This window comes from Rhodococcus sp. SORGH_AS_0301, from assembly GCF_030818285.1.
Taxonomy (GTDB): domain Bacteria; phylum Actinomycetota; class Actinomycetes; order Mycobacteriales; family Mycobacteriaceae; genus Rhodococcoides.
In genome coordinates this window covers 224,691-281,342 of record NZ_JAUTAC010000002.1, presented here as the reverse complement: position 1 = coordinate 281,342, position 56,652 = coordinate 224,691, and the positions used below count along the sequence as shown (strand labels likewise).

General features: G+C 69.1%; 55 protein-coding genes (1 of these 55 cut by a window edge). 19 read left to right on the top strand and 36 right to left on the bottom strand.

All coding sequences use genetic code 11. The features are described 5' to 3' along the window. Positions 1–1,060, bottom strand: partial view of an ethanolamine permease gene (gene eat / locus QE397_RS02125; RefSeq protein ID WP_307091368.1) — the 5' portion only. The gene continues 371 nt to the left of window position 1, outside the view; 1,060 of the gene's 1,431 nt are visible here — the first part of the coding sequence; its start codon is at positions 1,058–1,060; the stop codon falls past the left edge of the window. A 174-nt stretch (positions 1,061–1,234) separates the two neighbouring features. Here eat and QE397_RS02120 point away from each other — a divergent pair, with 174 nt between their 5' ends. Next, a complete protein-coding gene (locus QE397_RS02120) occupies positions 1,235–2,089 on the top strand; it encodes a type IV toxin-antitoxin system AbiEi family antitoxin domain-containing protein (RefSeq protein WP_307091366.1) in 855 nt (284 codons plus the stop codon). A 26-nt stretch (positions 2,090–2,115) separates the two neighbouring features. Here the strand turns inward: QE397_RS02120 and QE397_RS02115 are convergent, their stop codons facing one another. The 4 genes from QE397_RS02115 to mftF form a co-directional block, all read right to left on the bottom strand. Beyond that, the gene (locus QE397_RS02115) at positions 2,116–2,610 is read right to left on the bottom strand and encodes a DUF779 domain-containing protein (protein ID WP_037184728.1); all 495 of its coding nucleotides are present in this window, start codon (positions 2,608–2,610) and stop codon (positions 2,116–2,118) included. Positions 2,611–2,666: 56 nt separating this feature from the next. Further along, positions 2,667–4,190, bottom strand: a complete 1,524-nt coding sequence (gene adh / locus QE397_RS02110) for an aldehyde dehydrogenase (RefSeq protein WP_027504630.1) — start codon at positions 4,188–4,190, stop codon at positions 2,667–2,669. 104 nt (positions 4,191–4,294) lie between these two features. Continuing rightward, a complete protein-coding gene (locus QE397_RS02105; RefSeq protein WP_307097317.1) occupies positions 4,295–5,557 on the bottom strand; it encodes a transcriptional regulator in 1,263 nt (420 codons plus the stop codon). A gap of 117 nt (positions 5,558–5,674) precedes the next feature. After that, positions 5,675–7,081, bottom strand: a complete 1,407-nt coding sequence (mftF, locus tag QE397_RS02100; RefSeq protein ID WP_027504628.1) for a mycofactocin biosynthesis glycosyltransferase MftF — start codon at positions 7,079–7,081, stop codon at positions 5,675–5,677. A gap of 437 nt (positions 7,082–7,518) precedes the next feature. Here mftF and QE397_RS02095 point away from each other — a divergent pair, with 437 nt between their 5' ends. Further along, positions 7,519–8,220, top strand: coding sequence for a GntR family transcriptional regulator (locus QE397_RS02095; protein WP_307091362.1), 702 nt, complete (start codon positions 7,519–7,521; stop codon positions 8,218–8,220). 133 nt (positions 8,221–8,353) lie between these two features. Next, complete coding sequence (locus tag QE397_RS02090; protein ID WP_056441786.1) at positions 8,354–9,940, top strand: NCS1 family nucleobase:cation symporter-1; 1,587 nt, start codon at positions 8,354–8,356, stop codon at positions 9,938–9,940. Here QE397_RS02090 and QE397_RS02085 read toward each other — a convergent pair. Both QE397_RS02085 and QE397_RS02080 read right to left on the bottom strand, forming a co-directional pair. Further along, on the bottom strand, positions 9,914–10,660 hold the full coding sequence (locus QE397_RS02085; protein ID WP_081821128.1) for a GTP pyrophosphokinase family protein: 747 nt from the start codon (positions 10,658–10,660) through the stop codon (positions 9,914–9,916). The genes QE397_RS02090 and QE397_RS02085 overlap by 27 nt on opposite strands. Beyond that, a complete protein-coding gene (locus QE397_RS02080; RefSeq protein WP_222639331.1) occupies positions 10,657–11,166 on the bottom strand; it encodes a GNAT family N-acetyltransferase in 510 nt (169 codons plus the stop codon). Before QE397_RS02080 ends, QE397_RS02085 begins: the two co-directional genes overlap by 4 nt. Positions 11,167–11,231: 65 nt before the next feature. On the opposite strand from QE397_RS02080, the gene QE397_RS02075 reads away from it, so the two are divergent. Continuing rightward, positions 11,232–12,734 (top strand): UDP-N-acetylmuramoyl-L-alanyl-D-glutamate--2,6-diaminopimelate ligase, encoded by a 1,503-nt coding sequence (locus QE397_RS02075; RefSeq protein ID WP_307091359.1) that lies wholly within the window; start codon positions 11,232–11,234, stop codon positions 12,732–12,734. Between the two features lie 10 nt (positions 12,735–12,744). Here the strand turns inward: QE397_RS02075 and QE397_RS02070 are convergent, their stop codons facing one another. From QE397_RS02070 to QE397_RS02060, 3 genes are read right to left on the bottom strand one after another with little or no spacing between them, the layout of a single operon-like run. After that, on the bottom strand, positions 12,745–13,845 hold the full coding sequence (locus tag QE397_RS02070; protein WP_222649742.1) for a HoxN/HupN/NixA family nickel/cobalt transporter: 1,101 nt from the start codon (positions 13,843–13,845) through the stop codon (positions 12,745–12,747). 44 nt (positions 13,846–13,889) lie between these two features. Beyond that, positions 13,890–15,107: an MFS transporter gene (locus QE397_RS02065; protein WP_307091356.1), complete on the bottom strand. Its 1,218-nt coding sequence runs from the start codon at positions 15,105–15,107 to the stop codon at positions 13,890–13,892. A 51-nt stretch (positions 15,108–15,158) separates the two neighbouring features. Beyond that, positions 15,159–15,923 carry a glutamate racemase gene (locus QE397_RS02060; protein ID WP_307091354.1) on the bottom strand — a complete coding sequence of 255 codons (765 nt, stop codon included), beginning with the start codon at positions 15,921–15,923 and terminating at the stop codon, positions 15,159–15,161. Between the two features lie 112 nt (positions 15,924–16,035). On the opposite strand from QE397_RS02060, the gene QE397_RS02055 reads away from it, so the two are divergent. Next, a complete protein-coding gene (locus QE397_RS02055; protein ID WP_027504619.1) occupies positions 16,036–16,320 on the top strand; it encodes a hypothetical protein in 285 nt (94 codons plus the stop codon). A gap of 100 nt (positions 16,321–16,420) precedes the next feature. Continuing rightward, positions 16,421–17,086, top strand: coding sequence for a hypothetical protein (locus QE397_RS02050; RefSeq protein WP_027504618.1), 666 nt, complete (start codon positions 16,421–16,423; stop codon positions 17,084–17,086). 61 nt (positions 17,087–17,147) lie between these two features. On the opposite strand, the gene tuf is transcribed toward QE397_RS02050, so the two are convergent. The 14 genes from tuf to QE397_RS01980 form a co-directional block, all read right to left on the bottom strand. Then, the gene (gene tuf / locus QE397_RS02045) at positions 17,148–18,338 is read right to left on the bottom strand and encodes an elongation factor Tu (protein WP_027504617.1); all 1,191 of its coding nucleotides are present in this window, start codon (positions 18,336–18,338) and stop codon (positions 17,148–17,150) included. A gap of 98 nt (positions 18,339–18,436) precedes the next feature. Beyond that, the gene (gene fusA, locus QE397_RS02040; protein ID WP_307091351.1) at positions 18,437–20,539 is read right to left on the bottom strand and encodes an elongation factor G; all 2,103 of its coding nucleotides are present in this window, start codon (positions 20,537–20,539) and stop codon (positions 18,437–18,439) included. A 90-nt stretch (positions 20,540–20,629) separates the two neighbouring features. Further along, positions 20,630–21,100: a 30S ribosomal protein S7 gene (gene rpsG / locus QE397_RS02035; protein ID WP_027504615.1), complete on the bottom strand. Its 471-nt coding sequence runs from the start codon at positions 21,098–21,100 to the stop codon at positions 20,630–20,632. Between the two features lies 1 nt (position 21,101). Beyond that, a complete protein-coding gene (gene rpsL, locus QE397_RS02030) occupies positions 21,102–21,476 on the bottom strand; it encodes a 30S ribosomal protein S12 (protein WP_027504614.1) in 375 nt (124 codons plus the stop codon). Between the two features lie 291 nt (positions 21,477–21,767). Beyond that, entirely contained in the window at positions 21,768–22,289 is a 522-nt protein-coding gene (locus tag QE397_RS02025) for a DUF3558 domain-containing protein (protein WP_307091348.1), read from the bottom strand. After that, on the bottom strand, positions 22,286–22,819 hold the full coding sequence (locus tag QE397_RS02020) for a DUF3558 domain-containing protein (protein ID WP_307091346.1): 534 nt from the start codon (positions 22,817–22,819) through the stop codon (positions 22,286–22,288). Before QE397_RS02020 ends, QE397_RS02025 begins: the two co-directional genes overlap by 4 nt. Positions 22,820–22,884: 65 nt before the next feature. Beyond that, positions 22,885–23,556: a TetR/AcrR family transcriptional regulator gene (locus tag QE397_RS02015; RefSeq protein ID WP_222649745.1), complete on the bottom strand. Its 672-nt coding sequence runs from the start codon at positions 23,554–23,556 to the stop codon at positions 22,885–22,887. A gap of 5 nt (positions 23,557–23,561) precedes the next feature. After that, entirely contained in the window at positions 23,562–24,410 is an 849-nt protein-coding gene (locus QE397_RS02010) for an enoyl-CoA hydratase family protein (RefSeq protein WP_222645505.1), read from the bottom strand. Then, entirely contained in the window at positions 24,410–25,570 is a 1,161-nt protein-coding gene (locus QE397_RS02005; RefSeq protein ID WP_027504609.1) for an acyl-CoA dehydrogenase family protein, read from the bottom strand. Before QE397_RS02005 ends, QE397_RS02010 begins: the two co-directional genes overlap by 1 nt. Beyond that, positions 25,567–27,537, bottom strand: coding sequence for a biotin carboxylase N-terminal domain-containing protein (locus tag QE397_RS02000; RefSeq protein ID WP_307091341.1), 1,971 nt, complete (start codon positions 27,535–27,537; stop codon positions 25,567–25,569). The genes QE397_RS02005 and QE397_RS02000 overlap by 4 nt, the downstream gene beginning before the upstream one ends. A 5-nt stretch (positions 27,538–27,542) precedes the next feature. Beyond that, positions 27,543–29,141, bottom strand: a complete 1,599-nt coding sequence (locus QE397_RS01995; RefSeq protein WP_307091339.1) for an acyl-CoA carboxylase subunit beta — start codon at positions 29,139–29,141, stop codon at positions 27,543–27,545. Continuing rightward, positions 29,138–30,286 carry an acyl-CoA dehydrogenase family protein gene (locus tag QE397_RS01990; protein WP_027504606.1) on the bottom strand — a complete coding sequence of 383 codons (1,149 nt, stop codon included), beginning with the start codon at positions 30,284–30,286 and terminating at the stop codon, positions 29,138–29,140. Before QE397_RS01990 ends, QE397_RS01995 begins: the two co-directional genes overlap by 4 nt. Further along, complete coding sequence (locus QE397_RS01985; protein WP_307097315.1) at positions 30,283–31,986, bottom strand: acyclic terpene utilization AtuA family protein; 1,704 nt, start codon at positions 31,984–31,986, stop codon at positions 30,283–30,285. The genes QE397_RS01990 and QE397_RS01985 overlap by 4 nt, the downstream gene beginning before the upstream one ends. Before the next feature lie 5 nt (positions 31,987–31,991). Next, positions 31,992–32,804, bottom strand: coding sequence for a TIGR03084 family metal-binding protein (locus QE397_RS01980; RefSeq protein ID WP_307091336.1), 813 nt, complete (start codon positions 32,802–32,804; stop codon positions 31,992–31,994). A 245-nt stretch (positions 32,805–33,049) separates the two neighbouring features. Between QE397_RS01980 and QE397_RS01975 the strand changes: the two genes are divergently transcribed. Continuing rightward, positions 33,050–33,790, top strand: a complete 741-nt coding sequence (locus tag QE397_RS01975) for a giguanylate cyclase (protein WP_307091334.1) — start codon at positions 33,050–33,052, stop codon at positions 33,788–33,790. Positions 33,791–33,881: 91 nt separating this feature from the next. Here the strand turns inward: QE397_RS01975 and QE397_RS01970 are convergent, their stop codons facing one another. From QE397_RS01970 to QE397_RS01955, 4 genes are all read right to left on the bottom strand, one after another. Beyond that, complete coding sequence (locus QE397_RS01970; protein WP_307091333.1) at positions 33,882–34,877, bottom strand: aldo/keto reductase; 996 nt, start codon at positions 34,875–34,877, stop codon at positions 33,882–33,884. Positions 34,878–34,885: 8 nt separating this feature from the next. Then, positions 34,886–35,269, bottom strand: coding sequence for a MerR family transcriptional regulator (locus QE397_RS01965; protein ID WP_037184717.1), 384 nt, complete (start codon positions 35,267–35,269; stop codon positions 34,886–34,888). 16 nt (positions 35,270–35,285) lie between these two features. Continuing rightward, positions 35,286–36,245: a lysophospholipid acyltransferase family protein gene (locus QE397_RS01960; RefSeq protein WP_285184375.1), complete on the bottom strand. Its 960-nt coding sequence runs from the start codon at positions 36,243–36,245 to the stop codon at positions 35,286–35,288. 111 nt (positions 36,246–36,356) lie between these two features. Beyond that, positions 36,357–37,385 (bottom strand): LacI family DNA-binding transcriptional regulator, encoded by a 1,029-nt coding sequence (locus tag QE397_RS01955; protein ID WP_261781494.1) that lies wholly within the window; start codon positions 37,383–37,385, stop codon positions 36,357–36,359. Between the two features lie 49 nt (positions 37,386–37,434). Here QE397_RS01955 and QE397_RS01950 point away from each other — a divergent pair, with 49 nt between their 5' ends. Continuing rightward, positions 37,435–38,652, top strand: coding sequence for an MFS transporter (locus QE397_RS01950; protein WP_307091330.1), 1,218 nt, complete (start codon positions 37,435–37,437; stop codon positions 38,650–38,652). Here the strand turns inward: QE397_RS01950 and QE397_RS01945 are convergent. Further along, the gene (locus tag QE397_RS01945) at positions 38,600–39,892 is read right to left on the bottom strand and encodes a nitrate/nitrite transporter (protein ID WP_307091328.1); all 1,293 of its coding nucleotides are present in this window, start codon (positions 39,890–39,892) and stop codon (positions 38,600–38,602) included. The two genes, QE397_RS01950 and QE397_RS01945, sit on opposite strands and share 53 nt — an antisense overlap. Positions 39,893–39,924: 32 nt before the next feature. Here QE397_RS01945 and aroQ point away from each other — a divergent pair, with 32 nt between their 5' ends. Both aroQ and QE397_RS01935 read left to right on the top strand, forming a co-directional pair. Then, positions 39,925–40,419 (top strand): type II 3-dehydroquinate dehydratase, encoded by a 495-nt coding sequence (gene aroQ / locus QE397_RS01940; protein ID WP_285184371.1) that lies wholly within the window; start codon positions 39,925–39,927, stop codon positions 40,417–40,419. A gap of 14 nt (positions 40,420–40,433) precedes the next feature. Continuing rightward, complete coding sequence (locus QE397_RS01935; protein ID WP_373425203.1) at positions 40,434–41,258, top strand: acyl-[acyl-carrier-protein] thioesterase; 825 nt, start codon at positions 40,434–40,436, stop codon at positions 41,256–41,258. 122 nt (positions 41,259–41,380) lie between these two features. Here the strand turns inward: QE397_RS01935 and QE397_RS01930 are convergent, their stop codons facing one another. Beyond that, a complete protein-coding gene (locus QE397_RS01930) occupies positions 41,381–41,899 on the bottom strand; it encodes a PadR family transcriptional regulator (RefSeq protein WP_027504595.1) in 519 nt (172 codons plus the stop codon). A 130-nt stretch (positions 41,900–42,029) separates the two neighbouring features. Here QE397_RS01930 and QE397_RS01925 point away from each other — a divergent pair, with 130 nt between their 5' ends. Further along, positions 42,030–42,458 (top strand): DUF1707 domain-containing protein, encoded by a 429-nt coding sequence (locus QE397_RS01925; protein WP_307091324.1) that lies wholly within the window; start codon positions 42,030–42,032, stop codon positions 42,456–42,458. On the opposite strand, the gene QE397_RS01920 is transcribed toward QE397_RS01925, so the two are convergent. Then, positions 42,400–43,743 carry a cytochrome P450 gene (locus tag QE397_RS01920; RefSeq protein ID WP_307091321.1) on the bottom strand — a complete coding sequence of 448 codons (1,344 nt, stop codon included), beginning with the start codon at positions 43,741–43,743 and terminating at the stop codon, positions 42,400–42,402. The genes QE397_RS01925 and QE397_RS01920 overlap by 59 nt on opposite strands. A gap of 89 nt (positions 43,744–43,832) precedes the next feature. Between QE397_RS01920 and QE397_RS01915 the strand changes: the two genes are divergently transcribed. Then, positions 43,833–44,462 (top strand): TetR/AcrR family transcriptional regulator, encoded by a 630-nt coding sequence (locus tag QE397_RS01915; protein ID WP_204868985.1) that lies wholly within the window; start codon positions 43,833–43,835, stop codon positions 44,460–44,462. 1 nt (position 44,463) lies between these two features. Here QE397_RS01915 and QE397_RS01910 read toward each other — a convergent pair whose 3' ends face one another. The 4 genes from QE397_RS01910 to QE397_RS01895 are packed head-to-tail and all read right to left on the bottom strand — an operon-like array spanning position 44,464 to position 48,971. Further along, a complete protein-coding gene (locus QE397_RS01910) occupies positions 44,464–45,654 on the bottom strand; it encodes an NAD(P)/FAD-dependent oxidoreductase (protein ID WP_307091317.1) in 1,191 nt (396 codons plus the stop codon). 40 nt (positions 45,655–45,694) lie between these two features. Further along, on the bottom strand, positions 45,695–47,026 hold the full coding sequence (locus tag QE397_RS01905; RefSeq protein ID WP_307091315.1) for a glycosyltransferase family 2 protein: 1,332 nt from the start codon (positions 47,024–47,026) through the stop codon (positions 45,695–45,697). After that, a complete protein-coding gene (locus QE397_RS01900) occupies positions 47,023–48,021 on the bottom strand; it encodes a glycosyltransferase (protein WP_285184368.1) in 999 nt (332 codons plus the stop codon). The genes QE397_RS01905 and QE397_RS01900 overlap by 4 nt, the downstream gene beginning before the upstream one ends. Then, a complete protein-coding gene (locus tag QE397_RS01895; RefSeq protein WP_307091313.1) occupies positions 48,018–48,971 on the bottom strand; it encodes a WcbI family polysaccharide biosynthesis putative acetyltransferase in 954 nt (317 codons plus the stop codon). Before QE397_RS01895 ends, QE397_RS01900 begins: the two co-directional genes overlap by 4 nt. Before the next feature lie 194 nt (positions 48,972–49,165). Between QE397_RS01895 and QE397_RS01890 the strand changes: the two genes are divergently transcribed. The 5 genes from QE397_RS01890 to QE397_RS01870 are packed head-to-tail and all read left to right on the top strand — an operon-like array spanning position 49,166 to position 53,705. Next, positions 49,166–50,251: a hypothetical protein gene (locus tag QE397_RS01890; RefSeq protein WP_307091311.1), complete on the top strand. Its 1,086-nt coding sequence runs from the start codon at positions 49,166–49,168 to the stop codon at positions 50,249–50,251. Beyond that, positions 50,248–51,381, top strand: a complete 1,134-nt coding sequence (locus QE397_RS01885; protein ID WP_307091309.1) for a glycosyltransferase — start codon at positions 50,248–50,250, stop codon at positions 51,379–51,381. The genes QE397_RS01890 and QE397_RS01885 overlap by 4 nt, the downstream gene beginning before the upstream one ends. Continuing rightward, complete coding sequence (locus QE397_RS01880; protein WP_307091307.1) at positions 51,378–52,370, top strand: glycosyltransferase; 993 nt, start codon at positions 51,378–51,380, stop codon at positions 52,368–52,370. Before QE397_RS01885 ends, QE397_RS01880 begins: the two co-directional genes overlap by 4 nt. Positions 52,371–52,400: 30 nt before the next feature. Then, complete coding sequence (locus tag QE397_RS01875) at positions 52,401–53,198, top strand: glycosyltransferase family 2 protein (protein ID WP_307091305.1); 798 nt, start codon at positions 52,401–52,403, stop codon at positions 53,196–53,198. A gap of 9 nt (positions 53,199–53,207) precedes the next feature. Then, complete coding sequence (locus QE397_RS01870; RefSeq protein WP_027504585.1) at positions 53,208–53,705, top strand: histidine phosphatase family protein; 498 nt, start codon at positions 53,208–53,210, stop codon at positions 53,703–53,705. Here the strand turns inward: QE397_RS01870 and QE397_RS01865 are convergent. Next, positions 53,684–54,577 (bottom strand): SDR family oxidoreductase, encoded by an 894-nt coding sequence (locus tag QE397_RS01865; RefSeq protein WP_307091302.1) that lies wholly within the window; start codon positions 54,575–54,577, stop codon positions 53,684–53,686. The two genes, QE397_RS01870 and QE397_RS01865, sit on opposite strands and share 22 nt — an antisense overlap. 153 nt (positions 54,578–54,730) lie before the next feature. Here QE397_RS01865 and QE397_RS01860 point away from each other — a divergent pair, with 153 nt between their 5' ends. Then, entirely contained in the window at positions 54,731–55,114 is a 384-nt protein-coding gene (locus tag QE397_RS01860; protein WP_307091300.1) for a VOC family protein, read from the top strand. Between the two features lie 182 nt (positions 55,115–55,296). Further along, positions 55,297–56,646 (top strand): MFS transporter, encoded by a 1,350-nt coding sequence (locus tag QE397_RS01855; protein WP_307091298.1) that lies wholly within the window; start codon positions 55,297–55,299, stop codon positions 56,644–56,646. Positions 56,647–56,652: the final 6 nt, after the last annotated feature.

The following is a 56,652-nucleotide window of genomic DNA, read 5'->3' as shown; positions in this document are numbered from 1 at the left end:
GCACGATCAGTGCCAGCGTCGGCGCCTTGCGGCTGTTGACGACGGACATCGACTTCGGCAGGTAGCCGGCGCGGCTCAGCGCGAACAGCTGCCGGGAGTAGGCGTACATGATGGAGAAGAAGCTGGCGATCAGACCGGCGAGGCCGATGTAGTTGACCACCGTCGCGGCGCCGCTGTCTCCCAGCGCCTCCACCAACGGGTTGCCCGACGCCTGCATCGCGTCGGCTCCGCCGGCGCCCGTCACGAGGATCAGCATGGCGGCGGCGGTCACCAGCAGCACCGCCATGGCGGCGATGATGCCGCGTGGCACGTTGCGCGCCGGATCCTTCGCTTCCTCGGCCGCGAGCGGCACGCCCTCGATCGCGAGGAAGAACCAGATCGCGAACGGCACCGCGGCCCAGATCCCCAGGTACCCCATCGGCAGGAAACTCGAGGCGCCCGCGGCATCCGTCGGGGCGATGTCGGTCAGGTTGGAGGCGTCGAACTGGAAGACCGCGGCGACCGCGAAGATCACGAGGCCGACGAGGGCGATGCCGGTGATGACGAACATGACCTTCAGCGCTTCACCCACACCGGCGAGGTGCACGCCGATGAAGATGGCGTAGACGGCGAGGTACACCCACCACCCGTCGGTGATCCCGAACAGGCCGAGCGACTCGACGTAGGCGCCGATGAAGGTCGCGATGGCCGCGGGGGCGATGGCATACTCGATGAGAATGGCTGTGCCGGTGGCGAATCCGCCCCACGGTCCGAGCGCGCGCCGGGCGAACGTGTACCCGCCGCCCGCTGCCGGGAGCGCAGACGACATCTCCGCCATGCCCAGCACCATCGCCAGGTACATGCCGGCGATCAGGATGCCCGCGATCAGCAGACCACCGAACCCACCCTGCTCGAGCCCGAAGTTCCACCCCGAATAGTCACCCGAGATGACGTAGCTGACGCCCAACCCTGCCAGCAGCACCCACCCCGCGCTACCGGTCTTGAGCGTGCGCTTGGCCAGGTAGTCGGACGATTCTGCCTGAGAATCGGACGCTACGGGGCGCGGTTCCTTCACGGCCATGGGTGAGCCTCTTTCGGAGTGTGGGCGGGTGGTGAGGTGAGGCTAGGACTGCCGTGTTGCGGGGACGTTGCTGCTGTTTTGCCGATCCGGTGCAGAAATGCTCGGTGAGCGACGATTTCCGCACCGGATTCCGTCGAACGGGAACCTCGCGGAGCGAAGAACCGTCCATCTCGCATGCTGAACGAGGTGATCGGAAGCCAGGACGGGGTGATCACGGGAGCGCAAGCCCTCGCGTGCGGTCTGTCGCGTCAGAGCATCGACCGCCGTGTTCGAGGCGGCGTGTGGCTGCGGGTGGCGCCCAACGTGTACTTCGTGAACGACCGCGAGTTCACCGACCGGGCACGTATCCGCAGTGCGGTGTGGGGCTCGGGCGCAGGTGCCACCGCGTCCGGTATGACTGCTGCGTTCTGGCTCGACCTCGTCACCACACCACCCCGCATCGTCGACGTCACCACCCCTCGCCGGGGGCGAAGCCACGCTTTGAGCGGTACCCGGGTACGGCGTCGCGACCTCACCTACTCGGACGTCGTCGTGCGCAGAGGCGTTCGAGTCACGGCTCTGGCACTGACCGTTCTCGAGGCATCCGTCGACCCGACTGGAGGCATCGCCGTGATGGACCGGGCACTCGGCAGACACACGACCGTGTCGGCTCTGCGCGCCGCACACTCTCGCAACGCCGGCCGCCGTGGAGCCGCCGCAGCCGAACGAATGCTGCGCGCCGCCGAGGGTGGTGCGCGGTCGGAGGCCGAGCGGTTGTTCATCAGGTTGTTGCGCGCCGCCGGTATCACCGGCTGGATCGCGAACTACCGCTTCGGCGCGTACGTCATCGACTTCGCCTTCCCGGCAGTAGGGCTGGCGATCGAGATCGACGGATGGGCGTTCCATTCGGATGTGACCGCCTTCCGACGCGACCGGCGCCGTCAGAACGACCTGAGCCGGGACTGGACCGTGCTTCGCTACACGTGGGCGGACCTCGTCGAGCGTCCCGCGGCGGTGCTGGAGGAGGTCCGGTGCAGAATCCCTCGCTGAGCGAAGAATTCTGCACCGGATTCACGTCAACCCTGTATCGCCATCCCTGGCACCGGACAGGCGTCGACGGCCTCGGCGACCACGATCGACTCGGTGGGGACGGGCGGGCGAGCGCCCTCCTCCCACTGCGCGCCGGTGATGGGGTCCTGCGACTCGAGTTCCGCGTTCTCCTCGGGGGTGTAGGCCCGGCCACGACTGAGGAACCGCAGCCCCTCCGGCGTCTCGAGGGAGAAGCCGCTGCCCCGGCCCGGCACCACGTCGAGCACCATCTGGGTGTGCTTCCACGCCTGGAACTGCGACCCCGAGATCCACACCGGAACGGCGTCGCCGTCGCTCGGCAGGTCGTCCGCGACGGTGCCGACCTCCGCGCGCAGGTCGAGGAGGCCGAGCAGAACGTCGCGGTCCCCGACGATGAATTCGCCTGCGGGGTAACACATCGGCGACGACCCGTCGCAGCATCCGCCGCTCTGATGCATCATCAGCGCGCCGTGGAGCCCGCCGAGGCGACGGAGAAGCTCCATCGCCCCGGCGGTTGCTTTGAGCCTCGGAGGCGGTGCCGACCCGTGGTTCGGCTGCATCAGAAGAAGCCCTGAGCCTTCGGGGCGTAGCTCACCAGCAGGTTCTTGGTCTGCTGGTAGTGGTCGAGCATCATCTTGTGGTTCTCGCGGCCGATTCCCGACTGCTTGTAGCCACCGAAGGCCGCGTGGGCCGGGTACTGGTGGTACGTGTTGGTCCACACACGACCGGCCTGGATGTCGCGGCCGGCGCGGTAGGCGACGCCGCCGTCACGCGACCAGACACCGGCGCCGAGGCCGTAGAGCGTGTCGTTGGCGATCTCGATGGCGTTGGCGTAGTCGGTGAACGACGTGACCGAGACGACGGGTCCGAAGATCTCCTCCTGGAAGATGCGCATGTTGTTCTTACCGGTGAAGATGGTGGGCTGCACGTAGTAGCCGCCGTTGAGGTCGCCGCCGAGCTGCGCGCGCTCGCCGCCGGTGACGATCTTGGCGCCCTCGCCCTTGCCGATCTCGATGTAGGACAGGATCTTCTCGAGCTGGTCATTCGAGGCCTGGGCGCCGATCATCGTCTCGGTGTCCAGCGGATCACCCTGGCGGACGGCCTTGGTGCGGATCGCGGCGAGTGCGAGGAAGTCGTCGTAGATGTCCTGCTGGATCAGCGAACGCGACGGGCAGGTGCAGACCTCGCCCTGGTTGAGGGCGAACATCGTGAAGCCCTCGAGGGCCTTGTCCTGGTAGTCGTCGTTCTGCGACAGCACGTCGGAGAAGAAGATGTTGGGGCTCTTGCCGCCGAGCTCGAGCGTCACCGGGATGAGGTTCTGCGAGGCGTACTGCATGATCAGGCGCCCGGTCGTGGTCTCACCGGTGAAGGCGATCTTCTTGATGCGCGGGCTCGACGCGAGGGGCTTGCCTGCCTCGGTGCCGAAGCCGTTGACGATGTTGAGCACGCCCGGAGGCAGCAGGTCACCGATGACGCTGATCAGGTACATGATCGACGCGGGTGTCTGCTCGGCCGGCTTGAGGACGACGGCGTTGCCGGCGGCGAGTGCGGGGGCGAGCTTCCACACGGCCATCAGGATCGGGAAGTTCCACGGGATGATCTGGCCGACGACGCCGAGCGGCTCGTGGAAGTGGTACGCGACGGTGTCACTGTCGATCTCGGACAGCGAACCCTCCTGCGCACGAATGCATCCGGCGAAGTAGCGGAAGTGATCGATCGCGAGCGGGATGTCGGCGTTGAGCGTCTCGCGGATCGGCTTGCCGTTGTCCCACGACTCGGCGAGCGCGATGGAGTCGAGGTTCTCGGCGATGCGGTCGGCGATCTTGTTCAGAATGACGGCGCGCTCGGCGGGTGAGGTCTTGCCCCACGCCGGCGCGGCCTTGTGTGCGGCGTCCAGAGCGAGGTCGATGTCCTCGGCGGTGGAGCGCGCGATCTCGCAGAAGTTCTGTCCCGTGACGGGCGTCGGGTTCTCGAAGTACTGACCCTTGACCGGAGCCACCCACTCGTTGCCGATCCAGTTGTCGTAGCGGGCCTCGAAAGACATGGCGGCGTCGGGCGTACCCGGGCGAGCGAAGACAGTCATCGAACATGCTCCTTCATCGGTGATCCACCCCCACGGTCATCGGGGGCTGTGATGCAGGACACTAGAACGACGACGGTTGCATGACCGTTGCAGAGCCGACTCGGTCAGCCCAGCAGGGCGAGGCGAGCCTGGACCTGCCCGTACAGCGCCGAGGACGGGCTGAGCGTGGCGAGGTAGGCCGACCACGCGGCGGCGTCCTCGCGGCCGTGCACCGACGCCGTCCACCGCGCCAGCAGCACCGGGTCACCGGACCGCAGCAGCGCCGCGTGGACGCGCACTCGCAACTCCTCGCGGATCTCCGCGATACCCGGGGCGTACGACGACGGGAGCACCACGCCGGAGTAGAGCCGCAGCGCCGCGTCGATGTCCCCGCGGTCGAGAGCCGCCCGCACGTCCTCGACGTCCGACGACAGTTCCGCCACCAGTCGATAGGGCCGCGAGGCCACACCGTCGGCCCCGAAAACCTTGCGCAGGCGAGACATCTCGGCTCGGACGGTGACCGAGTCCAGCTCGTTCTCGTCGAGCAGCACGGCGAGATGGTCGGAGCTCAGCCCCTCGGGATGCGCCCGCAACAGCAGCAGCATCTCGGCGTGCCGTCCGGACAGGGCGACGCGTTCACCGCCGCGGACCAACGACGGGCGCCCGGCTCCGAGTACCTCCAGCCGGACTCCGGTGTCGAGATCGGGACGCGGGGACTCGAGCAGATGCAATCGCAGTTCGGACTCGGCCGCCGCCACCGTCGCGCGGACCAACGAGAGCACCTCGGGAACCGCGACGCGCGGACCGCCCGTGATGTCGATGGCCCCCAGGATGCGGCCGGTGACGGGGTGGTGGACGGGGGCTGCACTGCAACTCCACTCGTGCACGGGCCGCGAGAAGTGCTCGGCCGCGAAGATCTGCACGCAGTGATCGATGGCCAACGCGGTGCCGGGGGCGTTGGTGCCCATCCGCCCCTCGCTCCAGTCAGCGCCCTCGGTGAAGTTCATGGCGTTCGCGCGATCCTTCGCCGCGGTGTCGCCCTCGACCCACAGCAGCCGGCCCGACGCGTCGGTGATGGCCACGAGAAGACCGGTGTCGGCGGCGTCCTCGACGAGGAGTTTGCGCACCACGGGTCGGATGACGGACATCGGGTGATCGGCGCGGTACTGCGCGAGCGTGACGTCGTCGAGGAGATCGTCCGCACCACGATCGGGGTCGACGCCCATGTCGCGGCTACGCAGCCAGGAGTCGAGAACGACGGACCGCACGGGCGACTGGGGGTCGACGGGACGGGCGAGTCCCACGGTCGACAGGCCCGGCCCGACGAAGGTCTCGTGAGCGCGGGAGACGGAGCGCGCGAGCGTGGCGGCGTCGTCCCCGGGCCTCATCGCGACCCACGGATTGACCGTCACCACAGACCCCGCTTCCGTCAACAGCTCGCCCGGCAGATCGGCACACTCGACCGGCCTCCACTGTAACCCAGCTCACAGAGCGGGTGGTGGGGACTACTGGTTGCCGAGACGCGGCACCAGAGCACGGGGGTCGCGGTGCGACACGGCGCCCACCCAGAGCCCGGTGCCGTAGGCGACGTCGTCGATGCGCTTGTACGCCGCGTAGCGCACCGGACCGAGGCCGCCCGGCTCCCGGTGCTCGACCCAGTCCCGCACACCCTCCGCCACCGCGATGGCCAGCGCCAGACGTCGGATGCGCCGGGAGAACAGCACGGCCACCAGCGTGACCGGCCAGTAGTGCCGCACCGCCGCGGAGGCCAACTGCCAAGCGCCCCCGACGGTTCCGCGTGCCGCGAACACAGCGGCGAGGCGGGTGGGGTGATCCAGATCGACGAACAGGCGCCGTAGGCGGACCACCGTGGTGATCAGCGTGACCAGCGCACCGACCATGCCCGCACGCGTCCCCGAGGCGGCCAGCAGCAGTGCGAGCAGGGTCGACCGCGCCATGGCCACGGGCGGCACCTTCCCGTGGTGGCGGGAAGCCAGCTCGGTGGCACCGGTACCGTAGAACAGCTTGCGGCCGAACCACTTTCGCAGCGTGACGCGGTGATCGTGGGCGACGCGGGCCACCGGCTCGTACCGCAGGCGCCATCCCGCGTCCTGCAGTCGCCAGCACAGATCGACGTCCTCGGCCACATGCATCGCCTCGTCGAAGCCTCCGCAGTCGAGCACGGCCCGTCGCCGGGCGACGACCGCCGCACTGGGGACGTACGACACCGGGCCACCCGCGAACACCGGGGCCTCCCGGCGACCGAGATCGAGGGAGGACCGTGCGCGCTCGTAGCGGGCGAGCGCACTACCCTCCGGCTCGAGCGCCACGATGCGCGGAGCGACCAGCCCCACGGAGGGGTCGGAGAAATGACTGAGGACGACTTCGAGCCAGCCCTTGCGCGGCACCACGTCGGAGTCGAGGAACGCGACGAAGTCGGTCGTGGCCGCGGCGAGGCCGGCGTTGCGCGCCGCGGACGGTCCCCTCGGGGCGTCGTGCCGCACCACCGCGACCGAGGCACACAGTTCGTCCACGGCGATCTCGGCGTGCCGGACGGGAACGCGGGACCCGTCGTCCACGACGATCACGCGGAGTCCACGCAGCGCGCGCATCAGCCGCAGCAGTCCCTCGTGGTTGTCGCGGACCGGGATCACGACCGTCACGTCCGCGGCGGACGGAGTGCTCATCGGCCGGGGGTTCGCGACACCGGAGTCGAGCAGTCGACGCGCCACCGTGGCGGAGTCGGGATCGGACACCCGCAGGAATCCGTCGCCGATCATCGCGGCCGCGGCGGGTGCCAGCATCACCATCCTGGTGGGCGATCCGCCGAGGAGAACTCGACCGTTCGAGAGAGTCCGCACTCGAGGATCGATACGCACTCCGAATCCATCGGGAAGACGACCGTCGCGCATCGGGTCATCGTAAGGGCCTTTCTCGGTATTTGTCATAAGTCGGGCAGGATCGGCCCGAACACCCGCCGACGCTGGAATCGCGCTGTGGTCCGTTCGAGGGACACCCGCCCCGCGCGCACCGTGCATCGGCGCTGCTCGGCGCGCCGTGGCCCCGACCGGTCGGCGTGCCTGGTCTCGACTGTCAAGCGAGACTTGAGGTTCGCTCGGATCGAGCGGCCGCCGACCGGATCGTCCACGGCAGATCGACGTGCACCGGGGAGCCCGCGCCGCGAGCTCGGGCAGGCGAGCCGACTGCCCGGCAGCGGATCGATCGACCGGCGTCCGCCGACGTGAACGTTCACCATCTCTCGTCGCACCGATGCGGCGACACGCGAGCGTCCGACGACTCCCCCGGTTAGAGTCGCCATGTCCCGTCCCGGTTCGCAGAAGGGGTCACGATGCCGCCGCGTCGCCGCTCGGCCCTGCTCGCGAAACTGTCCCGCGACGTCGCGGGTGGTTCACAGGAGGAGATCCTCACCGAACTCCGCCGGGTCATCCTGTCGGGTGACGCCCCGCCGGGAACGCCCATTCCCCTGGGCGACGTCGCCGACGTGTTCGGAGTCAGCCGCATCCCGGTGCGCGAATCGCTGAAGACCCTCATCGGCGAGAATCTGGTGTCGCATCGACCCAACCTCGGATACACGGTCGCGCAGTTGACGTCTCAGGAACTGCGCGAGATGTACATCGTTCGGGAGGTGCTCGAGAACGCCGCCCTCGCGGTGGCGGCCGAGGCCGCCACCGACGGGGAACGGCGTCGTGCCGAACAGATCGAGCGAGACCTCCGATCCTCGATCGCGGACGACGATCCCCAGCGCTACCACCGGTTGAGCCGCGAGTTCCACATCGCCCTCACCGCGCCGTCCCGGATGTACCGCCTGCTCCACATGCTCGACGTCGCGTGGAACGTCACGGAGCCGGTCCAACCGATGGTGCACGTGAAGGGTGCGGACCGCGCGGCGTTGAACGACGATCACAGCGTCATGGTCCGCGCGTTCGTCGACCGCGACTCGGCGGCACTCCTGGCGGCGGCAGGGCACCACAACGAGCGGCTGAACGACGTCATCGCGACGCTTCCGGCGGGTTCCGGCCTGCTCTCCTGAGCCGGAACCGGACAGACCGGACCCGGAAACCTGCCGGTAAAGAGATATATCGGTTTCGTCACGACACGGAAATACAACGGGCTCAGACTTCTCCGCAGCACCGACCACGGTCCGCACCAGCGACGGAGACACGATGACCGACACCATTCCGCACACCGGCCCGTTCGACCCGCCTCCCGGGTCCCGCTCCGGTGTGAACGATCTGATCGAGGCACACGGGTACGCCGGAGGCGGGTCGACAGCAGAGGGACATCCGGTGGGGGGTGGAGTGATCAAGGAGGGGTACGACCCGAGGCTCACCAACGAGGACCTCGCCCCGCTGCGGAAGCAGACCTGGTCGTCCTACAACATCTTCGCGTTCTGGATGTCCGACGTGCACTCCGTGGGCGGATACGTCACCGCGGGCAGCCTTTTCGCGCTGGGACTGGCCAGTTGGCAGGTGCTCGTCTGTCTCCTCGTCGGCATCTCGATCGTCTACGTCTTCTGCAACCTGGTGGCCAAGCCCAGTCAGGTCGCAGGTGTCCCGTACCCGGTGATCTGTCGATCGGTCTTCGGCGTCCTCGGGGCCAACGTTCCCGCCATCATCCGAGGACTGATCGCGGTGGCGTGGTACGGGATCCAGACCTTCCTGGCCTCCGCCGCGCTCGACATCGTGTTGATCAAGCTGTTCCCGGCGCTCGGTCCGTGGGCGGACCGAGATCTCCACGGCTTCGCGGGACTGTCCACTCTGGGGTGGGGCAGCTTCATGCTCCTGTGGGTCCTGCAGGCGGCGGTCTTCTGGCGCGGCATGGAGTCCATCCGCAAGTTCATCGACTTCTGCGGCCCGGCCGTCTACGTCGTCATGTTCCTGTTGTGCGGCTACCTGATTCACGAAGCCGGCTGGAGCGCCATCGACCTGAACCTCGGCGACGTCACCTACACGGGGTTCGCCGCGGTGCCCGTCATGCTCGGCGCGATCGCGCTCGTCGTCTCCTACTTCTCGGGTCCGATGCTCAACTTCGGCGACTTCTCGCGCTACGGAAAGAGCTACGCCGCCGTGAAGCGCGGCAACTTCCTGGGCCTGCCCGTCAACTTCCTGCTCTTCTCGATCCTCGTCGTCGTCACCGCGTCCCTCACCGTTCCCGTCTTCGGCGAGCTCATCACCGACCCCGTCACGACGGTGGCGCGCATCGACAGCACCTTCGCGATCGTGTTGGGCGCGTTGACCTTCACGATCGCCACGATCGGTATCAACATCGTCGCGAACTTCATCTCGCCGGCCTTCGACTTCTCCAACGTCAGCCCGCAGAAGATCAGCTGGCGCGCCGGCGGCATGATCGCCGCCGTCGGCTCCGTGCTCATCACGCCGTGGAACCTCTACAACAATCCCGACGTCATCCACTACACGCTCGAGACCCTGGGAGCGTTCATCGGACCGCTGTTCGGCATCCTCATCGCGGACTACTACCTCATCCGCAAGCAGAAGGTCATCGTCGACGACCTGTTCACCATGGACGAGAGCGGCACGTACCACTACGCCAAGGGCTACAACCCGGCCGCGCTGATCGCCACCGCCGTCGGTGCCGTCTTCGCGATGTTCCCCGTGCTCACGGGCGGCACCCTCACCGGAATGCACACCGCGGCGCAGTACAGCTGGTTCATCGGCTGCGGCATCGGCTTCGCCCTCTACTGGGTGCTGGCCACGAAGACCTCGCTACGGGTGCGGAACGTCCCCGCCTGACCGCGGATCCGGCGCCAGTCCCGGCATGAGCGAGCGCAGGAACAGCTCCTCGTAGTCGGGGCCGGCGTCGGTGCGGGCGTCGCCGAGACGGACCACCTCGGCGTGCAGTCGCTCCATCGTGATGTCGAGCGTGCCCGCGGCCATCGCCGCCTCGCGCAACTCGTCCCGCAGGCGTTGCGGCACCTCACCGTCGTACTTGTAGAAGATCTTGTGTTCGAGACTCGCCCAGAAGTCCATCGCGATGGTCCGGATCTGCAGCTCCACGAAGACGTGCTCCGTGCGGTCGGACAGGAACACCGGAATCTCGATGGTGAGGTGGAGACTGCGGTACCCGTTGGGCTTCGGATTCGCGATGTAGTCCTCGAACTCGAGCACTCGGATGTCGCTCTGCGACGCCAGCATCTCCTTCACCGCATAGGTGTCGGCGATGAAACTACAGGTGATCCGGACGCCGGCGATGTCGAACAGACCGGCGCGAATCGCCTGGAACGTCAACGGAATCCCCTTGCGCACGGCCTTCTCGGCGATGCTGCGCGGCGTCTTCAGCCGCGACACCACGTGCTCGATGGGGCTGTAGGAATGCAGGTGCGTGAACTCGTCCTTGAGGATGTCGATCTTGGTGGTGAGCTCCTGCATGCCGAAGCGGTAGGACATCATGAAGCGCGTGAACTCGTCGCGCGCCGCGGTGAGGTCGAACACCACCGGCTCGTCCACGCTCATCGCGCGTCCTCCCGGAGAACCTTCTGCATCCGGAGGGACGCGGTGTCGTACCCCAGCGACTCGTACAGCCGACGCGCCGCCGTGTTGAAGCCGAACACGTTGAGCCCGAGCACTGTTCCGCCGTTCTCCCGTACCGCGTCCTCCGCCAGGAGCATCGCCGCCCGGCCGAGACCGCGACCCCGGTACCGCTCGTCGATGGCGACGTCCCAGACCCACCAGTCGGTCGTGGTCGCGATCGACTGGGGCCCGATCCACAGTGACCCCACCACGGTCTCGCCGTCCAGCACGTCGTACACCTGATGATGCGGAGCCGGACGACCGTCGGGGAAGTAAGCGGAGAAACTCTGCTCGGCGTTGTCGGTCGCCTGTTCGAGGGTGTCACCCGCCCGGACGCGATCCGCGCGGTAGTCACCGCGGCTGCGCTCGACCCATTCGGGAAGTCGATCGTCGGGCATGGTCCTCAGCACCACTCGGGCCTGCGTGGAGTCTCCGTCGGCTGCGCTCACCCCTCCAGTGTCCCGGGTGCCGCACAGAGGTGGTTGAGCGTTCTACTTTCGGGTACCGCATCCTGGTGAGTGTCGTGTCCCGCCGTCCGATCCGGCATGCCGGTGGCCAGGGGGCGAGGTCCCTCGTCGATGTCGCCGACCGCGCGGGCGGATCGGTCACAGGTCCCGCCGAGCCTGTCACGGTGGACGATCTCTGTGACGATTCGCGTGCGGTGCGGCCCGGCGATCTGTATGTCGCGCTCCCCGGAACACGCTGGCACGGTCTCGATTTCGAGGAGGACGCCCAGCGCGCCGGCGCGGTGGCCGTGCTCAGCGATCGGCCCGGCACCCGGTTGCCGAGCATCGTGGTCGCGGATCCGCGGGTCGTCGTCGGTCCGCTGGCCGCATGGTTCCACGGGAGCCCGTCCTCGTCGATGGCCGTGTTCGGAGCGACGGGCACCAACGGCAAGACCAGCACGACGCACTTCCACCACGCCGGCCTGCGCGCCGCGGGTCATCGTGCGGGGATGATCTCCGGGGTCGCGGTCAGCGGCGCCGGCAGCGACGAGGCCCCGGTGCGCACCACTCCCGAGGCGACGGTGCTCCAACGCACGCTGTCGACGTTCGTCCACAACGGATGCACGGCCGCCGCCCTCGAGGTGTCCTCGCACGCCATCGCCCAGCACCGCGTCGACGGGGTGGAGTTCGCCGTCACCGCCTTCACCAATCTCGGCCGGGATCACCTCGACTTCCACGGCTCGATGGAGGAGTACTACCGGACCAAGGCCTCACTGTTCACCCCTGACCGCACCGGACGGGCCGTCGTCATGATCGACGACGAGTACGGGCGGCGGCTCGTGTCGGAGTGCGCGGTGCCGACGGTGACGTGCTCGGTGTCCGATCCTTCGGCGGACTTCCGCGCCGATCGCATCGACTGCACGACGCATCGCACCCGATTCCTCGCCCGGACCCCGGTGGGCGACATCCCGCTCTCACTGCAGGTTCTCGGCCCCCACCAGGTGGCGAACGCTCTGGTCGCACTCGCCTCCCTCGTCTCCGGTGGGGTGGACGCGGAGCGTGCGGCCGCCGGCATCTCGGCGCTGCACAACATTCCCGGCCGATGCGAGACCGTGTCGGCCGGCCAGGACTTCACCGCCCTCGTCGACTACATGCACAACGTGTCCGGCCAGCGCGCGATCCTGCCGTACCTGCGGCGCATCACCCCGGGGCGCCTGATCCTGGTCATCGGGGCGACCGGTGACCGTGACGTGGGCAAGCGCGTCGAGCTGGGCGCGGTCGCCGCGGCCTACGCGGACGACATCGTCGTCACGGACGAGAGTGCCAACGGCGAGGATCCGCACTCGATTCGCGCCGACGTCGTCCGCGGCGCCCGGTCCGGGGATCGGGGCGTCCGCGTGGTGGAGATCGCGGACCGGCGCGCAGCATTCCACCACGCCGTGGCGGACGCGGCGGCCGGGGACACCGTCGTCGTGGCGGGGCGAGGCAGCGACACCTGGCAGCACTTCGGCAGCCGAACCGTGTACTTCGACGATCATGCCGAACTGCACGACGCGATCGTCGCCCGATGACTCCCGCGGGTCAGCTCGCCGGCGTCTCCCGCTCGAACCGGTCGTCGATGCGCGCCGCCTTGTAGTAGACGATCGAGCCGATCCAGACCACCACGAACACGACCACCACGATCTGGCCCGCCAGGGTGAGATCCACTGCGGCCACCGCGTCCCAGATGCCGCCGGACAGTCCGAGTTCCTCACCGAGCAACGACAGGATCTGCACGGTGCCCACCACGAGGGCGAGGAAGATCGACAGGCCCGTCATCGTGATGTTGTAGTAGATCTTCCGGACCGGCGTGACGAAGGCCCAGCCGTACGCCTTGGACATGAAGACGCCGTCGAGCGTGTCCATCGTCGACATGCCGGCCGCGAACAGCACCGGCAGCGCGATGATGGCCATCGGCGGCAGGCCACCGGCGATGGCGCTGGTGCCCGCCACGGCGAGCAGACCGACCTGCGTGGCGGTGTCGAACCCCAGGCCGAAGAGCAGCCCCAGCGGATACATCTGCCACGAGTGGCTGATCATCCGGTCGTAGCGGCCGCGGAAGATCCGATTGAGCAGTCCTCTGCGTGCGAGGAGATCGTCGAGCGTCTCGTCGGAGAACTGTCCGCGCCGCGCGGCACGCCACATGCGCACGATGCCGACGAGGACGACCAGGTTCAGGGCCGCGATGAGGTAGAGGAACGTGCCGGAGACGAGGGTGCCGATGATGCCGCCGGTGTCCGCGAAGGCGTCCCGGAAGTCCGTCGCGCGCGATGCGGCGAACGCGATCGCGGCGACGAACGCGAACACGACCGTCGAGTGCCCGAGCGAGAAGAACAGTCCGACCGCCAGGGGCCGCTTGCCCTTCTGCAGCAACAGTCGGGTGGTGTCGTCGATGGCCGCGATGTGGTCGGCGTCGAAGGCGTGCCGCATGCCCAACGTGTAGGCCAACACCCCGGCGCCCGCGTAGACGAGAGTGCCGTCCGCGCCGGTGAGGCCGTGGATCGCCGGGATCGAGTCGTAGTGCAGGAACAGGCCCCACCCGACGACGTGCAGCGCCACGAGCACTGCTGCCAGGCCCAGGAGCCGGGGGATCTCGTCGCGGGTGAAACGCGCACGTCCGGTCACGGTGTCGGCAGACGTCATGGGACACCAATATTCCTCATGGAGCCCGTCCGCGCAGTGCTGGATCAGACGCGCGCGGGTGAACGGAGCACCGTCGTCGTGACGGCAACCGATGCCAGCGCCACGACGACCGCTCCGTAGACCGTCGCGGTGACGAGGAGACCGGCCGAGTGGATCGCAACACCCGCGACGATGGCCGGCACGCTGAAGGCGAGGTAACTCAGCACGAGCGTCGTGGCGAAGACACTGCCGCGATGCTCCGGCGGTGCGAGAGCGCCGATGATGCTCATCGCGCCGAGGAACGTCGCGCCCCAGCCGAACCCGGACACCGCGGTCCCGACGAAGTACAGCGGCGCCGACGCGATGTGCAGCCCGACGAGATTCACCACGATGCCCGCGGCGAGAGTGAGTGCACCGGCGGTCATGGCCGTGCGCGGGAGAAGAGTACGAGCGGACGCGGCACCGATCGCTCCGGCCGTGAACATCGTGAAGATGTCCAGCCCGCCCACGACGGCGCCGCGGAGATCGAAGACCGTGCCCATGATGGACGGCCCCAGCGACAGGTGGAACCCGCCCAGCGACCACGTCGCGACGAGCGCGGGGACGACCGGCCAGAAGTGGGCGCGGATCGACACGGGCAGCCCGAGGGTCGGCGTCAGCACCCGCATGACGTGTCGACGGTCGTCGAAGCCTGCCCGGACCGCGGATTCCGGCACCGCCACGACGAGCGCCGTGAGGACGACCAGCGCGACGATCATCACGACGTACACGAGCGTGGTGGGGAACGGCGCGAACTGCACCAGCAGTCCGGCCGCGATACCGCCTGCTCCCAGCCCGAAGGCCGGTGCGACCGAGCTCACCAGGGGGCCGAGACGGTCGGTCGGCTGCAGATCGATGATCGCAGCGGTCAGGGCACCCATGGCCGCGCCGGCCGCCAGGCCCTGCACGACGCGCGCGGCGATGAGCCAGCCGACCCCGTCGGCGAACACGAAGACGACCTGGCTGGCGATCAGCACGAGCAGCGACGTCACGATCACGGGCTTACGGCCGAGGTGGTCGGACAGCGACCCGACGGTCAACAGGGCGGCGAGTAGTGCGAAGACGTACACGGCGAAGACGATGGTCAGCGTCGACGCGCCGAATCCCCATCGGGACTGGTACACGGGGTACAGCGGGGACGGCGCCGCCGACGATCCCATGACGGTGAAGAACACGAGGGCCACCACCCAGAACGAGCGAACGGGGGTCATCCAGGACTGGGGTCGCACCTCGGTCGTCGTCACCGTGGGTCCAACTCCCCCCACCGACTCCTCATTCCCGGGACGGTGACGGCGTCAGAGCGTCGCGGGCACCGCGAGCGATCGCCCGGCCGCGAAGCGCAACGCACTGTCGGGGAGGGAACCGTCGCGTCCCGACAGGGTCACCGACACGCTCCCGTGTCCCTCACGCGGCGACGACATCTCGTCGAGGCGGCGCAGAGTCTGGGCCGCGACGGCCTCGGCGCTGTCGAACATCCGCACACCCGGCGGCAGCGCCGCCATGATCTCGTCCGCTACCAGCGGATAGTGGGTGCACCCCAGGACGATGCCCTGCACGTCGTCCGGCGTCCGCGCCGCTGCCGACGCGATGGCCGCGCTGACGGCCGCGAGATCACCACGGTCGATGGCATCGGCGAGCCCGTGGCACGCGACGGCCGACACCGTGCGACCCGACGCGAACTCCGCGATCAAGCGCGCCTGATACGACGACGCGGTGGTCGCCGCCGTCGCCCACACCGTGATCGAGTCACACTGCAGTGCAGCGGGTTTGATGGCCGGAACCGTCCCGACCACGGGGGTGGACCCCAGGGCCGCGCGGGTCGCGTCGAGCGCGATGACGCTGGCGGTGTTGCACGGCAGCACCACCACCTCGGCTCCACCGTCGACGGCGCGCCGCGCCGTCTCCACGACGTGCGCCTCCGTCCACGCGGTGGGCTTGGGTCCCCACGGCGCGTTGTCCGGGTCGAGGTACAGATGAAGGTCGAGCGACGGGCGCAGTCGACGCAGGCGGGCTGCCGTGGGCAACGACCCCAGGCCCGAGTCGATCAGCGCGACGTTCACGGTGACAATCTACCGCCCCGGCACCGGCCGACCTCCGGACGTCGGCGCGCGGCCACGATGGATGCGGAAGGCCGGAGGCCGGTCGGAATGTGACAGAGCGCAGACTGAGCGGATGACCGCTCCGCTCGAGCCCGATGAGGCCGACCTCATCGCCGCGGCGGTGCTCGCGGTCCCCGGTGTGGCCGGCCTGCACTCCGGCCTCTTCGGTGAGGCCGTGACGCTGCTGCCGGGTCGACGCATCGAGGGCGTGGTGGTGGGGCACGAGTCCTGCGCCGTGCACATCACGGTCCGCTGTCCGGGAGATCCCGACTCCGTCGTCCACGCCGTCCAGGAGACGCTCGCGCGTGTCGTCCGGATTCCCGTTGTGGTCACGGTGGAGGATTTCGCCGTCGAGTGAGTCGGCGTCACAACGCTTTTCGGCACGGTTGCCGTCGCGACCCGAGAGGACGAGGGTTGCGCGCGCGCCGACGCGGGATCGGCGCGGAAACGGAACTCACATGATGCGCACGATCCTTCGCCGCACTGTCGGCACGACCCTCACCGCCCTCGTGGCACTCACGCTCGGAGCATCCCCTGCATCGGCCGCTCCGGGCGGTGCTCCGCCCATCGCGCAGGTGCGCACTCTCTCCGCCGGCGCCACGGTCACCGTGGTCGGCACGGTCACCACACCGCCCGGCGCCTTCGCATCGAGCTTCCTCGACGTCGGGTTCGGGATCCAGGACCGCACCGCCGGCATCTACATCAGCGCCTCGGCGCCCACCGACGTCGTGCCGGGTACATCGGTGCGTGTCACGGGGTCGCTCGCGGACCAGTCCGGACTTCTGGTGGTGCGACCGACGAGCATCGTGTCGCTGGGACCGGTCGATGCGGTGGCACCCAGACCGGTGGTGGTCCGCGTGGTCGGCGAGTCCACCGAGGCGTCGCTGGTGACGGTCGTCGGACGCGTCACGAGCGCCGTGGTGGACGATCTGCCGTACGGGTACAAGTTCACGATCGCGGACCGGACCGGGGAGACCACCGTCTTCGTCAACACGCAGACGGGCATCGACGTGAGCGCGATCCGCGCGGGGCAGACACTGCGCGTCACCGGCATGAGCAGCCAGTACGAGGACCACTACGAGATCGATCCGCGCTCTCCCGCGGACGTCGTCGTGCTGCCCTGATTCCACACACGCCGAACGGCGCCCACCCCGCAGGGTGAGCGCCGTTCGGTGTGAGGCGGTCTTACTTGTTGATCTTCGTGACGCGACCGGCGCCGACGGTGCGGCCACCCTCGCGGATCGCGAAGCGCAGGCCCTCGTCCATGGCGACCGGCTGGATCAGCACGACGGACATCTCGGTGTTGTCACCGGGCATGACCATCTCGGTGCCCTCGGGGAGGGTCACGACGCCCGTCACGTCCGTGGTACGGAAGTAGAACTGCGGGCGGTAGTTGTTGAAGAACGGGGTGTGGCGACCGCCCTCGTCCTTCGACAGGATGTATGCCTGGCCCTCGAACTCCGTGTGGGGAGTGGTGGTGCCGGGCTTGACGACGACCTGTCCACGCTCGACATCTTCGCGCTTGATGCCGCGGACGAGGAGGCCGACGTTGTCGCCCGCCTGGCCCGAGTCGAGGAGCTTGCGGAACATCTCGATGCCGGTGACCGTGGTCTTGGTCGACTTCTCCTTGATGCCGACGATCTCGACATCCTCGTTGACGTTGACCGAGCCACGCTCGATACGGCCGGTGACGACGGTGCCGCGACCGGTGATGGTGAAGACGTCCTCGACGGGCATGAGGAAGGGCTTCTCGGTCTCACGGACGGGGTCCGGAACCGAGTCGTCCACTGCCTGCATGAGCTCGAGAACCGACTCGGCCCACTTCTCGTCGCCCTCGAGGGCCTTGAGAGCGGAGACCTTGACGACGGGAGCGTCCTCGTCGAACTCCTGTGCGGCGAGGAGCTCGCGCACCTCCATCTCGACGAGCTCGATGATCTCGTCGTCGTCCACCATGTCGGCCTTGTTCAGCGCGACGAGGATGTACGGCACGCCGACCTGGCGAGCGAGCAGGACATGCTCGCGCGTCTGGGGCATGGGGCCGTCGGTCGCTGCGACGACGAGGATCGCGCCGTCCATCTGTGCCGCGCCGGTGATCATGTTCTTGATGTAGTCGGCGTGGCCGGGAGCGTCGACGTGTGCGTAGTGACGCTTCTCGGTCTGGTACTCGACGTGGGAGATGTTGATCGTGATACCACGAGCCTTCTCCTCCGGAGCCTTGTCGATCTGGTCGAAGGCCGACGCCTCGTTCAGGTCCGGGAACTTGTCGTGCAGAACCTTGGTGATTGCAGCCGTCAGCGTCGTCTTACCGTGGTCAACGTGACCGATGGTGCCGATGTTGACGTGCGGCTTGGTCCGATCGAACTTCGCCTTGGCCACTGTGTCCTCCTGGACTGTTATTGCCTGCGTTATGCAGCATTACGGATGTACTTACGGGTGGTGCGGTGTGACGGTGGTACCGGGTCCAGCTTCGGAGACTATTCTCCGGTGGCCTTCGCGATGATCTCCTTCGAGACGTTCGAGGGAACCTCTGCGTAGGAGTCGAAGACCATGGAGTAGTTCGCTCGGCCCTGGGTGCGAGACCGCAGGTCACCGATGTAACCGAACATCTCCGACAGCGGAACCAGCGCCTTGACGACACGGGCACCACTGCGTTCCTCCATGGCCTGGATCTGGCCACGGCGGGAGTTCACATCGCCGATCACGTCGCCCATGTACTCCTCGGGCGTGATCACCTCGACCGCCATGAGCGGTTCGAGGATGACCGGACCGGCCTTGCGGGCAGCTTCCTTGAAGGCCTGCGAACCCGCGATCTTGAACGCCATCTCGGACGAGTCGACGTCGTGGTACGCGCCGTCGAGCAGGATCAGCTTGACGTTCACCAGCGGGTAGCCGGCGAGAACGCCGTACTGCATCGCGTCCTGCGCGCCGGCATCCACGGACGGGATGTACTCGCGCGGGATACGACCGCCGGAAACCTTGTTCTCGAACTCGTAGGTCGCGCCGTCCTCGCCGATGAAGGGCTCGAGGCCGATGATGACCTTCGCGAACTGGCCGGAGCCACCCGTCTGCTTCTTGTGGGTGAACTCCTGCTTCTCGACGATCTTGGTGATCGTCTCGCGGTAGGCCACCTGCGGCTTGCCGACGTTGGCCTCGACCTTGAACTCGCGACGCATGCGGTCGACGAGGATGTCGAGGTGGAGCTCGCCCATGCCGCCGATGACGGTCTGGCCGGTCTCCTCGTCGAGCTTGACCGAGAAGGTCGGGTCCTCTTCGGCCAGCTTCTGGATGGCCGTGCCGAGCTTCTCCTGGTCGGACTTCGTCTTCGGCTCGATCGACACCTGGATGACCGGGTCCGGGAACGTCATCGACTCGAGGATGATCTGGTTCTGCGGATCGCAGAGCGTGTCACCCGTCGTCGTGTCCTTCAGACCGATCACGGCGTAGATGTGGCCGGCGCTGGCGGTCGCGACCGGGTTCTCCTTGTTGGAGTGCATCTGGAAGAGCTTGCCCAGACGCTCCTTCTTGCCCTTGGTCGAGTTGATGACCTGCGAGCCGGAGTCGACCTTGCCCGAGTACACGCGCACGTACGTCAGCTTGCCGAAGAACGGGTGCGTCGCGATCTTGAACGCGAGCGCCGCGAACGGCTCTTCGGCGGACGGCTTGCGAGTGAGTTCCTTCTCCTCGTCGCCCACGGCGTGACCGATGGTCTCGGCGACGTCGAGCGGGGACGGGAGGTAGTCGATGACCGCGTCGAGCATGGGCTGGACGCCCTTGTTCTTGAACGCGGAACCGCACAGGATCGGGTACAGCTCGGAGTTGACCGTCATCTTGCGAATCGCGGTCTTGACCTCGTCGATGGTCAGCTCGTCACCGCTGAAGTGCTTCTCCAGCAGTGCCTCGTCGGACTCGGCGACGGTCTCGAGCAGCTCGGTGCGGTACTGCTCGGCCCGCTCCTTCAGCTCCTCGGGGATCTCGACGGTCTCGTAGGTCTCGCCGAGCTTCGTCTCTCCGCGCCAGACCTTCGCGTTCATCTCGATCAGGTCGACGATGCCCTCGAAGCTGTCCTCTGCGCCGATCGGCAACTGGATGACCAGCGGCTTGGCGCCGAGGCGATCCTTGATGGTCTGCACGGTGAAGTAGAAGTCCGCACCGAGCTTGTCCATCTTGTTGACGAAACAGATGCGCGGCACGTCGTACTTGTCGGCCTGACGCCACACCTGCTCGGACTGGGGCTCGACGCCCTCCTTGCCGTCGAACACGGCGACGGCACCGTCGAGGACGCGGAGCGAACGCTCCACCTCGACCGTGAAGTCGACGTGCCCGGGGGTGTCGATGATGTTGATCTGGTTGTCGTTCCAGAAGCACGTCGTGGCAGCAGACGTGATGGTGATGCCACGCTCCTGCTCCTGCTCCATCCAGTCCATGGTGGCTGCGCCGTCATGGACCTCACCGATCTTGTACGAGATACCGGTGTAGAAGAGGATGCGCTCGGTAGTGGTGGTCTTACCGGCATCGATGTGGGCCATGATGCCGATGTTGCGGACCTTGTTCAGGTCGGTCAGCACGTCCTGTGCCACGAATTCATCCCGCCTTGGTGTTGGAAGAAGTGAGTCGAAGGTTCAACGCTCGGGTGGCGCCGGATGTTTCCCGGCGCCCCCGAGACGCGATCACCAGCGGTAGTGCGCGAATGCCTTGTTGGCTTCCGCCATCTTGTGCGTGTCCTCGCGACGCTTGACTGCTGCGCCGAGACCGTTGCTGGCATCGAGGAGTTCGTTGGCCAGACGCTCGACCATCGTCTTCTCGCGACGAGCGCGGGAGAACGAGACGAGCCAGCGCAGAGCCAGCGTGGTGGAGCGGCCCGGACGAACCTCGACCGGAACCTGGTAGGTGGCGCCACCGACACGACGGCTGCGGACCTCGAGGGCCGGCTTGACGTTGTCCAGTGCGCGCTTGAGCGTCACGACGGGATCGGTGCCCGTCTTCTCGCGTGCCTGCTCGAGAGCCTGGTACACGATGCGCTCCGCGGTCGACTTCTTGCCGTCCAGCAGGATCTTGTTGACCAGCTGGGTGACCAGCGGCGAACCGTAGACGGGATCGTTGATCAGCGGGCGCTTGGGTGCTGGGCCTTTACGTGGCATGTCAGCTCTTCTCCTTCTTGGCGCCGTACTTGCTGCGAGCCTGCTTGCGGTTCTTCACGCCCTGCGTGTCGAGCGAGCCACGGATGATCTTGTAACGGACACCCGGGAGGTCCTTCACGCGACCACCGCGCACGAGCACCATGGAGTGCTCCTGCAGGTTGTGGCCCTCACCGGGGATGTAGGCGGTGACCTCGACGGACGTGGTCAGGCGGACGCGAGCGACCTTACGAAGCGCGGAGTTCGGCTTCTTCGGGGTGGTGGTGTAAACGCGAGTGCACACACCACGGCGCTGCGGGCTGCCCTTCAGGGCAGCGGTCTTCAGCTTCGCGACCTTGTCGGTGCGACCCTTGCGGACCAGCTGGTTGATTGTTGGCATGAACCGGCTTTCTTCGTGTCGAGAAACAGGGATCTAGCAGTTGGGGCAAGAGAACGCTGCCCCTCACCCAGTAGTGCTTCCGCGGGCTTCGTGCACCCCGCGGTCGGGTGTGTCGCATACCCCCACACGGCAGCCGCGGTTCTTGCTCGATGGTGAACTCGAACACGGCTGTACCTCGCATAGGCACACAGACGTACCGGCTGGGCCGGGCACGACCTGTAACGGTACCCGGCGGCGCGCCTGATGGTCAAAACGCCCCTGCATCGGGTACAGGAGTTCACCCTTCCGTCGTCACGCCGACAGATTGAGCGAGAGCTGCATCAACCGCGTGGCCGACTCACAGGGATCGGTCGGGTTCCCCGGCCGATACTGCACCCACCAGCCGATGACCCCGGAATCGGGCGACTGCGCCGCTACGCCGCACGATGCCGGGTCGTCCGGTTGACGGATCTCGAGGGCCTTCCGCGAGGACACCTCGACGTCGCTCACCGTCCACCCCATACGTTCGTTCGCCTCGCGCTCGGCCGCGAGTGACCCCGTCTCGAACCAGTCGAACGTCACCTTGACCGCGCCGCCCGGGCCGGTCAGGTCCCACCGGCAGATGGCCCCGATGAAGCCCTGGTCGATGGCGTCGCCGCCCACGACGTCGGCGATCTGCTCCGGCGTCACGGTGTCGCACTCCTCGAGGAGCGAGCGGAACTCGCCGTCCGCGCCACTCACGCCCGCTGCCACGGGCGTGCCCTCGATGGTCGACCCGCATCCGGCGAGCACCGCGATGACCGACAGCGCCGCCAGCACGCGTCCGGCCCTCATTGCGCGCGCTCCGCGACGAGCGTCATCAGCCTCTCGGCGACGGCGCACGGATCCGCGGTGGGAGCGCTGTCGGCGTACATGACGGAGAAGTGGACGAAGTCGTCGCCGTACTGCAGACCGTTCTCGCAGAGGTACGTCACACCCGTCGCGTTCTCGGATCGCGCCTCGAACCCCGGCCGACCCTCGATCTCGATGTCCGCTGCCGGTCGGCCGATCAGTTCCGACCCCATGCGCTCACGCCCGATCGGGCTCCCGCGGTACCAGGAGAAGCTGACAGACGGGCCGGTCGGACCCGACACCTCCCACTCGCAGCCCACCGAGTTGCGGGTCACGATCGCGAACGACGGCACGGCGAACGCAGTGCGGACCTCCTCGTCGGACAGACCGCCGCAGACGCCGAAGAACGGGCCGGGTCCCTGCGACGCGGACGTGGACGGCGCGTCGTCGGTGGCGGCATCGGAGTCGGATCCGCAACCGGTGAGCCCGAGCAGCACCACTGCTGCCACGCCGGCCCACCGCACGGAGTTCATGGCGGCAGCTTATCGGAGTGCGGACTGTCGCGAGTACGCCGAAAGTGCCGTGATGCGAGCGCCGATCACGACAGTTCGGACGTATTCGCGGGGGTGCTGGTGCTGGTGGTGGTATCGAGGGCGAGGGACGCGTCGAGCACCGAGGCCCACACCTTCACGATCTCGGCGCGGCGGCGCGAATCGTCGCTGAGCACGTCGGCGAGACCGAGCCCGCGGGCCAGGTCGAGGGTGGCCTGCACGAGTCGGTGGGTGCGCGGATCACTGTCGTCGGCGCCGAGGTGATCGACCGCCGTGCGGTGCGCCACGCGACCGAACTTCTCCTCGAGAGGCAGGACCCGGGCACGCATCTCGGGATCCGCGGCCGCGGCGGTCCAGACCTGCAGCGCGGCACGGAAGATGGGGCTCGTGTAGTAGTCGACCAGCCGGGTGACCACGGCCTCGGTCCGCCCGGCGCCCTGCGGGAGCGCACTGCTCTCGGCTCGCGCCTCCCCCATGCGCGTGTCGAACATGTACTCGAGCGCCGCGGTGATGAGGTCCTCCCGCGTCGGGAAGTGATGCTGGGTGGCACCGCGAGAGACGCCGGCCCGCTCGGCCACGACGGCGACCGTCGTCGCCGCCCATCCCTCGGTGGCGAGCGCGTCGATCGTGGACTCGAGCAGACGCAGTCGCGTGGCGCGGCTGCGATCCTGCTTCGGGCTGCGGGTGTCACCGACCCGGTGACGAGTGGGCACGGTCATGGCCGTCACGTCTCCTTCCCCACAGCGGCACCGGACGACTCCGCCGGTGCGGCCCACGACGGGCTGCGCTTCTGCAGAAAGGCCATCATCCCCTCCCGCGCCTCGTCCGAAGCGAACAGCCTCGCGGACTCCTCCGCCAGGTCCGCGCCCCGGCGGTCGAACTCCTCGAGCATCGCGGCGGTGGTGAGGCGTTTCGACGCCGCGAGACCCTGCGGTGACGACGGACGGATCGCCGCGACGAGTTCGGCCACCGTGGCCGCGGTGTCGGCCGCAGCCTCGGTGACGAGCCCGATGGCCTCCGCCTCGTGCGCGCCGAACGTCTCCGTCGTCAGGAAGTACCGGCTCGCCGCACGCGAGGTCATCCTCGGCACCACCGTCAAGGAGACGATGGACGCGGCCAACCCCAGCCGCGCCTCCGTCAGCGCGAACGAACTCTTCGGCCCGGCCACCACCAGATCGCACGCGCCCACGAGGCCCATACCGCCGGCACGCACATGCCCGTCGATCCTGCCGATCACCGGCTTCGGCGTCTCGAGGATCGCCCGCAGCAGCGTCAGCATCTGCTCGGTGCGCGAGGAGACCGAACTGCCCGCCTCCGTGAGATCGGCACCTGCACAAAACGTTCCGCCGGTGTGGGTGAGGACCACGGCGCGGACGTCCCGATCCGCGCCCGCGTCGCGGAGCGCCGCCGTCAGGTCGTCGACCAGGGCGGTGGAGAGGGCGTTGCGATTGTGCGGGGTGTCGAGTGTCAGAGTCACCACGCCCTCCGACCGATCGACCCGCACAGGTGGTCCGTCGCCCCGACCGGCCTCCGGCCTGCCCGGGCCCCGACCGGCCTCCGGCCTGCCCGCCATCAGTAGCTCTTCGGCAGGCCCAGCGAGTGCTGGGACACGAAGTTCAGGATCATCTCCCGACTGACGGGAGCCACGCGGGCGATGCGCGCCGCACCGAGCATGGACGCGAGGCCGTACTCCTCGGTCAGGCCTGCGCCGCCGTGCGTCTGGATGGCCTGGTCGATGGCCTTGATGCTGGCCTCGGCGGCCGCGTACTTCGCCATGTTGGCCGCTTCCGCCGCACCGAAATCGTCACCGCTGTCGTAGAGCACCGCGGCCTTCTGCATCATCAGCTTCGCCAGTTCGAGCTCGATCTTGCACTGCGCCAACGGATGCGCGATTCCCTGGTGCGCCCCGATGGGGCTCTTCCACACGGTGCGCTCGTTCGCGTACTTCACCGCGGCGTCGAGGGCGTAGCGGCCCATGCCGACGGCCATCGCCGCACCGAGGATGCGCTCGGGGTTGAGACCCGCGAACAACTGCATCAGCGCCGCGTCGGGCTCACCGACCAGCGCCTCGGCCGGCAGCCGGACGTCGTCGAGGAAGAGCGTGAACTGGTGGTCGGGCTCGATGATGTCCATGCGCATCTGCGTCTTGTTCAGGCCCGGTGCATCGGTCGGCACGATGAACAGCGCTGGCTTGAGCTTCCCGGTCTTCGCGTCCTCCGTACGGGAGACGATGAGCACCGCGTCGGCCTGGTCGACGCCGGAGATGTAGATCTTGCTGCCGCGCAGCACCCACTCGTCACCGTCGCGTCGCGCGGTGGTGGTGATCTGGTGGGAGTTGGAGCCGGCGTCGGGCTCGGTGATGCCGAACGCCATGATCGCGGAGCCGTCCGAGAGGCGGGGCAGCCAGGACTGCTTCTGTTCGGGGGTGCCGTACTTCGCGATGATGGTGCCGCAGATCGCCGGGCTGACGACCACGAGCAACAGGCCCGCACCGAACGAGGACATCTCCTCCTGGACCAGTGCGAGCTCGTAGATGCCGGCACCGCCGCCGCCGTACTCCTCGGGGAGGTTCACCCCGAGGAAGCCCAACTGCCCGGCCTCGTGCCACAGTTCGGTGAGTGCCTCACCCTTGCGTGCCTTGGGCAGCACGTAGTCGATGTAGTTGTGGCGCTTGCCCAGTCCGGCCACCGCGGCGCGGAGGCTCTTCTGCTCGTCCGTCTCGATGAAGCTCATGCCTGATCTCCTTCTGCTGCGACGACCGCCAGTACGGCGTCGACGTCCACCTGGTGTCCCACGGTGACCGTGAGCTCGGTCAGCACGCCCGCCGCGGGTGCGGTGATCGTGTGTTCCATCTTCATGGCCTCGAGCCACAGGATCGGTTGGCCGGCGGTGACGGTGTCGCCGACGGCAGCACCGATCCGTACGACGCTGCCGGGCATCGGTGCCAGCAGCGATCCGGCGGCGACGATCTCGCTCGGATCGACGAACACCGGAACCCGTTCGAGCCGTACCGGTCCGAGCGACGAGTCGACGAACACGGCGTCGCCGTGGACCGCGACGTGGAACTCGCGTCGCACACCGTCGGCCAGCAGCACCACCCGGTCGGACTCGGCCCGGACCAGTGCGCAGTCGTCGACGTCGGTGACGAGGGTTCCGCGCGACAGCCGGTACTCGGCGACGATCTCGGTGCCGTTCACCGCGTACGTCTTGCGTTGCGGCACGGAGGCGAGGTTGCGCCAGCCGCTGGGGAGGGATCGGCCCACCGTCGCCGATTCTCTCGATCGGGTGGCGTCCGCGAGCGCTGCGGCGAGTGCGGACAGCCGCACACCCCGGTCGTCGACGAGCGGCCGAGCGAGCACCGCGAGATCGTGCGTCGCGAAGAACGCGGTGTCGGTGTCGCCCGCGAGGAACGCGCGGTGTCTCAGCACCGTGACGAGCAGGTCGCGGTTGGTGCGCACCCCGTGAATGCGCGCGCGCAGCAACGCTTTCGCCAGGATTCCGGCCGCCTGCTCCCGGGTGGGCGCGTACGAGATCACCTTGGCGAGCATAGGGTCGTAGTGGGTCCCCACCACGCTGCCGTCGACGATGCCCGAGTCCACCCGCAGGCCTGTCCGCGTGAGCACCTCGAACTCTCGCGCTCCGTCGAACTCGACGTGGTGCACGACGCCGCTCTGCGGCTGCCAGTCGCGCGCCGGATCCTCCGCGTACAGACGCACTTCGATCGAGTGTCCACGCGTGGTGGGCCGCTCGGCCGGGAGCGCGCCGCCCGCGGCGACGTGGATCTGCAGTGCCACCAGATCGAGACCGGTGGTGCACTCGGTCACCGGGTGCTCGACCTGCAGGCGCGTGTTCATCTCGAGAAAGTAGAAGTTGCCGCGCTCGTCGCTGAGGAATTCGACGGTGCCGGCCCCCTCGTAGTCGAGCGCCTCGGTGGCGATGCGTGCCGCCTCGAAGAGCTTCTCCCGCATACCCGGAACGCGCTCGACGAGCGGAGACGGCGCCTCCTCGACCACCTTCTGGTGGCGTCGTTGGATGGAGCACTCTCGCTCGCCCACCGCCCACACCGTGCCGTGGCGGTCCGCCATGACCTGGACCTCGATGTGGCGGCCCGTCTCGAGATAGCGCTCGCAGAAGACCGTCGCGTCACCGAAGGCGGACAGCGCCTCCCGCGACGCCGCGTCGATCTCGTCCTGCAGTGCGTCGAGTTCACGCACCACGCGCATACCGCGACCACCACCACCGGCGGACGCCTTCACGAGCACCGGCAGATCGTCCTGCGTGACGGACGCGGGGTCGAGCCGATCGAGCACCGGCACACCGGCGCTCTGCATCATGGCCTTGGACTCGACCTTCGACCCCATCGATTCGATCGCCTTCACCGGCGGACCGATCCAGGTGAGGCCCGCATCCTGCACGGCGCGCGCGAACTCCGCGTTCTCGGACAGGAACCCGTAACCGGGGTGGATCGCGTCGGCGCCGGCGCGCTGCGCCGCCTCGATGATCAGATCTCCGCGGAGGTACGTCTCCGACGACGCGGAACCGGGCAACCGGACGGCGACGTCGGCGTCGGCGACGTGCGGTGACGCGGAGTCCGGATCGGAGAACACGGCGACCGTGTCGATGCCCTCGGCGCGGCAGGTCGTGAACACGCGGCGGGCGATCTCGCCGCGGTTGGCAACGAGTACTGACGAAATGGTCATGACGGTCACATCCGGAAGACACCGAAGTTGGCGGTGCCCTCGATCGGGGCGGAGGCGATGGCCGACAGGCACATCCCCACCACCGTGCGGGTGTCTCGGGGGTCGATCACGCCGTCGTCGTACAGGCGTCCGGACAGGAACATGGGAACCGACTCGGCCTCGATCTGCTGCTCGATCATCGCGCGCAGACCCGCGTCGGCCTCCTCGTCGAACGCCTGTCCGCGGGCCTCGGCGGAGGCGCGGGAGACGATCGAGATGACGCCCGCGAGTTGGGCACCGCCCATGACCGCGGACTTGGCGCTGGGCCAGGCGAAGAGGAAGCGCGGGTCGAAGGCGCGACCGCACATGCCGTAGTGCCCGGCGCCGTACGACGCACCGAGCAGCACCGAGATGTGCGGGACGGTGGAGTTCGAGACGGCGTTGATCATCATCGACCCGTGCTTGATCATCCCGCCCTCCTCGTACTCCTTGCCCACCATGTAGCCGGTGGTGTTGTGCAGGAACAGCAGTGGCGTGTTCGAACGGTTCGCCAGTTGGATGAACTGCGTCGCCTTCTGCGACTCCTCACTGAAGAGGACGCCGCGGGCGTTGGCGAGGATCCCGACCGGATACCCGTGCAGTTCCGCCCATCCGGTGACCAGAGACGAGCCGTAGAGCGGCTTGAACTCGTCGAAGTCGCTGTCGTCGACGATGCGCGCGATGACGTCGCGGGGGTCGAACGGGATCTTGAGGTCGGCCGGCACGATACCGAGCAGTTCCTCCTCGTCGTACCGGGGCGGGAGCACCTCGGTGCGCGGCGCCGGACCCTTCTTGTGCCAGTTGAGCCGCTTCACGATGCCGCGGCCGATGCGGATGGCGTCCTTCTCGTCCGCGGCGAGATGGTCTGCGAGACCGGAGGTCCGGGCGTGCATGCGGGCGCCGCCGAGCGATTCGTCGTCGGTCTCCTCGCCGGTGGCCATCTTCACCAGCGGCGGTCCGGCGAGGAACACCTTGGACCGCTCCTCGATCATGACGACGTGATCGGACATGCCGGGGATGTAGGCGCCGCCGGCGGTGGAGTTGCCGAACACGAGGGCGATGGTGGGGATGCCGGCCGCGGAGAGGCGCGTCAGATCACGGAAGATGCGGCCACCCGGGATGAACACCTCCTTCTGCGTGGGGAGGTCGGCACCGCCGGACTCGACCAGTGAGATGACCGGCAGCCGGTTCTGCATTGCGATGTCGTTCGCTCGCAGCGTCTTCCGCAGGGTCCACGGATTGCTCGTGCCGCCCCGCACGGTGGGGTCGTTGGCGACGATCAGGCACTCGACGCCGCTGACGACACCGATGCCGACGACCACGCTGGCGCCGACCGGGAAGTCCGTGCCCCAGGCCGCGAGCGGGCACAGCTCGAGGAACGGCGAGTCCGGGTCGACGAGCATCTCGATGCGCTCGCGCGGGGTCATCTTGCCGCGGCCGCGGTGCCGTGCGACGTACTTCTCGCCCCCGCCGCCCAGTGCCTTGGCGTGTTCGGTCTCCACCTCGGAGAGCTTCGCGATCATGGTGTCGGCGGCCGAGACGTACGCGTTACCGGAGCTGTCGAGTCGGGAGGTCAGAGTCGTCATGCGGTGTACCCCAGTCGCTTCGCGGCCAGCGAGGTGAGGATCTCGGTGGTGCCGCCGCCGATGCCGATGATGCGCATGTCGCGGTACTGACGCTCGACCTCGCTCTCGGCCATGTAGCCGAGTCCACCGAACAGCTGTACCGCCTGCGAGGCGACCCATTCGCCGGCCTCGACCGCGGTGTTCTTCGCGAAGCACACCTCGGCGATGCAGTCGTCGCCGTCCTCGACGTGGCGATCGATCAGTGCGTGCGTGTACGTGCGCGCCACGTCGATCTTGCGGTGCATCTCGCTGAGCGTGTTCTGCACCGCCTGACGGGCGATGAGCGGCTTGCCGAACGTCGAGCGGTCCCGCGTCCACGCCACCGTCAGATCGAGGCACCGCTGCGCCGAGGAGTAGGCCTGCGCGGCCAGCGCAGCGCGTTCGGAGACGAAGGCCTGCGCGATCTGGGCGAACCCGGAGTTCTCCGGGCCCACCAGGTTCTCCACGGGCACGCGCACGTCGGTGTACGACAGTTCGGCGGTGTCGGAGGCCCGCCATCCCATCTTGTCGAGCTTGCGGGACACCTCGAATCCCGGTGTGCCGCGCTCGACGACGAGCAGCGAGACGCCGGCCGCGCCGTCTCCCCCGGTGCGGACGGCGGTGACCACGAAGTCGGCCCGGCACCCCGAGGTGATGTAGGTCTTCGCGCCGTTGACGACGAAGTGGTCCCCGTCGCGCACCGCTCGGGTGCGCAGGTGTCCCACGTCGGATCCGCCGCCGGGCTCGGTGATGGCCAGCGACCCGATCAGCTCGCCGTCGAGCGTGGGCCGGACCCACTTCTCGAGGTGGTCGGGGTTGCCCGCAGCGACCATGTGCGGCAACGCGATCCCACAGGTGAACAAGGACGCGAACAGGCCGCCGGACGCACCCGCCTCGTGCATCTCCTCGCAGATGACCGTGGCGTCGACCAGCGAGCCGCCGCCACCGCCGACCGCCTCGGGGAACGGCGCCCCGAGCAGACCGATCTCGGCTGCCGCGCGGTGCAGGCTGCGGGGAATCTCGCCGTCACGCTCCCACTCGGTGAGGTGCGGCAGCACCTCCCGGTCGACGAACCCCCGGACCGTCTTACGGAGTTGCGCTCGGTCGGGGCCACCCCAGGTGCTCATGCGAGTCCACTTTCTGCGAGTACTGATTCGGGTATCGGGACGTGCCGCGATCGCAGCCACTCCCCCAGGCCCTTGGCCTGGGGATCGAAGCGAGCGCCGGATGCGACGCCCTCTCCGAGAATCCCGTCGACGACGATGTTCACGGCCCGCAGGTGCGGGAACTCGTACCGGTGCACACGCAGGCCCGCCGTCTCCGGGAGCAGCGTCGTCACCAGCTCGGTGGTGAGAGTCGACCGGAGCCAGGCCCACGCGGCGTCGCCGCGCACCCAGACCCCGACGTTGGCGCTGCCGCCCTTGTCACCGCTCCGCGCCGCCGCCACCGTGCCGAGCGGCAGCGTGCGTGTGGGTTCGGCCGGCGGGCGGCCTGCGGGCGCGTCGGACGGGTCCGCCTCGACAGCCGTGGTGACGGTGGGCGGTGCGACGTCGACGCGCGTGCCGTCCGCGAGAACCGCCACGTGCCGCGGCACCGCCTGATCGACGAACCCGGCCTCGAAGACGCCGTAGGGCGACCCCTGACCCGGAGGCGTCGTCACACAGAAACCGGGGTAGCTCGCCAGCGCGAGTTCCACTGCGGCAGCGCTGAACACGCGACCCACACGCTGCGGATCAGCGTCGCGGACGACGACACGGAGCACCGCACTGGCGGCCTCCTCGGTGTCGGCGTCAGGGTGATCGGTGCGCGCGAGAGTCCAGTCGACCTCGCGCGGCGGCGGCGTCAGCGCCTCGGTCATCTGAGTGCGCACCAGGTCGGCCTTGGCCTCGATGTCGAGGCCGGTGAGCACGAAGGTCATCTCGTTGCGGAACCCGCCGAGCGTGTTCCGGGAGACCTTGAGGGTGGGCGGCGGCGCCTCGCCGCGAGTCCCCGTGACCAGCACGCGGTCGCGTCCGTCCTGCGAGACCCGCACCGTGTCGAGCCGCGCGGTGACGTCCGGGCCGAGGTAGCGCGGGCCGGTGATCTCGTACATCAACTGCGCCGTCACCGTTCCGACCGTCACGGCGCCGCCGGTGTTCTCGTGCTTAGTGATCACCGACGACCCGTCCGACCGGATCTCCGCGAGGGGGAACCCCGGTCGACGCAGATCCTCGATCTCACCGAAGAAGGAGTAGTTCCCGCCGGTCGCCTGGGTTCCGCATTCGATGATGTGGCCGGCGACGACGGCGCCCGCGAGTTCGTCGAGGTGATCGCGGGTCCACCCGAACCGGGAGATCGCCGGGGCCACCACCACCGACGCATCCGTGACGCGTCCGGTGACCACGACCTGCGCCCCGGCGTCCAGGCACGCCGCGACACCGAAGGCGCCGAGATAGGCATTGGCGGTCAGCGGGGAGCCGAGGCCCAGTTCCTCGGCGCGGTCGTGCAGATCGTCTCCCTCCACGTGGGCGACCGAGACGGTCAGACCGAGACGGTCGGCGAGGGACCGAACCTCGTCCGCCAGTCGTGCGGGCGCCAACCCACCGGCATTGCTGACCAGGGTGACGCCCTTGTCGAGTGCAGTGCCCAGGCACTCCTCGAGCTGCCGCAGATACGTCTTGGCGTAGCCGCGCGTCGGATCCTTCATCCGGTCGCGTCCGAGAATGAGCATCGTCAGCTCGGCCAGGTAGTCGCCCGTGAGGACGTCGAGATCACCGCCGTCGAGCATCTCGCGCATGGCCGACGCCCGGTCACCGTAGAAGCCGGAGCAGTTACCGACCCTGATCATCTCCGTCACGACGCGACCCGCACGTCCCGGCCACCGCCGGGGGCACCCGCGAACGCCTGCGCGAGACCCAGCCACGTCGCCGCGTCGTCGCCGACGGCCACGAGGTCGGTGTCGTCACGGTGCACGCGCTGCGTGACGAGCAGGCAGAAGTCCAAAGCGGAACCCGTGACACTCTGCTCCGCGTCCTCCGGCCCCCACGCCCACTCACTCCCGTCGGGAGCGGTGAGCACGACGCGGAACGGTGCCGACGGCGGCGTCAGGCCGCGGATCGCGTAGGCGAAGTCGCGGGTGCGTACGCCGATGTGCGCGACGTGACGCAGCCGCTCGGTGGGTTCCCGGACCATGCCGAGGGCGTCCGCCACGTCCTGACCGTGTGCCCAGGTCTCCATGATGCGCGCGGTGGCCATCGACATCGCGCTCATCGGCGGGCCGAACCAGCGGATCTTCACGCCGTCGGGCACGTGTGTCAGGACGTCGAGCAGTTGCACTCGGCCGAGCCGCCATCGCGACAACAGGGTGCTGACCTGCTCTCCGGCGAGTGCGTCGGCAGCGGAGTCCACGAACGAGTCCGGATTGCCCATCGCGTCGGCGATCACCGCGTCGAAGGCCGCTTCGGCGTCCTCGTCACCGGAGGCGCCGGCCGTCGTCAGCGCGGCGACGTGGTCGGTCCAGTGCAGGTGAGCGATCTGATGCGCCACCGTCCAACCGGCCGCCGGGGTGTCCGTACGCCACGCGGCGTCGTCGGCATCGGCGACCAGCGCGTCCAGCGCGTCGCCCTCCGCACGCAGGTCCTGCAGCAACACCTCGAGAGCAGCCATGCCTGGAACGGTCGCACCCACGGGCCAAAAAAGCAAGCATGCTTGCTTGTTCTTGGACGTTGTGACGAACTCCAAAACAATCCGTGGCACCATCCATCCGCAGCGCAGGTCCGAAAGCCTGGTTTACGGTGAATCCCACAGGCGGTTGGACGCTTTACCGCACGACACCCATCACGACGCTCGCGACACGCCGGGCGGGACGAGGCCGCCCGCGAATGCGGGCACCGAAGGGAACGGGACCCGACATGGTCAGTGCACGAGACGGACGACCGGGGCAGGGGTACAGCGCGCCGGGCGCCTTCACCACGGCCTTCAGTCCGGGCGTCGGACCCCGAGCCGGGTACCCGGCGCCGGAACCGGTGCGGCACGACGAGACCGGGTACGACGAACCCCGGTACGACGACGACGAGCCGATCGGCGAACTCGAGGCTCGCTACGAGTGGATCGTCGGCCTCATGTCGTCGTTCACCGATCAGCGCGTCGTGCGGTGGATCATCGCCTTCTTCACCGCGTCGATGGGCGTGTGCGCCACCCTCGAGATCTTGTACGGCTTCGGCGGCACCACCACGTTCACGGTGGGCGTGCAGATCGGCTGCGCGGCCTTCGCGTTCGCCGCCGCTCTCTGGTGGACGGTGACCTCGTGGCCGCGGCTGCACACCGCCTTCGCCTTCGTCGTCCTGTCCAACCTGGGCATCCTCGCCGCGAACCTGAGCGCCGACATGCCGCCCGCCTACGCCGTCGGGAAGACCACCTTCTTCGTGGTGCTCGGCCTGTTCGCCGGTGTCTTCCTCGACCGCTGGATGCTGGCCACTCACATCGCGATCGCCGGTGTCGCCGTCACGTCCATCATCGGCTACAACATGCTGTTCGAGGACGTCCCCCCGCTGGGCGCGCTGGTCGTGTGGGCACCGGTCATGTCACTGGTCATCGCCGTTCCCGCACTGCTCTACACGTTCGTGCGAGCAGTGCGGCTCGACCAGTCCTGAGCCACTCTCCGCGAGTACGTCCGTGGTGTCGTGATCGCGAGTGGAATCACGACACTGTCGACGTACTCGCGGTGGGGGGTGGCCTCGGGGCTCACTCGTCGATGCTGGACATGTCTCCGTAGCGTGCTCCGGCCACGGCCGACGCGGGCACCGCTGCCTCGAGTTCGTCGAGGACCTCCTGCGTCACCGCGACGTCCGCCGCTGCCACGTTCTCCTCGAGGTAGCGCACGCGCTTGGTTCCGGGGATCGGCGCGACGTCCTCGCCCTGCGCCAGCACCCACGCCAGAGCCAGCTGACCGGGCGTGCATCCCAGCCGGTCCGCGATCTCACGGATGCGCGCCACGAGCGCCAGGTTCGCCTCGAGCGCCTCGCCCTGGAACCGCGGGAAGTACGCGGTGCGGCGCGAGTCCTTCTCCGCCAACTCCGACTCGTGCGCGATGGCGCCGGTCAACAGCCCGCGACCGAGCGGCGAATACGGGACCAACCCGATGCCGAGCTCACGGAGCGTCGGGAGCACAGTCTCCTCGAGATCCCGCGTGAACAGGGAGTACTCGGTCTGCACAGCCGTGATCGGGTGCACTGCGTGCGCCCGACGGATGGTCGCGGCCGACGCCTCGGACATCCCGAGATGGCGCACCTTGCCCGCCTGCACCAGTTCCGCCATCGCGCCGACCGTGTCCTCGATGGGGACCGACTTGTCGACGCGGTGCTGGTAGTACAGGTCGATGTGGTCGACACCGAGCCGCGACAACGACGCGTCGCAGGCCGCGCGGACGTACTCGGGGGTGCCGTTGATGCCGAGACGGGTGCCGTCGGCGAGTCGCTCGTTGCCGAACTTGGTGGCGAGCACCACCTGGTCCCGACGGCCGGCGATGGCCTCGCCGACCAGCTCCTCGTTGACGAACGGGCCGTACATGTCGGCCGTGTCGAGGAAGGTCACACCGAGTTCGAGAGCGCGGTGGATGGTGGCGATGCCGGAGGCGCGGTCGGTGTCGCCGTAGAACTCGGACATACCCATGCAGCCGAGGCCGAGGGCGGAGACGGTGAGAGGGGACTGCGTACCGAGAGTGCGTGAGGTGAGCGTCATGCCCCCACTCAACGTGCTGGAGTGCGCTCCAGGTCAAGCCTGTCGACGTAGAGCTCGATCTTGTGGTCGATCGCGCGCAGATGGCCGGTCACCTCGGCGAGCTGCGCCAGCACCCGTTCCCGATGCGCGCGGAGGGCGTCGAGCCGCTGCTGCTCCGTCCCCTCGCCCTGACGCACCAGGTCGGCGTAGTGCCGCACCTCCGCGATCGACATCCCGGTGGCGCGCAGTCGGGTGATGAGGACGATCCACGTGATGTCGTCGTCGCTGTAGCGGCGTTGTCCGGTGGACGACCGCGGCACCGCGCGCAGGAGCAACCCGTCACGCTCGTAGTACCGCAGCGTGTCGATGGTCAGCCCGGTCTGCTCGGACGCCTCCGCGATGCTGTGACTCACCCCGTCAGCTTAGGCATCAGCGGAAGAGCGGGAACTTCCTCTTGGTGGCGAGCGCGTCCATGCCGGACTGGATGGAGCGCCGCACCTCCTCGTACTTGGCCTCCACGTACTCCTCGTCGTCCACGCGGGCGAGATCGTGATCCACCTCGACGGGCGGCATGAAGCGGGTCCGGATCTTGGCGGGCAGCGGGATCTGCGGAAGTGCGGCCGGCGCGATGATCCACGGCAGCGACACGGCGATGGGGAACACCTTGAGTCGCGCGATCTTGTCCAGCCCCAACATCTTCGAGAGCTTGTCACCGCGGACCAGCACGGGCATGGCGTCGGCACCGCCGACGGTGGCGATCGGCACGATCGGCACCCCGCAGCGGATGGCGAGCTTGATGAAGCCGGTGCGCCCGCCGAGGGTGGCGACGTCACGTTCGCTCCACGGTCGCAGCGAGTCGACCTCACCTCCGGGCCACACGATGACGTCGCGCCCCTCGGCCAGTGCCGTGGACATCGAGTCTGGAGCAGCGGGCAGGACACCCATCGACCGGAACACCGTGCCGATGAGGGGGAAGGCCATCAGCGCGTCGTGTGCGGTGCCGTGCAACGTGCGTGACGGGCCGAACCGTCGCCACCACTGCGCCCCCACCGTCCAGGCGTCCCACACGAACGGTGCACCCGAATGCACGCCGACCAGCAGCACCGGTGGCGGCGGGATGGTCTCCCACCCGTCGATCTCCATGCGGAAGTACTTGTCGACGAGCGGGTTCCAGAACTTCTCCTGGCGCCGCATGCTGTCGACGTCCTGGTCCGTGAGGTCCCAGTCGCCGGCTCGCGAGGCGACCAGGCCACCGAGTCCACCGGACGCGTTCTCGCGCTTGTCCTTCATCTTCAGCCGGGCAGCGGCGGCGACCCGCTCGGCCTGGTCCTGCAGCTCGGGATCGCGATGGTCGGCAGGGGAAATGTCTGTGTGATCGGCGCCACTCATGAGGCCGAACCTACTGCACGGTCAGATGCGCCGTACCCCGGTTGCACACAGGCCGTGACGAATCAGCACATCCACCCCCGGGGCGGTGGTTCGTGTGCAGCCTCGCTCGCCTCACCTCGTCGAGGTCCGCCGCACGACGTGCCACTCCGGTGTCGCGACGGGCTCACCCGCGAGCACGGCCCGCGCAGCGCTGCGCCCCTGCTCGTACAGCGACTGGGCCACCGTCGTCAGCCCTGCGCCCGCCGCTTCCTCGGTGTCGTCCCACCCGACCATCGCCAGGTCGCCCGGCACCTGCAGGCCGCGGTCCCGCACCACCGACAATGCCCCGAGCGCCATCTCGTCACTCATCGCCAGCACCGTGTCCGGCAGCGCGTCCAGGTGATCCTGCATCGCGCGCGTCCCCTCCGAGCGGAAGCTGCCGGTGCCGAACGCGACGGGCACCGCGGACCAGTCGAGCCCCAGCGCCTCGGCAGCCGCGCGGTAGCCCCGCAGACGGTTCCTCGTCACCGGGAAGTCGATCGTCTCCGGATCCGGTCCGTGCACGAGGCGCCGCTCCCGATGCTCGTCGGCAGGAAAAGCGAGCACTAGCGGTCGCGCGGCACCCGCGAGGGCGATCAGGGCGACCGCCTCGGCCGCGGCGGCGTCGTCGATGCTGACCAACGTCGTGCCGTCGTGCTCCGGACCGCCCTGCACGCACACGGGTCGCCCAGTGGCGACGGCCGCATCGAGCAGTGGGTCCCCGGTGACCGTGGTCCAGAAGACGTACCCGTCGACGGCGGCGTCGCGCACCCGGTCGACGTCGCGGGCGACGCGCGTGTTCGGCAGGATCACCAGGCCCGTGTCGGTGTCGAGGCACGCATCGGCCACCCCTGACAGAAACCGGCGGGCCTGCGGGTCGTCGAACGCGTACGTCAGCTTCTCCGTCAGAAGCACGGCGAGGTTGTTGCTGCGGCCGCTGCGCAGCGACTGCGCGCCCCGGTGCGGGCCGGTGTAGCCGAGTCGCTCGGCGGCGTCGAACACCTTCGCCCGCGTCTCGTCCGAGACCCGCTCCGGCCGCCCGTACGCGTAGGACACGCTCATGACCGAGACGCCGGCCGCCGCCGCGACGTCGGCCATGGTGACGCGTGTGTGCGAGGTCATCGATCGCCACTCTATCGCCCACCCGCGTCCGTGTGTATCGTTACACAGCATGTCCACGGCACCTCCGCGCGCGAACACGCCCGCTCTGCTCGTCCTCGGCGCGACCGCGTTCATCTACGTCACGGCGGAGACGCTGCCGGTGGGACTGCTCCCCGAGATGTCCGCCGACCTCGGTGTCGGCGAATCGGCCATCGGGCTGCTGCTGACCTTCTACGCGTACGCGGTCGCCGTGATCACGTTGCCGCTGATGGCAGCGGTGAAGTCGTGGGACCGTCGCAAGGTCGTCGTCATCACCGCCGGCGCACTCGCGGTGTCGCAACTCGTGTCGGCGGTGTCCGTCGGCTATCCGATGCTGGTCGGAGCACGACTGATCTGCGCGGCCACCCACGGTGTGTTCTGGGCCGTGGTGGCTCCGGTCGCGGCGTCACTCGCCGCACCGGGCAAGCGCGCGAAGGCGATAGCGCTCGTCTACGCCGGGACGTCGTTGGCACTCGTCGCGGGCAATCCGCTGACCGCCGCCCTCGGACAGTGGACGCACTGGCGCGTCGCCGCCGCGACGCTCGGCGTCGTCGCGCTGGCCATCACCGTCGCCCTGACCCGGTTGCTGCCCGCTCTCCCGGTCGAGGCTCCGGTGGCCACCGCGGCCACGTCGCGCCCCGGCATCAGCCGGGTGCTCGTCCTGCTGTGCGGCATCACGTTCCTCGCCGCGCTGGGCCACTTCGCCGGCTACACGTACTTCGCGCTCGTGGTCGGCGAGGGCATCGGCACATCGGGGAGCGCGCTCTCGACCATGCTGTTCGTCTACGGACTCGCCGGCGTCGCCGGCATCTGGCTCATCGGTCGCACGTACGACCGCGGTCCGTGGCGCTCGACGATCGTCGTCCTCACCGCCATCACCACGGCGCTCGCGGCGCTGGTCCTGGCGCTGTCCACCGGATCCGGCGTGCTGGCGATCGTCGCCATCGCTCTGTGGGGCATGGCCTTCACCACCATCCCGGTGTGCATCCAGTCCGCCGTCCTGCACTCGGCACCGGCCGGGGCCGCGGCGGACCGCGCGTCGGCGATCTACGTCGTGACCTTCCAGGTGGCCATCGCGACGGGTGCCCTGGTGGGCGGCGGCATCGTCGACACCCTGTCGGTGACGGCGGTGCTGGTCTTCGCGGCCGTCACCATGCTGCTGGCACTGCTCGGGGTCCTCGCCGGGCGGTCGGCCTTCACGGCTCCGACGGCTCCCGTGCCGGTCGCTGCGACCGCATCCGCTCCCTGACCTCACGCCAGGTCCGGGGCGAGATCCCCGCGTCGCGACGGGTCTTGCGGCGGGCCACCAGCACACCCGTCGCCGCCACGGCCCAGACCGCGTACTGCGTGAGCCATGCGACGCGGAACGCTTCGAAGGTGTAGCCGCCCATCGCGTTCAAAATGGCGCCCATGGCCTGCATCACCAGCAGCGATGCGAGGAATCCGCCGATGTTCACCATGCCCTGGGCGGTGCCGAGCGCGACCGACGGGTTGAACGTGCGCGCGTAGTCGAAGCCGATGGCCGACCCCGGGCCACCGACCGAGATGACGATCACCAGGACGAAGAGCAACCACGTCGGCGCGGGTCCCGGAAGAGCGAGCACCACCGCCCACATGAGGGCGTTGCTGGCCATGATCGCCAGCACCATCCACGACCGACGCATGGGATAACGCCCCGTCAGGATGCCGACGACGATGCCCGACACGATGGCCGACACCACCGACGTGGTGAGCAGCGCGCCCACCACTGCGGACGACACCCCCTGCGCCGAACTGAGGTAGGGCACTCCCCACATCAGCGCGAACACGGTGATGGAGAACTGCGTCCCCATGTGGGAGAAGAAGCCGAGCCGGGTACCGGGCCGTGACCAGACGACGGAGATGTTGCGCACCGTCTCGCGGAACGTCACCCGCGGCGCGCTGCCGGGTCCGGGATCGGGCGAGTTCGAGACGGCGAGGAACGCGGCCAGCGCGACCACCACCCCGCTGCCCGCGGCCGCGCCGTAGGCGACGGACCACCCCCCGCCGTGCAGCAGCGTCAGGAACGGCACCGCGGACAGCACCTGCCCGACCTGCCCGAAGATGCCCGTCAGCTGCGAGACCAGCGGAACCCGGCGGGGCGCGAACCATTTCGGCACCAGCCGCAGCACCGAGATGAACGTCAGCGCATCACCGACACCCACGACGGCACGGGCCGCCACCGCCACCGGCAGCGAGTCGATGAACGCCAGGATCATCTGCCCCGACGCCATGACCAGCGCTCCCGTGACGATCATCGCGCGCGGACCCACCCTGTCGAGCAGCACTCCCGCGGGGATCTGCATGGCCGCGTAGACGACGACCTGCAGGACGACGAACGACGACAGCACCGACGGACTCGCGGCGTACCGATCCGCCGCGTCGAGCCCCGACACACCGAACGACGTGCGATGCAGGACGCCGACGATGTAGGCGAGGACACCTGTTCCCCAGACGATCCACGCGCGCATGCTGCTCAGTCTCCCGGGTAGAGTCCGCACCCATGACCCACGGTCACGCCCACCACGACACGCTGCCTGACGACGGCCGGCCTCCGGCCTCCCCGCTGCCCATCCTGGTGCTCAACGGTCCGAACCTGAACATGCTCGGAACCCGCCAACCCGAGGTCTACGGCACCGAGACGCTCGACGACGTGGTCGCGCTGTGCCGCGAGACCGCGGAACGCCACGGACGCACGATTCGTGCCGAGCAGTCCAACCACGAGGGCACGTTGATCGACTGGATTCACGAGGCGCGCGGGACGGCGTCGGGAATCGTCATCAACCCGGGCGGTCTGACCCACACGTCGGTCGTTCTGCGCGATGCTCTGGTCGTGCCCGAGATCCCCGTCGTCGAGATCCACATCTCGAACGTGCACGCCCGCGAGGAGTTCCGACACCACAGCTTCGTCTCGGGGATCGCCGTGTCGGTGATCGCCGGGTGCGGCGTCCGCGGGTACCGCTACGCCGTCGACGAGATCTGCGCCCGCACGTCCTGACCATCACGTCGGAAATGAGCACCATGGACCTCTCCCCCGTCACCAGCCACGAAATCGCACCACAGCCGCCGACGGGCGAGGGGTTCGAGACCGCGTGGCCCATCCGCGCCGGCGACGTCGACACCGCGAACCGGCTGCGCTACGACTCCGTCGCCCGGTACCTGCAGGACATCGGGTCGGACAACCTCGACGCCTCCGGACTCGGGGAGACGGATCCGTTCTGGATCGTGCGCCGCACGATCATGGACATCGACCGACCGTCGGTCTGGCCCGAGCGGATCACGTTGCGGCGCTGGTGTTCCGGTCTGTCGACGCGATGGTCGAACATGCGCGTCGACATCACCGGCGACAAGGGCGCGCACATCCGCACCGAGGGATTCTGGATCAGCATCTCGTCGACGACGGGCATGCCGACGCGCATCTCCGACGAGGGGCTCGCGCTGCTCACCCGCACAGCGGGCGAGACCAGACTCAGGTGGAAGCAGTGGCTCCGCGATCCGGCCCCGGAGTCCTCACTGACAGATCTCGCGTTCCCGCTGCGCATCACCGACGTCGACGCGTTCAACCACGTGAACAACGCCGCCTACTGGCAGGCCGTCGAGGAGGTGCTCGCCCGCGCGGAGTCCGGCGAGATCACCGGCGGACCGCACCGCGCGGTCATCGAGTACCTCTCGCCGATCATGGCGCCGGATCACGTCACGCTCCGCTGGCGTCGGCACGACGTGGACGGTGCACCGGCGGTGACGGTGTGGTTCATGGTGGACGACGCGGTACGCACGATCGCGTGCGTGGTGGCGCGCGCCGGCGCGAGTGGCGTTTCTGCTCCTCTCGCCGACTGAATCGGCGCTATCCCGCTCGCAGGCGGCGCGAGGGGAGCAGAAACCCCGGAGGCCGGTCGCCTACTGCCCGAGCAGGCCGGAGGCCGGTCGCCTACTGCCCGGGCAGGCCGGAGGCCGGTCGCCTACTGCCAGGGCAGGCCGTCGAGCCAGCTCAGCACCATCGTCTCGTAGGCGATGCCGAAATCGAGGGTGGCCGCGGCGTACGGATCGTCGAGCGCGGCGTCCTTCTGCTCGCGATACCGGCGCAGGTTCTCCTCGTGCGTGCTCCGGTGCGCCGCCACTGCCTCGCTCAGCACGGACGCCGGCACGTGCTCGCCGAAGGAGATCATCAGCAGCAGCGGATGACGAATGACCTCCGGCTCGGGGAGCACCGAGATCCAGGCGGCGAACTCGGTTCGCCCCGCGTCGGTGATGCGGTACGGCTTGCGATCACGCGCCTGCGTCTCGAGTTCCTCCACCAGTCCGGCGCGGGCGAGGCCGGAGAGTTCGCGGTAGACCTGGGAGCGCGTGACCGTCCAGAAGCCGCCGATGCAGACCTGCGCCGTGGCGACGAGGTCCCATCCGGACATGGGCCCGTTGTGCAGGAATCCCAGCAGAGAGGCCGCCGTCGCGTTGACGGTGGTGCCACGAGTGTCGGCCATGGCGTCATCGTCCCACACCTTGACAGTCCACAGTGGACGGTGCAGTCTGAGATCGGACATTCCACAGTGGACTGTCGACCCCCGATCTCGACCACCCCGATCTCGACCACCCCGACGAATCGAGCGTTCGATGACCGCACCGCAGACACACGAGCAGGCACTCGCACTCCTCACCGCCGCGGTGGGAGACGGGCGCCTGACCCTGGACGAGTTCGACACCCGCTCCGCGGCCGTGGTCTCGGCCCGCTCCGATACAGACCTGGCCGCCGTCACCGCCGATCTGCATCCAGCGCCGTCCACACCCCGACATCCGACGACCGTGCCCGCGGCCGCGTGGCTGCGGTGGGCGTCGGTGGTCGCGCTGTGCAGCGTGATCTACGTGATCACCTGCGTCGCCTCGGGATCGATGCTGTACCCCTGGCCCGTCTGGGTGGCCGGGCCGTGGGGCATGGTGCTGCTCGTACACAGCATCGCCGCGGCGACACAGGGCCTCGGCACCGTCAGCTGCGGCGCTGCAGCCGCACGGGCTGCCCGTCCTTGGGATACGGCAAGGAGGTGAAGTCGATCGGTGTCGCACGATCGGCCGGCACCGACCACGTGTGGTGGCGCAGGAGGTGGTGCAGCACCATCGTGATCTCGATGGCCGAGAAGAACTGACCCAGGCACGTGTGGACCCCGCCGCCGAACGGTTGCCACGCGAACTTGTGCGGCAGCGCGCGACCGTCGAAGCGGGTGGGGTCGAAGACCTCGGGATCTGACCAGTAGGTGGGATCGTGATGCGTGTAATGCGGCGTGGCCACCACCATCACGTCGGCAGGCACGTGATGGCCGCGGATCACCGTGTCCCGCACCGTCCATCGCGCCATGGTGGGCAGCGGAGCGAGCATGCGCAGCGATTCCTTCATCACCGCGTCGAGTGCCGTCAGACCCGCCCGCGCCTCGGGTGCGGAGACATCGGGGCCCGCAGCCAGCGACTGCCGGCGACATTCCTCCTGCCACTGCGGGTGTCGGCCGAGCTGATCGACCATCGTGGAGATGGTGATGGTCGACGTGTCGTGCGCTGCCATCAGCAGGAAGATCATGTGGTCGATGATCGCGTCGTCGGAGAAGCGCTCGCCGTCGTCGTCCTCGAGGTGGGCGAGCACCGAGAACAGATCTCGGCCGTCGCCGCGCCGCCGATCCGGAAGATAGTCCCGCAGAAAGTCTTCGAGGAAGCGTCGACCCTTCAGACCCCGGCGCCACCGACCACCGGGCACGTCGAGCCGGACGATGGACGTCGCCGCCTGAACACAGTCGACGAAGGCCTTGTTGACGGCGTCCAGCCGGGTGTCACCGTCGCGCACCCCGCCCATGAACACCTCGGTCGCGAGGCCGAGCGTCAACGACTTCACGGCGGGATAGATCTCGAAGTGCTCCGACGAGTCCCACTCCTGCACGGTGCGGGCGATCAGCGGTTCCATCGCCGCGGCGTAGGACGCGAGACGGTCCTTGGTGAACGCCTGCTGCAGCAGCCGCCGGTGGTGGCGGTGCTCGCCGAGGTCCATGAGCATGAGCCCGTTGTCGAAGAACGGCCCGATGAGCGGCCGCCAGCCGAGTGCGTTGCTGAACGCCTTGTCCCGGTTGGTCAGGATCTCCTCGCACCCGTCGGCGCCGAGCACCAGCACCACGCGCCGACCCGCCATCGTGTGCCACGAGACCTGCCCGTAGCGCCGCTCCTGCTGACGCCACAGGGCGAGGGGGTCCCGGATGTACTGCATCGAACGGCCGACGTAGGGGATGCCCGCGCCGCCCATGACGGGACGGAGATCGGAGCCGAGCGGTGGGGCGGCGAGCGCGTGAGCCATGGGGCCTCCTGAGTATCTGACAGGGCGTCCTGTCAGATATAGTGTGCGTCACAGGAGAGGCACTCGTCAAGACCTGCGAGACTGACGGCATGGCGGAACCCGCGAGCAGGACCTACGGCGGAGTGGACGCGGCGGACCGCGCCGTCCGCCGCCGGGCCGCACTGATCGAGGCGGGCCTGGACCTCATGTCCTCGGTGGGCACCGACAAGACCACGATGACCGCGGTCTGCGCGGCCGCCGGGCTCACCGAGCGGTATTTCTACGAGAGCTTCCGCACCAAGTCGGACCTGCTGCTCGCCGTGCTCGACAGCGTTGCCGACGAGGTGAGAGGCGCTGCGATCCATGCCGTCTCGTCGACGGACGGAGACGTCGCCGACCGCGTGCGGGCCGCTCTGAGCGCCGTGGTGTCGATCATGCTGTCCGACCCCCGCAAGGGCCGGATCGCGTTCGTCGAGTCGATGGCGTCACCGACCCTGCGAGCTCGACGCCAGGCGACCATCGACGCCGTCGCGGACGTGGTCGTCGAACGCTCGCACGAACTCTGGGCCGACCGCGCACTCCCGCCGCCGCAGGACCGGCTCATGGCGCTGATGTTCATCGGCGCCTGCTCCGAACTCGTCTCCGCCCGGTTGCAGGACCACATCGGTGCGACCCCCGACGAGATCGTCGATGCTGCTACGCAACTGTTCCTCACCGGAATGCTGCGCCCGACGAGCTGACTCAGAGATGGCCCTTCAACAACAGGTGCCAGTACGTGAACGGCAGGCCGAACCGGTCGCCCGCCCACGAGAGCCGACGGGGCTTCAGCGGGTCCAGGAACGACGGCAACGACGACGTGATCTCGCCGGTGCGATCGAACTCGGCCGCGATGAGTCGCCGCGCGTCCACCGGGATCGGCGCCACCGTGTAGCCGTCGTACTCCCCCAGCGTCTCGTTCGATCGTTGCGCCAGCACGTTGTCGACGAGGATCGACACCTGGCGCCGTAGTCCGCCGCCCGAGGGATCGGTGTCGATGGACGCGCCGTCGCCCACGGCCCACACGCCCTCGTGTGTGCGGTGCCGGAAGGTCCGCGGATCCACGTCCACCACTGCGTGCGTGCCGGGATCAGCGCTTGCCAGGCCGGTCTCCTCGACCCACCGCGGTCCGCGGTAGGGCGGCACCAGATGCAGCATGTCGTAGCCGATCCGCTCGGTGCGACCGTCCGCGCCGGTCACCGTGATCGATCGCTCGCCCGGCGCGAGCGCCGTCACGGCGGTGCGGTGAAGCACTCGGACATCCAGCTCCCGCAGGTACTTCCGCAGCCGGGCGTCGAGCGCCGGCACTCCCACGAGATCCGGGCGGTCGACCACCAGCGTCATCGACGGCGCCGCACCCACCTTCCGCCAGTGCGCGGCGGCGAGGAACAGCGGCTTGATGGTGGTGCCGGTGCAGCTCACCGGCGCACGAGGAACCGTGAAGACGGCGTGCCCGTCGGGACGCATCGTCTGCACGAGGTGCCAGGTGCGCGTCGCCTCGTCGAGGTAGTTGCTCGCCACCGACGACGACGCGAGCGCCGCGTCGATTCCGGGCAGTGCGTCGTGATCGGGCACGAGACCGGATCCCACGACGAGGTCGCGGTAGCGCACCTCCGTGCCCGACTCGGTGCGCACCGTCCGCGTCACGGTGTCCACCGAGACGACTCGCTCCTGGATCCAGGTACAGCCCTTCGGTGTCACCGAGCGCTGGGAGCGCTGCGCGGAGGCGAGGGACGCCTGCCCGCCGCCGACGTAGGACAGCAGCGGCCGATAGGTGTGCACCTCCTGCGGTTCGATGACCACCACGTCGGAGACGCCCTTGTTCAGGAAACGGGCGGCGGCGCTGATGCCCGCGTTGCCCCCGCCGATGATGACGATGTCGTGCTCGGTGGTCATGGTGCCTCCGGTGTCCTGTGACTCGAATGGTTCGGGGGTCTCACCACGACAGGTCCGGCTGATGCGGACCCGCCGCGATGCCGACCTCGTCGGCCGGTACGTCCGTGATGCCGAACAGGTCGGCGAGGGCCTGCTGCGGGGTGCGATCCAGTGCGTCGGCCCACCGGCGGGCCCGGCGCACGGCGCGCCACGACCACCACTCGACACTGCCGCCCGGCACGCTCGACCGCACCAGACCGGGGCCTTGCGGAGGCGTCGACGCCTCCAGCGTCCGCGCTGCATCCGGGGCCAGGACGACCGGACCGACGAGGTCGAGCCCGAAGCGGCTGCGCCGTACGTCGTCGCCGCCGGGGACACCGAGGCGGATTCGCGGGTCGTCGGTCCGCCACGACGCGACGAGATCCGCGGCGTCCGTCCCGTCCACCCACACGGTGACGTCCCCCTGCGCGAGCACCGATCCCACCGTCACCAACAGCGATGCGGCACTGTGTCCGTCGGCGTGCACGACGGCCGTGAGGTCGGGAACGGCGTACCGGACGCCGTGGGTGCGCGCAGCGGGGTCGGTGACGAGTGGAAGCAGGGACAGAGCCTCAGCGTTCTTCTGCTCGGTGCGTTGCTCACCGGGTCGGCCCGCCCAGTCGGGACCGTCGTGCCAGGCGACGGCGTCCGGCACATGCGCGATCAGGGCGCCGGCGAGGTAGGCGCGATTCGCCAGCTCCCAGTCCTCTCCGCCGTATCCGCCGAACGACTCGTCGAAGCCGCCGATCTCCTCGAAGAATGCTGCGGTGCAACACATCACCGCGCTGATGACGTGGCGATAGGAGCGATGATCGGCATCGAGCAGATCGCGCGAACCGCGGTACGCGTCGATCAACCAGCGCGGCTCGTCGAGGATTCCGTCGTCCGGCCCCGGAAGTCGGCCCAGCGCGGACAGGTCCGCGTGTCGCCGTCGACCGACCGTGAGTGCATCGGGAACCAGCGACGGCAGACGCACGAGCGCCTGGAGGTACCCGGGCTCGGGAACCGTGTCGGCGTCGAGGAAACAGAGCACGTCACCGGACGCGGCACGCGCCCCGAGATTGCGCGCCGCGGCGGCGCGGAAGCCACGGTCCTCCTGCGAGACCACCGTGACGTCGAGTGCACTGCGGATGAGCGGCGCCGTGGCCGAGCCGTCGTCCGCGACGATCACCTCGAACGCGCGGTACGTCTGCTGCTCGAGCGCCGCGAGAACCAGATCCAGCGACCGTTGCTGTTCGAAATAGGGCACGACGACGCTGACCGACGGGCGCGGAGCATCGATGTCGCGCAGCAGGTCCCACCTGTTGCCGGGCACCGCGTGGCCGAGCGGGGTGGGGACGGCGGTGGTGATCACGCGTGCACCACGGCCGACCTCGCGTACACCCGCACGTGCGCGGCGCCGACCTCCGCGCGCGTGGGGTGCGCGACGACCCCGTCCTCCAGCCACGTCGACTCGGGGTCACCCGCCGCGTCGGCGAGCGCCTCGGCGAGTCGGTCCTCCTCGTACAGGGTCACGGTGCCGGGCGAGCGCCGGGCGAACTCACGGGTGTACGCGCCGGCCACCACCAGCGGTCGACGGCCGTGCTCGATCCAGGTGTTGATCGACCCGGAGGCGGACATGTGCCGATGATGCGCCACGGGAACGGTGACGCGGCCGAGTTCGACCGGAAGGTCGGCGTCGTCGATGTAGCCGGTGACACGCACGGTGGTGCCGTGTGCCGCTGCGGACTCGGTCAGCTCGTCGACCAGATGATCGTGTCCCGGCGACGGCGTTCCCAGTGCCAGCAGGTGCGCGCCCGGGGGCAGCGCGTCCAGCACCTCGGCGTGTCCCTTGCCCGGGTACAGGAACCCGAGGACGCCGACGGTCACCTCGCCGCTGTCCGTGCGGATGCCGGCCCCCGTCGCGACGGGAAGCGGGATCACGACGGACGGGGTACCGATACCGGCCTCGCGCGACAGGTCTCGTTCGTGCTCGCTGCTGACGATCACGGTGTCCGCGCACGCGACCACCCGTCGGTAGCACTCGACGCGCGCGGACGCGGATCGACCGTCGGACGGCTGCGGCAGATCGTGCAGCGTCACCACGAAAGCGGAACCCGATGCGTGGATGCGCCGCGCCAGGTCCTCGACCACCCCGGCCGCAGCCGTCGCCGGTGACCCGAACAACCGGTCCGTCACGTGCAGGTGCACGACGTCGACGTCCGGAATCGACGTGACGTCACTCGCGGACTCGTGACGCAGGAGCGTCGACTCGAGACCGGCGTCGGTGATGCCGTCGCGGATGCGGAGCGCGAACTGCACCACCCCGTGTCGCTCGGGACCGATGACGAGATGCGCGACCGACGTCACGAGTCGACCTCCGACAGCAGCAGCGAGAGCGTGTCCGCGTGTCGGGTGAGCGCGGCGTCCACGAACGCGGGATGCTCGGCGTACCACTGCAGTTGGCGACGGTGAATGTCCTCGGCATCGACGACGGAGCCGCCGATCACCCAGTCCGGCCGGGGCGCGGCGCCGAGGTCGAGCGCGTCGATGACAGCGGACTCCAGCGGCGTGTGCACAGAATCGAGCAGTACGCGGCCGGGATCCGCCGCCGCAGCGTCGACACCGGCTGCCGACAGGATGCGCGTGGCCAGCTCGAGCAGCACCGGATTGCCGGGGTGGTTGATCGTGTGTGCGGCGTCCGCTCCATGGGCGGTCAGGACGTCCGAGATCGCGACGTCGCAGTCCCGGCGCTCGCGTCGTGCGAGTTCGGCGATGCTCGCCTCGGCGTTCGCGCGCAGCGCGTCAGGGGCGACGGGAGCGGCGCGCCACTCCTCGGATGCCACCCTGCCTGCGGCCACGAGCACCGTGCGCAGATCGTGGTACGGAGCGCCGGCGGGAGACGCCGACGGGTTGCTCGGGTGCCGCACGATCACCTGGAACGGGTACAGCCCGCTGTACCGGAAGACCGGCCACCGCACGACCCGGGCGTGCTCCGGCAGCATCGACGCCACCTGGTTCGTCCCGATCGGCAGGTCGCGGTAGTCGTCGCGAACCGGCTGCGCCAGCAACACCGAGGCCCGGCCGGCCAGCTCGGCGAGGTGCCGCACGTCGGCCGAGTCGAGTTCGTGCACCGGCGGCATGCGCACAGTCCGGAACGGCGCGTCCGGCACCTCGTCGAGCATCACTCGCACGGCCTCGGCCTGGCAGTTCCCGAGCACGATCCACAGCGGTGGATCGTCGGGCACCGGGTCGAGACCGTAGAACTCGCCGTAGTGACGCGTCCGGCCGTCCGGCTCGGTCGACGCAGAGTGAGGCATGACGTCGGGTTACCCGGACAGCGCGCAGGCGAAGCGGTGAGAGACCTGCACGACACCGCGTTTGTGGACGAGCCCCCCGGGGCATTCCTCTTTTGTCGTGGTCCAGAAGGCGGCCCGATCCCTGTTCGTACACCCGTGCCGCCCTGCCCACCCCTCGGGCGCGCGCGTCTGCCCCCGAGAGGATGACCCGAGCCGTGATCGCCGTCGCATCCATCCCTGCTGCGCACCCGTACGTCGCCGCTGTCGTCGCCACGGGCGACGACATTCTTCTGCTCGACGATCCCCGGCCCCTCGAGGCGACCACGCCCGGGCAGTGGTGGCCGCCGCGCCTGCTCGAGCCCGACTATCTCCGCGCGCACATCGACGACATCGACGTGGTGCACCTGCACTTCGGCTTCGACGCCGCCACACCGGACCGTCTCGCCGACGTCGTCTCCGTGCTGCGCGAGTCGTCGACCCCCCTGGTTCTCACGGTGCACGACCTGCACAATCCACACTTCGCCGAGCTCGACATGCACCGGTCCCAGCTCGACGTCCTCGTCCCCGCCGCGGCCGCCGTCATCACGCTGACCGACCGCGCCGCTCGGGAGATCGAACGTCTGTGGGGCCGCTCGGCAATGGTGATCCCGCATCCGCACGTCGCACCGCTCGACGTCATCACCGCACGCGACACCACGGCGCGCGAGCGCGCAGTCGTCGCCGTGCACGCCAAGTCGTTGCGCGCGAACCTCGATCCCGAGGCGGTCATGGCGACCGTCGTGGCGGCCGCGTCGGCACGCGACGCCGTGGTGCGTCTCGACATCGACGACGACGTGTTCGACCACACGAGCCACTGGTACGCACCGGAGCGCGGCGAGCGATTGCTGGCCTTCCGTGATCACCCGGACGTCGACGTGCGGGTGCATCGTCGGTTCACCGACGCGGAGCTGTGGCAGTACCTGTCCGAGATCGACGTGTCCGTGCTTCCGTACCGCTTCGGTACGCACTCTGGCTGGATGGAGGCGTGCCGCGACCTCGGCGTCGTCCCCGTCGTCCCGGACATCGGCCACTTCGCCGATCAGTTCCCGTGCCCCACCTTCGTGTTCGGACCCGGCCTCTTCGATCCCGCGTCGCTCGATGCCGCGGTGGGCGAGGCGCTGCGCACCGAGCCGACCGGCCCGGACTTCGCCGACTACCGACGCCATCAGCAGAGCGCGATCGCCGCCGAGCACGCCGCGCTCTACCGTGCCCTGTCCGCTCCCGTCGCCTCGGGCCGCGCGGACGGAGCCGTGCTCGTATGACGGTCGCCGCCGCCGCACGTCCACTGCGCATCGCCCTTCTCGGATCGTCGCGCTTCCCCATCGCGCAACCGTTCGCGGGTGGCCTCGAGGCACACGTGTGGCATCTCGCCCATGCCCTCACCGAGCGCGGCCATCGCGTCACGCTCTTCGGTGCCGAAGGCACGTCGACCGACGTCGCGCACGACGTCATCGACGTCCACACGTTCCAGATGAGTCCGCACGCGCGGACCGAACACATGGGACCGTCGTGGGTGGTGCACGAGCATCACGCCTATCTGTCGGTCATGCTCGAACTGGCCGGGCCCCTGGCACAGTCGTTCGACGTGATCCACAATCACAGCCTCCACTACCTGCCCATCGCGATGTCCTCGATGGTGCCGGTCCCCATGCTCACGACGCTGCACACGCCACCGCTCGCCTGGCTGGAGTCGGCGGCCGCGGTGCCGCTCAATCCGAACACCGGGTACGCCGCGGTGAGCGAGTACACGGCGCAACAGTGGCTACCCGTCGCGGGTCCGATCCCCGTGGTTCCCAACGGGATCCCGCTCGACCGGTGGCCGTTCGGCCAGGGCACCGGCGATCGCGGCGGGGCGGGCGAGTACGCGGTGTGGACGGGCCGGTTGGTTCCCGAGAAGGGGGTCGATCTCGCCATCGGCGCCGCGCGGCGCGCCGGTTACCACCTGCGCATCGCCGGACCGGCAGCCGACGACGACTACTTCCGGACGGCGGTGGAGCCCCGCCTCGGCGACGGCGTCACCTACGAGGGCCACCTGATGCAGAAGGAACTCGCCGATCTGGTCGGCGGAGCCGCCGTCGCACTGGTGACGCCGCAGTGGGACGAGCCGTACGGGCTCGTGGTCGCCGAAGCACTCGCGTGCGGCACACCGGTCGCGGCCTTCCGTCGCGGCGGCATCCCGGAGATCCTCGACGACACGTGCGGCCGGATGGTGCCCGCCGACGACATCGACGCTCTCGCCGGGGCCATCGGAGATGCTGCGCGCCTCCCCCGTGCGCACGCCCGCGCTCGCGCGGAGCGCATCTGTTCGGACGCGACGATGGTGGACAGCTATCTCGACCTCTACCGCGAGTTGCTGACGACGTCGGGCCGAACCGCCGCCGTCCCTGCATGATCGGGTACTACGTCCACCACCACGGCGTGGGGCATCTGACCCGCGCCCGGTCCGTCGCACGGGCGCTCGCCGAGCCGGTGACGGTGCTGTCCTCGCGCCCCCGGCCGTCGGACATCGACCCGTTCGCGGGCTGGATCACACTTCCTCTCGACACACCCGACGGCGGTGACGATCCGGACGACCCCACCGCTCACGGGGTCGTCCACTGGGCGCCCATCTCGGTCCCCGGGATGACCGACCGCACGGCCGCCCTCGCGCGGTTCGTGGACGAGCTTCGCCCCCGATGCGTCGTCGTGGACGTGTCCGTCGAGGTTGCGATGTTCGTGCGACTCATGGGTGTTCGGGTGGTCGTGTTCGCGATGCCGGGCGAGCGCACCGATGCGCCCCATCAGCTGGCCTATCGCGTCGCCGACCGCATCGTCGCTCCGTGGTCGGCCTCGGTGTACCGGCCGGAGTGGTTGCGCGAGTTCGAGGACAGGACCGTGTACGTCGGCTCGATCAGTGCCCACGCCGATCGTGCCCGCGCCGGAACCGACCGCGACCCGACGTCCGTCGTCGTGCTCGCGGGCGCAGGGGGCTCAGCTCTCACCCCGGACCACCTCGCCCGAGCGGGTGCTGCCACGCCGACCCGCACCTGGCGCGGTGTCGGCGCGCCCGGCACCCCCTGGGTGGACGACGTGTGGCCGCTGCTGACCGGTGCCGGCGTGGTGGTCACGCACGGCGGGCAGAACGCGGTGGCCGACGTGGCCGCATCGGGTGCCCCCGCGGTGGTCGTGGCCGAGAGTCGCCCGCACGGGGAGCAACTCGCGACCACTCGCGCGCTGGGGGCCGCGGGGCTGGCGATCTCGCTCGAGTCGTGGCCCGATCCGGACCGGTGGCCCGAGATCCTGAACCGTGCCGGTGCGCTGACCGGCGACATCCGGGCACGGACCGAGGTGGACGGCGCAGCGCGTCGTGCGGCAGCGGCGATCGAGGACGTGTGGGCGTGACGTCGGTGCGGACATGACGTCGGTGCTTACATGACTTCGGTGGCCGTGGTGACCATCGTGTCGGGTCGCGCGGGGCACCTCGCTGCGCAACGCCGCGGTCTCGCTCGCTCGACACGGCGAGCCGATCTGCACGTCGTGGTGTCGATGGGTGACCCGACGGTCGTGGACGCCACCGCCGTCGTTCCCCGCGTCGGCGACGCGCTCCCCCTGGCGCGGGCGCGCAACGAGGGTGCCCGCCTCGCCCTCGAGGCCGGTGCCGATCTGCTGATCTTCCTGGACGTCGACTGCATCCCGAGCCGCGAGATGATCGACCGGTACGTCCGTCGTGCGCGCGACGGAGCCGTGCTGTGCGGGCCGGTCACCTACCTGCCCGAGGTCTCCGGTGGGTACCCGGACGACCTCGACGGATGGACGAATCCCCATGCGGCGCGCCCGAATCCGGCGCCCGGGCACGTCGAGATCGGAACGAACTGGGATCTGTTCTGGTCGCTGTCGTTCGCGGTCACGTCGGCGACGTGGCACACGCTCGGGGGGTTCTGCGAGGACTACACGGGCTACGGCGGCGAGGACACCGACGTCGGCCGCGTCGCGGAACGATCGGGGCTGGATCTGCTGTGGGTCGGCGGAGCGCACGCGCACCATCAGTGGCACCCCGTGTCCTCGCCGCCGATCGAGCATCTCGACGACATCGTGACCAACGCCGCCATCTTCCGCGGTCGATGGGGACACTGGCCGATGATCGGGTGGCTGAACGCTTTTCGCGAGCGCGGCGACATCGACTGGACACCCGAGGGCAGCAGCATCGCTCGCCGCCCGGTCGGGCACTAGCATCGAGCGATGTCCGACACCCGCACCCTGATCCTGATGCGCCACGGCAAGTCCTCGTACCCGGACGGGGTGGACGACCACGACCGGCCGCTCGACGAGCGGGGCCGTCGCCAGGCCGCCGCGGCCGGCGACTGGATCCGGGCGAACGTCGGCGCCGTGGACGCGGTGATCTGCTCGACGGCGACGCGTACTCGCCAGACTCTCGAGCGCACGGCCGTCGACGCGCCGGTGCGCTTCGAGGGCACCGTCTACGGGGGCTCCCCCGACGACATCGTCCGCGAGATCACCGCGACAGACGACTCGGCGGCCAGCGTGTTGGTGGTGGGCCACGCACCCGGAATCCCCTTCACGGCACTGGAACTCGCCGACGATCAGGAGTCGGACGCGGCGGTGTGGATCCGTCGGGGCTACCCCACCTCCGCGCTGGCGGTGCTGGAGTTCACCGGCGACTGGTCGGATCTCGGGCCGGGGCGCGCCCGCCTGACTCACGCGCTCCGCGTCGACTGACCCTCCACCACAGCGCGATTGCGCGCGCTCTCCGAGCGACCCAGCGCCTTCACCTCGGCGTCCATCTTCGGCAGGATGCGCGGCACGTGGCGCAGCGTCGTGGCCTCACCGAGCCGAGTGGTGAGCACGGAGCGCACCCACCCGATGCCGCCCACGATCCCGGGAACGTAGACCCGGCGTGACCGCCGCTCCACCGCGCGGACGAAGGCGTCGACACACGCCTCGACCGGCAGGGTGCGGCCGAGCGGCCAGGGCAGCACGGCCAGCAGATCCTGGAACGCGGTGAGGTCGGACTTGGCGTCCTGCACCAGTGGAGTGTCGATCCACGCCATGTGGGCGGAGCCGACGTCCACACCCTGGTACTTCACCTCGAGGCGCAGGGCGTTGGCGAAGTGTTCGGCTCCCGCCTTGCTCGCGTTGTACGACGCGAGGCCGGGGCACGCGGTGAAGGCCGCGAGCGACGAGACGACGAGCACGTAGCCCTTGCGCTCGATGAGCGAGGGCAGCGCCGCGCGGACGGTGTGGAAGACGCCCGTGGTGTTGATGTCGATCACGCGCTTGAACGTCTCCGGATCGACGTTGAGCACCGACCCGTAGCTCGAGATGCCGGCGTTCGCGAGGACCACGTCGATGCCTCCGAATCGCGCGATTCCCGCGTCCACGGCGGCCTGCATGTCCGCGAGATCCCGCACGTCGGCGCGCACCCCCACGGCGACGTCGCCCAGATCGGCCACGAGTGCCGTCAGAGGCGCCTCGTCCACGTCGGTCAGCACCAACTTCGCGCCCTTGGCCGCGAGAGCCCGCGCCGTCGCCTCGCCGATACCGCGGCCCGCTCCGGTGATGAGCACGACCTTGTTGCGCACGCTGACCATGTGAGTCCTCCTGACGACGAATGTCCGGTCACAGTACCTGTGACCGGAGATGACACCTACTGTTCCTCGGAATCGGCGGCGCATTGCGGACCGGGATCGTCCTCGATCGGGAGCAGAATCTCGGTCATCATCCGACACGAGGAGAGGCCGACCATGACCGCCACGCACCCGCTCACCATGGAGATCCAGCTCGTCATGCTGCCCGTCACCGACGTGGACCGCGCGAAGGAGTTCTACACGCGCATCGGCTTCCACGCAGACCACGACGCGAGTCCGTTCCCTGACGTGCGCTACGTGCAGCTGACCCCACCCGGTTCCGCGTGCTCGATCGCGATCGGGAGGAACATCACCTCCGCCGCACCCGGATCCGTCGAGGGCATGCTCGTCGTCGTGCAGGACGCGCAGGCCGCGTACGAGATGCTGCTGTCCGCGGGCGTCGAGGCCACCCCGGTGAAGGACGAGGGCTGGGGGTTGTTCACGTACTTCGCCGACCCGGACGGCAACAGGTGGGCGGTGCAGCAACTGCCGGTGGGCTGACGCCCCCGTGCGCCTTTCGCGCATCCAGGGATACGCAAAAGGCGCACGGGGGTGACGGAGCAAGGGTCCGGGCGGGCCCGATGGTGGGTCCGCCCAAGCTTCTCCCGACGACGGCACCCGGGCGTTTCGCCGGAATAGGCTGCGCCCGAATCGGCAGGCGCGCCGGTCGGACGGGGGCGGCAGTGACGGAGACCGAGAATCGGACCGAGCGGGGTGCGGCGGCGACGCGAGCACCGCGGTGGCGCACGATCGGGGCGCGGCGCGACTCCCTCACCCTCCCGTACGGGTGGGGACCCGCGATCGTGCTGGTGCTGGTCTCCCTCGTAGACCGCATCGAGTTCAGCCTGGTCGCCGCCGTGCTGCCGCAGCTGCAGGCGGAGTTCGGGTTCGGCGACACGGCGGCCGGTTCCATCCCCACCGCGGCCGCCGTCGCCGCGGGCCTCCTCGCGATGCCCGCCGCCTACCTCGCCGATCGCCACGACCGCGGCCGCATCATCACCGTCGTCGTGTTCCTGTGGGCCCTGGCGACGGTCGGTTCCGCGCTCGCTCCCACCTTCGCCGTCTTCTACCTGGTGCGCATGGGCCTCGCCGCCGCCGAGGCCGTCGACAACCCGGCCAGCGCCAGCATGCTCGCCGACTTCCACCCACCCGCGACCCGCCCGACGGCCTTCGGGTGGTGGCGGACCGCGGCCTACCTCGGCGGCGCCGGCATCGTGCTGGGCGGAGTGCTCGCCGAGTGGCTCGGGTGGCGCGGCGCCTTCCTCGTCATGGCGATTCCCGGTGTGGTGGTCGCCGTCCTGATGTCACGCGTGCGCGAGCCCGAACGGGGGTACGCCGACAGACTGGCCGCGGGCAGCGCGGACACGCCTGCGCCGGAGGCCACCACCGACCCGATGCCGGTCCAACTCCGCCGCGTCGCACCGATCCGGACGCTGTGGTTCACCGGCGGCGCGCTCACCGTCATGAGCCTCGCGGTCGGTGGCCTGACGTTCTGGGTGCCCAGCCTGTTGCAACGCCGATTCGGCCTCGGCGAAGCGGCCGCCGCGTCCGCGGGCGGTGGTCTGACACTGATCGGCATCGTCGGCGGCACGCTCGTCGGATCCCTGCTCACCCGGCGAACCCTGTTCTCGACGCCGTCGCAGTGGCGCGTCCTGGTGGGCGGCACCGGAATCCTGCAGGGCACCGCGGCCATGGCCGGGGCGTTGGCCTCCGAGAGCTGGCTGCCCTTCACCGTGCTGCTCACCGTCTTCGGCTTCTTCACCGCCTGGGCGATCCCCACGCTCACCTCGTGCGTCGCCGACGTGCTCGCCCCGCGCGACCGCGGACTGGGTTACGGACTGCTGCAGATCGCCGCGACCGTGGGCGGCGCCGTCGGACCGCTCCTCGTCGGCGCGGTGTCCGACGCGTACGGCTCCCTCACCACCGGCATGGTCCCGCTGCTGCCCCTGCTGCTGATCGGGGGCGTGCTCGCCCTCTGCGCCTACCCGTACGTGTCGCCGGACGCGCAGCGGGTGCTGGACGGCGTGGCCTGACGCGCC

Bases quoted from the DNA above. Each gene is read 5' to 3' on its own strand.
- QE397_RS02120 (WP_307091366.1), top strand. From the start codon at position 1,235: ATGCTGAACGAGGTGATCGGAAGCCAGGACGGGGTGATCACGGGAGCG.
- QE397_RS02115 (WP_037184728.1), bottom strand. From the start codon at position 2,610: ATGGAGCTTCTCCGTCGCCTCGGCGGGCTCCACGGCGCGCTGATGATG.
- adh (WP_027504630.1), bottom strand. From the start codon at position 4,190: ATGACTGTCTTCGCTCGCCCGGGTACGCCCGACGCCGCCATGTCTTTC.
- QE397_RS02105 (WP_307097317.1), bottom strand. From the start codon at position 5,557: ATGAGGCCCGGGGACGACGCCGCCACGCTCGCGCGCTCCGTCTCCCGC.
- mftF (WP_027504628.1), bottom strand. From the start codon at position 7,081: ATGCGCGACGGTCGTCTTCCCGATGGATTCGGAGTGCGTATCGATCCT.
- QE397_RS02095 (WP_307091362.1), top strand. From the start codon at position 7,519: ATGCCGCCGCGTCGCCGCTCGGCCCTGCTCGCGAAACTGTCCCGCGAC.
- QE397_RS02090 (WP_056441786.1), top strand. From the start codon at position 8,354: ATGACCGACACCATTCCGCACACCGGCCCGTTCGACCCGCCTCCCGGG.
- QE397_RS02085 (WP_081821128.1), bottom strand. From the start codon at position 10,660: ATGAGCGTGGACGAGCCGGTGGTGTTCGACCTCACCGCGGCGCGCGAC.
- QE397_RS02070 (WP_222649742.1), bottom strand. From the start codon at position 13,845: ATGACGTCTGCCGACACCGTGACCGGACGTGCGCGTTTCACCCGCGAC.
- QE397_RS02055 (WP_027504619.1), top strand. From the start codon at position 16,036: ATGACCGCTCCGCTCGAGCCCGATGAGGCCGACCTCATCGCCGCGGCG.
- QE397_RS02050 (WP_027504618.1), top strand. From the start codon at position 16,421: ATGATGCGCACGATCCTTCGCCGCACTGTCGGCACGACCCTCACCGCC.
- rpsG (WP_027504615.1), bottom strand. From the start codon at position 21,100: ATGCCACGTAAAGGCCCAGCACCCAAGCGCCCGCTGATCAACGATCCC.
- rpsL (WP_027504614.1), bottom strand. From the start codon at position 21,476: ATGCCAACAATCAACCAGCTGGTCCGCAAGGGTCGCACCGACAAGGTC.
- QE397_RS02025 (WP_307091348.1), bottom strand. From the start codon at position 22,289: ATGAGGGCCGGACGCGTGCTGGCGGCGCTGTCGGTCATCGCGGTGCTC.
- QE397_RS02020 (WP_307091346.1), bottom strand. From the start codon at position 22,819: ATGAACTCCGTGCGGTGGGCCGGCGTGGCAGCAGTGGTGCTGCTCGGG.
- QE397_RS02015 (WP_222649745.1), bottom strand. From the start codon at position 23,556: ATGACCGTGCCCACTCGTCACCGGGTCGGTGACACCCGCAGCCCGAAG.
- QE397_RS02010 (WP_222645505.1), bottom strand. From the start codon at position 24,410: ATGGCGGGCAGGCCGGAGGCCGGTCGGGGCCCGGGCAGGCCGGAGGCC.
- QE397_RS02005 (WP_027504609.1), bottom strand. From the start codon at position 25,570: ATGAGCTTCATCGAGACGGACGAGCAGAAGAGCCTCCGCGCCGCGGTG.
- QE397_RS02000 (WP_307091341.1), bottom strand. From the start codon at position 27,537: ATGACCATTTCGTCAGTACTCGTTGCCAACCGCGGCGAGATCGCCCGC.
- QE397_RS01995 (WP_307091339.1), bottom strand. From the start codon at position 29,141: ATGACGACTCTGACCTCCCGACTCGACAGCTCCGGTAACGCGTACGTC.
- QE397_RS01990 (WP_027504606.1), bottom strand. From the start codon at position 30,286: ATGAGCACCTGGGGTGGCCCCGACCGAGCGCAACTCCGTAAGACGGTC.
- QE397_RS01985 (WP_307097315.1), bottom strand. From the start codon at position 31,986: ATGATCAGGGTCGGTAACTGCTCCGGCTTCTACGGTGACCGGGCGTCG.
- QE397_RS01980 (WP_307091336.1), bottom strand. From the start codon at position 32,804: ATGGCTGCTCTCGAGGTGTTGCTGCAGGACCTGCGTGCGGAGGGCGAC.
- QE397_RS01975 (WP_307091334.1), top strand. From the start codon at position 33,050: ATGGTCAGTGCACGAGACGGACGACCGGGGCAGGGGTACAGCGCGCCG.
- QE397_RS01970 (WP_307091333.1), bottom strand. From the start codon at position 34,877: ATGACGCTCACCTCACGCACTCTCGGTACGCAGTCCCCTCTCACCGTC.
- QE397_RS01960 (WP_285184375.1), bottom strand. From the start codon at position 36,245: ATGAGTGGCGCCGATCACACAGACATTTCCCCTGCCGACCATCGCGAT.
- QE397_RS01955 (WP_261781494.1), bottom strand. From the start codon at position 37,385: ATGACCTCGCACACACGCGTCACCATGGCCGACGTCGCGGCGGCGGCC.
- QE397_RS01950 (WP_307091330.1), top strand. From the start codon at position 37,435: ATGTCCACGGCACCTCCGCGCGCGAACACGCCCGCTCTGCTCGTCCTC.
- QE397_RS01945 (WP_307091328.1), bottom strand. From the start codon at position 39,892: ATGCGCGCGTGGATCGTCTGGGGAACAGGTGTCCTCGCCTACATCGTC.
- aroQ (WP_285184371.1), top strand. From the start codon at position 39,925: ATGACCCACGGTCACGCCCACCACGACACGCTGCCTGACGACGGCCGG.
- QE397_RS01935 (WP_373425203.1), top strand. From the start codon at position 40,434: ATGAGCACCATGGACCTCTCCCCCGTCACCAGCCACGAAATCGCACCA.
- QE397_RS01930 (WP_027504595.1), bottom strand. From the start codon at position 41,899: ATGGCCGACACTCGTGGCACCACCGTCAACGCGACGGCGGCCTCTCTG.
- QE397_RS01925 (WP_307091324.1), top strand. From the start codon at position 42,030: ATGACCGCACCGCAGACACACGAGCAGGCACTCGCACTCCTCACCGCC.
- QE397_RS01920 (WP_307091321.1), bottom strand. From the start codon at position 43,743: ATGGCTCACGCGCTCGCCGCCCCACCGCTCGGCTCCGATCTCCGTCCC.
- QE397_RS01915 (WP_204868985.1), top strand. From the start codon at position 43,833: ATGGCGGAACCCGCGAGCAGGACCTACGGCGGAGTGGACGCGGCGGAC.
- QE397_RS01910 (WP_307091317.1), bottom strand. From the start codon at position 45,654: ATGACCACCGAGCACGACATCGTCATCATCGGCGGGGGCAACGCGGGC.
- QE397_RS01895 (WP_307091313.1), bottom strand. From the start codon at position 48,971: ATGCCTCACTCTGCGTCGACCGAGCCGGACGGCCGGACGCGTCACTAC.
- QE397_RS01885 (WP_307091309.1), top strand. From the start codon at position 50,248: ATGACGGTCGCCGCCGCCGCACGTCCACTGCGCATCGCCCTTCTCGGA.
- QE397_RS01880 (WP_307091307.1), top strand. From the start codon at position 51,378: ATGATCGGGTACTACGTCCACCACCACGGCGTGGGGCATCTGACCCGC.
- QE397_RS01875 (WP_307091305.1), top strand. From the start codon at position 52,401: ATGACTTCGGTGGCCGTGGTGACCATCGTGTCGGGTCGCGCGGGGCAC.
- QE397_RS01870 (WP_027504585.1), top strand. From the start codon at position 53,208: ATGTCCGACACCCGCACCCTGATCCTGATGCGCCACGGCAAGTCCTCG.
- QE397_RS01865 (WP_307091302.1), bottom strand. From the start codon at position 54,577: ATGGTCAGCGTGCGCAACAAGGTCGTGCTCATCACCGGAGCGGGCCGC.
- QE397_RS01860 (WP_307091300.1), top strand. From the start codon at position 54,731: ATGACCGCCACGCACCCGCTCACCATGGAGATCCAGCTCGTCATGCTG.